Source organism: Polaromonas sp., from assembly GCF_016185115.1.
Classification (GTDB): domain Bacteria; phylum Pseudomonadota; class Gammaproteobacteria; order Burkholderiales; family Burkholderiaceae_C; genus Polaromonas.
In genome coordinates, this window is record NZ_JACPOF010000020.1 from 57,672 (window position 1) to 114,862 (window position 57,191).

A 57,191-nucleotide genomic window follows, 5' to 3' on the forward strand; every position below is an offset into this window, starting at 1 on the left:
CCGCTTCCAACATGAACTCCGCTCGTTGGTCTACGTCCGGATAGAGCGGATGGTTGTATCCAGGAAGGGCTTCTTTTCTTTTGATGCAAGCATTAAGGGCTGCGACATACTCCTTGGGCGATGAGGCCCTGTGCAGCAGAAGCTCCGCCTGATCACATCCTAGACCTGTCAAAAGTCCTTCAAACGCGCCCAGAGCCGTATTGACGCATGAAAAAATATCAGCGCCGGCCGATGCTGCGACTCGCGCAGCAAATGTTGAAGTAGACAACTCGTTATCAGCGGACAGCACTAGACATATGTTGATGGCCTCCACTGATTCCGACGTTATAGAAATTCCCGCAGCTCTAGCCACCTTTGCCGCGAGCATTTCTGCATTTAGCGAAAGTTCGTATCTGGGTTTTGGTCGTAATAAACCGATGCCTGGAATCAGAACCTGGATCAACTGGCGTGCCGCGAGAACAGGGGCTCCCAGAGACAACTCTGGATTTTTTCCGGCCGAGGCGGTGTAAGCCTCCGCGATTAGAGCGAGAAGTCGACGCGAATTACTCAACTTTGCAATTGCAGGCAACACTGCAGCGAATGGAGGAAAAGCCTCGGGAACTGTGGGTGGACTCCACGTTGGCGACTCGACCGGCAATACACCTGTCCATAACAGTTCCACTATGTCCTCAAAAGTGCGAGATGCACGAGCAAGATCGACAGCGTTTCTGCCACGGTAATGAGGACCATTTGCCTCAATTGATGAAATTGAGGTGGGCAATATGAGTCCAGCCCCCCATCGCATTGATCTGTCACCAACTGCAAGTTCAGGTGTGCCCTTGCGACTTCGCATGGCCACTGACTCCACATCTTCACGGCTGTACAGGCTGGCTTTTCTGCCCGCCTGGGAAGCCGTTCTCACCAATCCCCTACTTACATACGCGTAGAGAGTCTGGGGTTTGACCCCCAGTATGGCCGTCGCCTGCTTCATATCGAGAAACTTCTTATCCACCGCGCTGTCGTCGTCACTGATTTCAGCCGACGCATTCCCGCGTACCGACTTCGAAGGTGACGTTAGACGGGCCTTCCTCCAACTGGCGGGTGTGTTCTTGGGCATATCTACGCGACTCGCTTTTAAAAGGAAAGCACCTGAGACAGCCTCAGGTCGGCACCTCCCAAACACTCAGCACCATTCATGAGGTCCTTCATCACAGAATTTAGGCGGCAGGGTAAACCCTCGCTCGCGTCAAGGAAAAAAGTAACATCTCCACGCTTAAGTAGTCGCTCGCAGATATCGCGTGTCTCTCACTAGTAATAACACTGAGTCTGTTTGTAGTTGTGCTCCCTGTCAATGTTGATTGTTCGTCAAGTTATTGAGGGATAGCTATTTGGATTGATGAATAGTCAAGATTGAACGACTCTTCGTTCGGTCCTATATTTCGCTCTCGTTGAAAATATTCAGGAGACTGCGTTGCTTAAAAAATTAGTTTGGATTTCTTGTTTGTTACCTTTTATGGCGTTGACAGCTCAAGCGCAGACCAAGGTATTAAAAATTGTTGTTCCGTATCCGCCAGGTGGTTCGCCAGACAGTACCGCACGAGTGATTGGTGAAAAAATCCAACAAGGCGGAAAGTACAGCGTGGTAGTCGACAACCGTCCAGGCGCCGGCGGAACCGTCGCAGTTGATACCGTCAAGAACGCTCCACCCGATGGACTGACTTTGTTGCTGGCCGACTCATCGACCTACTCAATTGCACCAAATGTCAGGAGAAAAGCGACCTTTGATCCACTCAAGGATTTAAAGCCTGTGAGCCTGGCATCAACCTCACCCATTTTTCTTATCGCGAAGCCTGAGACTGCCACTTCTGTCAAAGAGCTTGTGGATTATCTAAAGCGCAATCCCGACTCTCCCTACGGCTCCTCTGGCTACGGTACGGCTCATCACTTGGCAATGGAGTTGTTCAAACAGTCATCAGGGCTCAAGATGACCCACGTCCCCTACAAAGGAGCATCTCAGACCGCGCCTGCCGTAGCAAGCGGCGAAGTGATTGCCACCTTTGCTGGGCTCACCCTCGCCAATGCATTCGCACAAGGCGGCAAAGTAAAAATACTTGCCATCGCTGAACCCAAGCGCTCCGCATTGGCCCCAAATATCCCAACGATTGCCGAGAGCGGTCTTCCTGGCTATAGCATCGTGATCTCGCTCGGCTTTCTGGCAAACGCCAAGACGCCTGACGCGATCGTCAAAGAGCTCAATGAAGAGATTGCGAAGGCCGTGAATTCGCCCGATGTCAAAACCAAATTGAATGGTCTTGGAGTAGAGCCAGCTAGCTCCACTCCACAGAAGTTTGGCGAACAAATAGCTGCCGAACTAAAGAGCTTTGGCAGCATTACGAAAGCGGCCAACATCCAGGAAGAGTAATCTTCCACACCATCTAAAGAGCCTATCGCGTTTCGGCCGTTGTTTTGAGACGCGATACCCTTTGACGAAAGGCTTCAACCCCTTCTGGATTTCGGAGATACAGCGGAAGTTCTCCAGCCAGAAGCCTCCAGATGTTTTCCATGGCCGCTGGCACAAGTGCTTCGTAGACCTCCTTGGAGTGGCCAATCATGTGCGGCGTCAGGATGACATTACCCATCTTCCTGAGTGGACTAGATTGTGGCAAGGGCTCAACTTCAAAGGTATCGAGTGCGGCGCCAGCAATGCGCCCACTCTGCAACGCATCAATTAAGGCATTTTCATCGATAGCATCACCACGAGCGATGTTGACGAGATATGCACCGGCCTTCATCAAACTAATTGCGGTCTTGTCAATGAGCTTGCGACTGGTTGAATTGATGGCGACAGCCACGATTACAACATCAGACTGCCTCAATAGCGTTTCAAGCGATACCGCAGTGGCGCCCTCGCCTTGAGTCCCGGCAGTCAAGGACCGACTATTTGCCAAAACCCTTGCTCCAAATGCATTGAGCCTTTTGGCGACGGCTTGGCCGATTTTTCCAAAGCCAATTATGCCGACGGTTGAGCCCTTGATCATTCGCGCCATGGCACCTTCAGCGCCAGGCGGCGGCTTTACCTTGACACCCTTCAGAATATCTTCCACCGCGTGAAGCTGATACATGAGCGCCAGCACAAGCATGACGGCAGCCTCGGCCATACTCTCATAGTTCTCCCTTACAGCTCCATGCCCAATCAGAATTCCCAACTCGTTGGCTGCAGCGATATCAATGGTTTCGGTTCCGATCGTCGGATTAACAATTCCTCTTAATTGACCCGAAGCCTCAAGGACTGCCCGCGAACATCTCGAACGTGAGCTGAACATGGCGACATGGGCTCGACCGAAAAGTGCAGTGAACGCCGCAGGTTCGTACTCCAACACTGAACCAGGAATTGAATGAGGCCCTCGAATTACCTCCACATTTGAGCCTCGCAGGTTTTCAGCTATTTCGTCCAACAGCGGATCGACTGCATGATCCCGGCAAATGAACACGGTCGGGGTTTCCATCTCTGCATGCATAAATCAGTTTCTAGACGTAGGAATAATTAATTTTTCCAGAATCGACACAGCGAGACGATGTCATTCAGTCGGAATCGATTTGTCAGTCAGTCCGCATCGATTTATCAAACAGTTCAGCCAAATACCTTGTCTTCGTGAAGTTCGTAGGGGACTTCTTTGTTTTTTTGAGAGTAGCCACCAAATGGAGCACCCTTTTCATCGATGCGCGCCAAGATATTTCCCGTGGGATCTACAGCAGCCCCAATTCGAAGTAGGACCAACGGCTCTTCTTCTTTGGCGTGAAATTTGTACAGCGCGCCGCAAGGGATCAAAACGCAGTCGTTTTTTGCCACCTCTCGCGTTTCGCCACGGGGGCCATAGAAGATGGCTCCGCCCTGCAGCACCACAAATAGGTGATCCTCGTTCGAGTGCGCGTGTAGCTCATTTTCCCCGCCCGTGGCATAGGTCTTTAGCACCACGTTCATTTGGCGGGATGCACCAAGAACCTGGTTGGTTCGGCCAACCCGCGGCAACTTGGCATGGATGTGAAAAAAGCTCGGGGTCTGTTTAGCGGCAAATTTGTTGATCTCGACCATCCACTCGGCTTCGGAATTGACGATAGGTGCGAATTCAATATTGTTCATGCGTAGCTCCTCGGTATTGGATTACGCCGAGTCTAGTAATAGCGGCTGCCCCAGACAATCTTGACTAACACTCAATGCGGGTTAACCAGATTCGCATGGCTGCGCGCATTGGTTGAGTAATCGTCAAGATTGGCGAACATCGCTGCTTGGGCTAGTCTTCGCCACAACTTGCGACCGCAAGCTTCGCAACACGATCAAAAGAGGGCAGCCAACATGAGACGAAGAGTGTGTTTAAAGATCGCGGCATCGGCTGTACTAGCCTCGGTTGGAGGACTCGCGAAAGCGCAAGGCGGGGCTCAGGATGTGTACCCTTCCAGACCAATAAAGATCATCGTGCAGTTCCCTCCCGGAACGACACCCGATACCCTCGCCAGGATTGTCGCGGAATACTTGCAACCTCGACTTGGCCAACCCGTGGTGGTAGACAACAGGCCCGGCGCAGCGGGAAATATCGCCGCTGACTTTGTTGCAAAGAGCGTTCCCGATGGGTACACCTTGCTGCTCGGTCAAAGCGGTTTAACCTGGGCCTCAGCCCTCTTTCCCAAACTTCCCTTTGATCCGTTAGCGTTCGCACCAATCAGCGTGCTCGCTGGAGTTCCATTTGTTGTGACTGTAAGAAAAGATCTTCCAGTCAAATCAGTCCAAGAGCTTGTTGCCTACGCAAGAAACAATCCAGGCGTATTGGCTTGCGGCACATCTGGAAATGGCTCACCGCAGCATCTGCTTGCCGAATTGTTCATGAACAAGACCGGAACGAAGATGAATCTCGTGCCCTATAAGGGAACCAACCTGATCATGCCGGATTTGATTGCAGGGCGGATTGATGTCATGTTCAGCGCCGCTGATGGAGTTCTTCCTCACATCCAAGCAGGCCGCCTCAAGGGTATTGCCACTGTTGATAACCGGCGCCTTGCCGCACTACCCGATTTGCCCACCTTGGCAGAAAGCGGCATCCCCGTAAACACCATGATGTGGGTAGGCCTTCTTTCAGCGCCCAACACCCCTACAGCGATCACACGCCGGATCTCAGACGAACTCAGATTGATGAGGAACAGTCCTGCTATCTTGCAGCGAGTTTCCGCTGCTGGAAACGATCTTCGAGTAGACGGACCCGATGAAATGCGCAAGACAATCAGCAAGGATCACGAGGTTTGGACGCAACTCATCCGAGATGCCCGGATCACACTCGAATAGCTTTCGCGGAATGTGGCTAACAGTCAAACACCTTTGACACCAAACAAAGCGGTCCCCGCTCATGTCGAGCGGCAACGCAACATCTCGCCCGTGACGGGGTCTCATTCTGGCCTTACGAAAAACCAAGTCCGGGAAAATACTTAGTTAGTTATCTAAGTATATTGCTATATTTATCTAATGACTTTCCAAACAGACCACGTTGATCCATCTGGCGAAGCTCAAGCTGGAGACATTTTCTCAGCGGCTATTGAGGCAACTGAAGTGCCCTTAGGACACGTCAAGAAGGTGATACACGGAGGTGCAGAAGTAGCCATATACAACGTCGAGGGATGCTTTTATGCGACTCAGGATCAATGCACCCACGGACTTGCGTCACTCTCGGATGGCTTTCTCATCGCTGAATTTATCGAATGCCCACTGCATCAAGGAATGTTTGACGTACGGACCGGAGAGGCCACCGCAGCCCCATGCAATACCTCTTTAAAGACCTATAAAACTTCACTTAAGGACGGCGTGATCTTTCTGGCGCGTTCTACTGGTGAGTGACAGCGTTACGTTTGAGGCCTTGTCGAAAACCACTAAAGGAGACCCTATGAAAAAAGCACTGTTATCCGTTTCGGTATTTTTTGCCGCCCTACTCACCGGAGCCTGTGTCAGCGCGCAAACGCCGTTGAAAATAGGTTTTTTGGGTGAACTCTCAGGTCCCCAAGGTGCGTTGGGGCAGGACCAATACGACGGCTTCATGCTCGTGGTCGAGCGAAATGGCGGCAAGCTTGGCGGTGTTCCAGTCCAGGTCATAAAAGAAGACACACAACTAAAGCCCGACGTAGCCATGCAGGCGGTTCAGCGGTTGATTGACCGCGAGAAAGTCCAAATCATCACGGGCGTCACCTTCTCCAACATCATGATGGCAGTACAGAAGCCTGTCACGGACAAAGAAGTGTTCCTGATAGGTTCCAACGCCGGACCATCACCGATTGCCGGCGCCGCATGCTCGCCTTATCAATTCCTTGTTTCCTGGCAGGTGGACCAACTCGCTGAGGTGTTCGGAGTCCATGCAAATGAAAAAGGGCTCAAGAAGGTCTATCTGATGGCGCCCAACTACCAGGCCGGTAAAGATTTCCTGGCTGGGTTCAAGCGCACTTTTAAGGGGCAGATTGTTGACGAGATATACACCCCACTAAACCAGCCAGATTTTTCCGCCGAGTTGACCCAACTGTCCGCAGCAAAACCTGACGGTGTGTTCGTGTTTTATCCGGGCGGCCTGGGCATCAATTTTGTCAAGCAGTATCAGCAAGCAGGACTTATGGGAAAGATTCCATTGATGTCCGGTGGTGCGGTGGATGGCACAACCCTGCCGGCTTTGAAAGAAACAGCCTTGGGTGTTCTAGGCGCATTCCCATGGGGTCCCGATCTGGACAATGCGGCAAACAAACAGTTTGTCGAAGAGTTCGAGCGTAAATACAACCGCATTCCTGCTGCGTTTGCGGCGCAGAGCTATGACGCTGCTTTGCTACTTGATTCAGCAATAGCCAAAGTCAAAGGGAACGTGGCGGATAAAAAATCTTTTATGGCAGCTCTTAAATCCGCTGATTTCAAATCAGTTCGCGGACCATTCAAGTTCGGAAATAACAACTTTCCGATTCAAAACTTCAATATTCAAGAGGTTGCCAAAGATGCGCGAGGTCGCATAAGTCTGAAGACAATTGCCACGCCCTTCAAATCTCAAGCAGACTCTTATCACGCCTTATGTGCGATGAAGTGAGGGGCTGAATTTTGTCTTTAGTTCTTACGCAACTACTGAACGGAATTCAGCTCGGGGCGCTTCTGTTTCTGCTGTCAGCTGGCTTGACGCTGGTATTTGGCATCATGAACTTTATCAATTTGGCGCATGGCTCCCTCTTCATGATGGGTGCGTATTTCGCAGCATCCGCCTTTGCCGCCACTGAATCATTTTCAGCAGCCATATTGGCCGGCGTTGGGGGAGGCGCACTACTTGGCGTCATCGTGGAGCGGCTCATAGTTGCCCACATGTATGAGCGCTCCCATCTACACCAGGTCCTGGTCACATTTGGACTGGTCTTGTTCTTCAACGAGCTCGCAAGAATACTTTGGGGCGCAACGTCTATACATGCAGGAAGCCCGAAAGCTTTCTCGGGTTCTGTAGAAATTCTCGGCAACCCGTATCCGAGTTATCGGTTGCTAATAATCGCCCTGTCACTGGCGGTTGCTGCAGGCCTCTACTTTTTTATTCGTCACACCCGCTTGGGAATGCTGGTTCGGGCATCAGCATCGAGATCCGATATCGCCAGCGCCATGGGCGTGAACGTCGTGCTGCTGAAGCGTTGCCTATTTGCGTTCGGTGCTGCACTAGCTGGATTGGCGGGCGTAATGGCCGGACCAATCACCTCAGTGCAGCCAGGTATGGGAGAGCCCATTCTCATCATGACGTTGGTCGTGATTGTCACCGGGGGGATCGGCTCCATTAGAGGAGCATTTTTCGGCGCCATGGTCATTGGTATCGCCGATACAGTGGGGCGAGTCTATATACCAATGTTATTGCGCGCCACGTTCGAAAGATCTGTTGCGCAAGCAATTGGCCCTGCCCTTGCTTCCATCATGATCTATCTGCTGATGGCATGTGTACTTGCACTGCGGCCGCAAGGACTGTTCCCTGTCAAGCATGGCTAATCTAATGTCAAAACTGAACAGCCGCCGCAATTGGATCGGACTCGCAACTTTTGCGTTGTTTGCACTGTTTCCACTTTTTGCAAATCTGGCCAACCAAGAGTATTACGTCACCTTTCTGACTCGCGTACTCATTATTGGGCTGGCAGCGATCGGGTTGAACATCGCACTCGGTTATGCAGGCATGGTGAGTTTTGGGCACTCCCTCTACATAGGCGTCGGCGCATATACGGTCGCAATCATCTCGGACTCCGGAATATCAAACGCGGCACTCCATCTGGGTGTTGCCCTGTGCGCCGGCGCTGCGATCTCCTTGGTCGTCGGCCTGGTTTGTTTGCGCACTACCGGGGTAGCGTTCATCATGATCACCCTTGCATTTGCCCAGATGTTCTATTACGTTGTAGTGGGCTTGAAGCAATACGGCGGCGATGACGGGATGTCCCTGTCTTCAAGAAGCACTTTTGGCGCCATCGATCTGGAAAACAACAGCGTCTTTTACTACCTTTGCCTGACGACCGTGACTCTTGCTGTTTGGGGCGTTTACCGGATGTCCAAGTCGCGGTTCGGTTCGGTAATAAGGGGATGCAAACTAAACGAGCGCCGAATGGCTGCGCTTGGATTTTCAACTCTTCGCTACAAGCTTCTGGCATACGTAATTTCTGCTGAAGTGTGTGTAGTTGCTGGCTTTCTACTAGCCAATCTTGCCAAATTTTCATCGCCGTCATACCTGCAGTGGAGCATGTCGGGCGAACTTATCGTTATGGTCGTTTTGGGCGGTATGGGCACGGTATTGGGCCCGCTTCTCGGCGGAATCTGTTTGTTATTTCTGGAAGAAGTACTTGCCAATTTTGGATTGCCACTTCCGTTTGGAGTCAGCAGTTTTATCCAGTCTCACTGGATGCTATTGATTGGATTGTTTATCGTGATCATCGGACTTCGCATTCAACATGGCTTGGCTAGCTTTATCAACCGCGGGAAGCAGGACGCATGAATTCGCTTCTGGAAGTCAAACGGTTGACTAAAAGATTTCGTGGCATTGCCGCTTCAGACGGTTTATATTTAAAAGTCACACGCGGTGAGTTGCACGCCATCATCGGGCCCAACGGTGCTGGCAAATCGACATTGATTGGACAGTTGTCTGGCGAAATTACACCCGATAGTGGGTCCATTGCGTTCGACGGAGTGGACATTACGCACATGCCGATACACAAGAGGGCATTACTGGGTGTCGCTCGTTCGTATCAGATCACTTCTGTCTTCGAGGAACTCACAGCATTACAAAATGTCGCGCTAGCGGTGCAGGCCAGGAGTGGACATAGTTTTGGCGTTTTGGGCGAAGTCGCCCAGGAACGGGAGCTTCTCGAACCCGCATCTCAGGCAATCGAAGCCGTCGGCCTTTCGGAGTCCATGAATCAGCCTGCCGCACTTCTAGCGCATGGAGCGCGAAGACAGCTCGAACTTGCAATGGTTTTGGCGATGCGCCCAACGATTTTGTTGTTGGACGAACCCATGGCGGGGACATCTCCAACCGAATCCAAACAGATCGTCGGTCTCCTGAAAAAGCTTCGCGGAACCATGACCATAGTACTGATCGAGCATGACCTGCAGGCGGTATTCGAACTTGCAGATCGAATCAGCGTGTTGGTCTACGGCAAGGTCATTGCAAGCGGGCATCCTGACGAGATTCGGTCAGACCCAAGGGTCATAGAAGCCTATATCGGCGAAGAGGGGCTGGTTTCGTGATCGGGAACGTACTCACTGCAAAAAATGTATCGGTTCGATACGGCGCCAGTCAGGTGCTGTTTGAAGCGGAAATTGAGATCGGTCGTGGAGAATTCGTATCCCTGCTCGGCCGCAATGGAATGGGCAAGACGACATTCGTCAAGGCCCTGATGGGAATGAAGTCAATTGATAGTGGATCGGTCTTTTTTTGCGGGCAACAGGTTGCCGGGAAACCGGACTATGCGATTGCACGTCTGGGTATGGGGATTGTTCCGGAAGGGCGCGGGATATTCCCCAATCTGAGCGTCAACGAGAACCTTGTTGCAACAGCGATGCGGCGCAAAGGAAGCATGTCAACTATCTGGACTGTGGATAGCGTGTACGAACTCTTCCCTGGTCTGCGCAAACGAATCCAAAACCTGGGCAGCGACCTATCCGGTGGAGAGCAGCAGATGCTGGCTATCGGAAGAGCGTTGATGACCAACCCCCAACTTCTTATCCTCGACGAGGCTACCGAGGGATTGGCACCTCTTATCCGTCACGAAATCTGGTCTTGCCTTGCCAGGCTCAAGAACGAGGGTCTGTCTCTACTAGTCATCGACAAAAACATCAAGCCGATGCTGGGCTTGGCGAATCGGCACTACATCCTTGAAAAAGGCCGGATTGTCTGGAGGGGCGACTCCTCTGAGCTGTCTGACTCGCCTGAAATCATGTCGAAATATTTGAGTCTTTAAATAACTTCCAACCTCTGGAGAAAAATATGAAGTTGACCATGCAAGATATTCGCGGTGTCGTTGGGATTATTCCTACCCCCGCAACCCCGGATGCTGAAAGCTGGGCGGCTCAAAACACCATTGAATTCGATCAGACCATCAAAATGGTGCGCACGGTTGTTGACGCTGGTGTGGACATCATCATGACGACCGGAACATTCGGCGAGTGCGCAACACTGACTTGGGAAGAACTCCGCTCTTTTACAGAATGTGTCGTTAAAACAGTCGGAGGCCGTCGTCCAGTGTTTGCTGGCGTTACCACTTTAAATACTCGCGACACGATTCAAAGGGGGCGCGACCTGATGGCGGTGGGGGCGGATGGCTTGTTCGTCGGACGCCCGATGTGGCTTGCGATGGATGACATAGCCATAGTCCGCTTCTACAAGGACGTGGCGGCTGCATTGCCTGGAGTGCCACTGGTCGCATACGACAACCCCTCCGCCTTTAAAGGAAAGATTTCACCTGCAGCGTACCGTGCGCTCGCTGAGATCCCCGAGATCATCGCGTCAAAGCACGTAGGTGGGCCTGCACTTGTGCCCGACTTGTTGGCGGTGGGCGACAGGATTCGGCTGTTGCCGCTGGAAATTGACTGGTATGAACTGGCAAAGGCACATCCAGAACGCGCAGTTGCCTGCTGGTCAGGAAGCGTCGCCTGCGCTCCAGCTCCGCTGGTTGCATTGTCAAAGGCGATCCTGAGTCAGAAATGGAGCGAAGCCAGCGCCATCAGCGAGCGTTTGAATTGGGCGGTTCGCGCAATGTTTCCTGGTGGGGATCTATCCAAGTTCATGGACTACAGCATTCCGCTCGGTCATGTTCGCTTTCGCGAAGCCGGGCTGTTTGAACCAGGCCCATGCCGGCCTCCATACCTTGAAGCACCCGCCGATTATGTAGAAGGCTCGCGCATCTGTGGACAGCGGTGGGCAGAGTTGCAACGCGAATACACAAAATCTTCCTGATGAGAATCGGAGAGACCTATGACTAACGGAACCTCAACCAGCACTCCTGTCAAAACGCTTCAGGAATTTGATACTGCTTTAGCTGAGTCTTCAATGCGAGGCCAGTGGCAGTACGACGAGATGCTCGAACGCCTCATCGGTGGACCCAAATCAACGGTACGCGCGATGCTCTGGAAATGGGAAGCCATTCAGAAGAAGTTAATGGAGGCATGCGCCGTTATGCCCGAGAGCTTTACTGCACGTCGCAATCTTTCCTTTATAAATCCTGGTCTGGAGCGCGGCGGCACTACGCAGACAATTCTGGCTGGTATGCAGATTGTCAAACCTGGAGAAGTGGCATGGGCGCATCGGCACCCAATATCAGCCCTTCGATTTGTTATTGAAGGCGACACCAAACTCTACACCGTCGTAAATGGCGAACCTCTTCCGATGGAGCCAAACGATCTCGTTCTGACGCCCGCCTGGAGCTGGCACGACCATCATAACGAGAGCGACGGACTGGGTGTATGGCTAGACGTTCTGGACGTGCCACTAATGCTCTCGCTTGGACAGATGGCGTACGAACCATTGGGTCAAACCACTCAACAACTACTTCCAGATTCAAGTCACCACCTTTCTGCACGGACAGGCATCGTCCGTCCACTATGGGAAAAACCGCCAACCGGTGATCTGCCTTGCCGCTACCCCTGGAAAGAAGTACGGCGGCAGTTGGATGTTTTTGCCGATTCGGACGGTTCACCAAACGATGGAGTGATCCTGGAATATGTCAATCCGCTCACCGGGGGACCTGCGCTGCCTACCTTGCGCTGCTGTGTACAACGCCTGCGGCCAGGGTTTAAGGGCCAGAAGCATCGCAAGACTTCAAGCACAGTGGTTTATGTAATCGAAGGCCATGGCACAACCCGTATTGGAGAGACCGAGATTAGCTGGGGTCCGCGCGATTTATTCGTCCTGCCTACATGGGCATGGATAGAACATCAAAACAATTCTGCCAGCTCGGAAGCATTGCTTTTTTCAGTAAGCGATGCTCCTCTTCTGGAAGCCGCACATCTTTACAGAGAAGAGCCGGAGTCGACTGTCCGCAGCCGATCCGTATCAGAAACCAAAAAAGAGAAGTGAACATGACTGACCTCAATCTGCACTTGAAGATCAACGATTTTTACACCCGCTATGCAGAATCAATTTGCGATGGCGATATCGAGACCTGGCCAGAATTCTTCACTGAAAAATGTCTTTACCGCATTATTCCAAAGACTAACTACGACCGAAAACTCAGGATCGGCCCCATGTTCGCCGAGAGCAAAGGCGCGCTAAAAGATCGCGTCGTAGCGATCAAGGAAACGCTTGTCTACTCCGCACGCAGCATTACTCACCTTGTGAGCGGAGTCCGGATCGTAAGCGTCGAGGGCAATCTTTTAAAGACCCGAAGCATGCTGGCCATCTACCAAACACTGGTGGACGGTACAACCCATATTCAACTTGTTGGGCGTACTTTCGACTCCATCGATCTTGGCGATGGAACACCAAAGTTCAGCGAAAGAATCGTGGTTTTTGACTCAGAGCTTCTCGCTGGCGCGCTGGTTTTTCCAGCCTAGGCTTTTGAGGCTTTGTTTCTTTTTCAATATTTAGCGGAGATTTTTTATGTCAGATCAAAAAGCAGGTTCTGAACTCAAGCCCATCAAGATCTGGTCGCGGGACGACTGTTCTCGCATCCCCCAGTGGGTTTACACAGACGCCGAAAATTACAGCCAGGAACTTGAGCGCATTTTTTATGGCCCGCATTGGCATCTGATTGGCCTTGCGAGCGAGACGCCCAACACCGGAGACTTCAAGCGGGCGACTATCGGCGAGCGCTCCGTCATCATGACTCGAACAGACTCTGGCGATATCAGTGTCCTTCTAAACAGCTGTGCTCATCGCGGCGTTGAAATCTGCCAAGCAAAGTTCGGCAGCCAAAAAGAAATAATGTGCCCGTACCACCAGTGGACGTACGACCTGAACGGAAAATTAATGGGGGTTCCATTCCGTAGAGGCGTCAAGGGAAAGGGAGGCTTCCCGGCTGATTTTGATCCCGCCAAGCACGGCCTTCGAATATTAAAAGTAGAAAATATCAATGGCGCTGTGTTTGCAAGCTTTGACCACAACGCCCCGCCCATGAAAGAGTACCTTGGTGATGAGAACTACAAATATCTGATTCGTATTTTCAATGGGCGACCCGTAAAAGCAATTGGCTACCAGCGACAGCGTATCAAGTGCAACTGGAAGCTTTATATGGAAAACATCAAGGATCCATACCACGCATCGCTTCTCCACGTTTTCCTGATCAGCTTCGGGCTATACCGCATCGACCAAAAAGGCGAGACAGTCACAGATGCTCGAACCTTGTCCCACAACGTTTTTGCTTCGATCCGAAATGCGCCCGGCGAGACTTCCGGTACCGAAGACATGAAGTCATTCCGGGAGAACCTCAAGCTCAACGACATGAGTATCGTCCAAGCAACCAAAGAGTATGACGACGACGTAACCATTCAGATTCAAACCATATTCCCTGATCTGGTCCTGCAACAACAGGGGAACAGTCTTCAGATGCGATATGTCATTCCAATGGGACCCAACGAATTTGAATTGCTCTGGACTTATTTCGGCTACGAAGACGACACTGAAGAAACCACCCTCCGGCGCCTCAGGCAGGCTAACCTGACGGGCCCCTCCGGCTTTGTCTCAGTGGATGACACTGAAGTCCTGGAGTATTCACGAGCGGGCATCGGCCCCAATCCCGCCAATGATGCAGTTCTCGAGCTTGGAGGCAGAGAGGCCAAACCACCGGCGGACGGCAATATGGTGACTGAAGGACCGATAAGGGGGTTTTATCAGTACTATCGGCAGGTAATGCATCAAGAGGGAACTGGACTTCGACAATGAGTAAACGCACCACCGACCGACTTCAACCTGGTTTAGATGAGAGCCTTGGATTCCTTATTTGCGACACAGCACGCTTTGTCAAACGAGTGCTGTACGCGAGGCTGGCACCATGGGGCATACCCGGTAGCTGCTGGTTTTTGCTCCGTGTCCTCTGGCAGGAAGATGGTGTCTCACAACGGGAACTCAGCGAGCGTTTAGGTGTAGCCGAACCTTCAGTTGTTGTGATGTTGCGGGGCCTGGAAAAAAAGGACCTGATTCGGAGAGAGCGTGATGAGGTGGATCGCAGAAAAATGCGAGTATTCCTGACGGAGCGGGCAGCGGCTCTTGAAGAAGAGCTCATGGCCGTTGCAGAAGACGTGAATCACACCATGCTTCACGCCCTATCCGGAAAAGATGAGAAACAAGTAACAAACAATCTGCGGTCTATACGGGAGCAGCTTTCAGCCTCTTGTGAAGGTGCAGAAATGGTCGATGACTAAACGTCGTCTGCAGCCGATTTTTCCTTGACTTCGTGCCATCGAGCTCTGAAAGCTCGCACGGAGAAATTTGCCAATTCCAACAAGTCGGCTTCGCGCATAGGCCTTTTTGATATTCATTCAATTTCACAAAACGAGGTGTCATATGCACGCACACGAAATACCGGCAGGCATCTTGCCTGCGCAAAATGGTCTCTATTACGGCGGCGCCTGGCATGCACCGAAGGCCGGCGTTTTCGCCGAAACGATAAACCCAACCTACAACGAAGTCATCACCACGGCACCAGTGGCAGATGCATCTGACGTAGACGCAGCGGTAAGGGCCGCACACGAAGCATTTCCCGCCTGGGCAGCTACCCCACCCGTCGAACGAGGCCGTTATCTGAGAAAAGCAGCAGCCGTGCTCCGAGAGCATGCTCTTCCTCTGGCCCAGCTTGATTCCCTCAACAATGGGAATCCAGTTTCGGCACTCGCAATGGACGCAGATTTTGCCGCAGATTGCCTTGACTACTTTGCAGGCCTCGCCACTGAGATCAAGGGCGAGACGATCCCGATGGGTGACGGCAATTTCAACTACACGGTGCAAGAGCCACTTGGCGTCGTCGCTCGGGTTGTAGCCTACAACCACCCCTTAATGTTCGCAGCTGCAAGACTGGCCGCACCACTGGCCGCAGGAAATACTGTCGTAGTTAAAGCGCCTGACCAATCTCCGCTGTCAATACTGCGCCTGGCAGAACTGGTAGGGCATATCTTCCCTCCAGGAGTCGCAAACTTCCTGTGCGGTTCACGCGAATGTGGGGATGCCATGGCCAGACATCCACTGGTCCAAAAAATCACACTGGTCGGCGGAGTTCCAACGGGCAAGGCTGTCATGAAAACAGCCGCCGACAGTCTGAAGCCTGTGCTTCTTGAACTGGGTGGCAAGAATGCCTTGGTGGCTTACCCCGATGCGGACCTCGACAAGCTGGTGAACGGAATCGTTGGTGGCATGAACTTCACCTGGTCTGGTCAAAGCTGCGGTTCAACGAGTCGGGTGTTTTTACATGAGTCGATTCACGATCAGATTCTTGAAAAAGTCATCAAGTTGCTGCCTGAGCGCCACAAGCCCGGTATTCCAACTGATCCTAAGACGACGATGGGCTCCCTGGTTAGCGCAGCACAGCTGGAAAAGGTCAAGCGGTACGTGGCCATAGGGATTGAAGACGGCGGCCGGCTGGTTGCAGGCGGAAAACAGCCTGCTGACCCAGCGCTCAAGGACGGCTTCTTTTTTGAGCCAACTGTGTTTGCCGACATGAAGCCCGGTATGCGGCTGGCACAGGAGGAAGTGTTTGGCCCCGTCATGTCAGTCTTCAAATGGAGCAACGAAGACGAGTTGTGGAGCGCAGTTAATGGAGTGGATTTTGGACTCACCGGGTCCATCTGGACACAGAACCTGAACACGGCGCATCGTGCAGCCAGGCGCATCCACACCGGATATGTGTGGATCAATAACTCGAGCCAGCACTTTATGGGTGCACCGTTTGGCGGTGTGAAGCAATCGGGCATAGGCCGCGAGGAATGCTTCGCCGAGCTGCTTGAATTCACATATACAAAAAACGTGAACCTGAAGTTTTAACTCTACTACTGAAAAACTGGAGAAGGTTTCTCATGCGAAATATGACAAGAAATAAAAAGCCGCTCACTTTCAAGGTTGTTGCCACACTAATGCTTTCGCTGGCATGCTCGATAGCTTTGGCGCAACCTTTCCCCTCCCGGCCAGTAAAGCTCATCGTTCCGTTTACTGCAGGCGGTTCCGTCGATGCAGTCGGAAGAGCAGTTGGCCAAGGCTTGTCAGAGCAGTTGGGGCAACCTGTGGTTGTAGATAACCGCCCAGGAGCGGATGGTGCAATTGGTACGGCCGAGGTTATCCGTTCGAAGCCTGATGGCCATACCTTGCTGGTGGCCACCAACACCCAAATACTTGCCGTTCCCACTTTGCGGTTGAAGCCCCCGTACGACCCACTAACCGCTCTCCAGCCAATCGGTCTGTTGGGGCAATCGGCGTTCTTCATGTACGTTCACCCAAGCCTGCCCGTGAACAACCTGAAAGAATTCATCGCTTACGCAAAAGCCAATCCGGGCAAACTCAGTTATGCATTCGGAAACTCTACCGGAAATTTAGCAGCTGCGCAGCTGGTGCGACTTGCAGGCTTGCAGATGACCGGCGTGCCCTACAAGGGCGAGGCGCCCGCCCTGCCAGACCTGATATCTGGACGCGTCCAGATGATGTTGGCCTCCACTACCAGTATGTTGAATATGGTGAAGGATGGGAAACTAAAGGCAATCGCATCCATCGGCGACGCACGGAGTGCGTTGGCACCGGACGTTCCCACTTTTGACGAGGCTGGACTTCGGGGCATCACGATTCTTCCTTGGATTGGCCTTTTTGCTCCTGCAGACACTTCACCAGAAATAGTGACCAGGCTTTCCAGAGAGTTAACTACTTTGATGCGTCAGCCCGCCAATGCCCGGCTACTGGAGCAACAAGGCCTGACACCAGCCGTTCGGTCACCGGGCGAGATGCGGACATTTATATCAACACAGCTACAGATCTGGACACGTCTGATAAGCGAGGCTGGAGTGGAGCGCGAGTAAAAGCCCAGCAGGTCCAGCGGCGAAAACTGCTGGGCGTAAGGGCATTGCGCACAATATTGAGAAGAAGCGATTACAAGGGGAAATAGCCCCAATACAAGCGCGGATCAACTCAATAGTGCTCAATTGCACTCCAAAAACTGACGAGGGAGAGTGAGTGCTTCGCGACGAATAGGTGTAAATCCAGCGCACATCTTCGGATTGGAGCGTACACGGAGTGCAGCTAGCCATTTTCTTATCCGAAGTGCACTACCGCCCAAATTTACTTTGCCAGGCCTTATAAGAACGCAGTTCAGCAAGCTCTTGAAGCTCGTCCGGCGGATATAGATTTGGGAACTCGGTTGCAGGCACTCCATCGCGAAGAAGTTGATGCATATGTTTAAGGGCTTGCACAGCAGATGACAACGGTTGAAGACCCTGTAGACATACGGAGACGCACAGTTTCCCGAGACGCGAATGAACGAGTATTTGAGGAGCTACGCTCCCAAACATGAGAGGCCTCCTGACTGCGCCTCTCATTTCAGCCGCCTCCTCTTAGGTTTTTACTTTTGTAACTAAAATTCCCAATCAAGTTCGATGCCAATCCCGATGACTTTGCGATGCGGCGATGGAGACGGGTCTACTTACTATAAGTAAGACTTTAAGTGGGTGAGGTTTGCACTGCCCTTGCGCCCACTCTCGCACAACCCTATTTCCGCGCTAGCAGCTCCAGTGTTCGAGGATCGGCTTTATCGCCACAGAATCTCAACAGCGCTTCCTTGAACACCGAATCCCCTGGGGCCACGGCGGCGAAGAGAGTCATGCAGGATCTGAACTTCAGATCATCTGGGGTCCCCAAGATCTCGAACGCTGATTTGCCTTTCACCGCCAGCTATTCCGAGCAATTAAAGTCGTAAACACTTTCAATTTACGCGACGCTAAGTCTATGTCAAGGGCAGACTCTTGTACCCGCAACTTTAAGCGCTGCGAACTGGAGTGCTGAATGTCAGTTTCGGAGCAAGCCGCATGGGCGGTTTAGGCCGGATCCTGCAGGGGTTACCATGACGCAAATCGGCCAGAAGCCGACATTCATCCGCTACGCTATCGGGTCATCGTTGCCAGCAGGAATACCACATGTTCGGTGTTTTCAAGTCAAAGGCTAGCAAGCCCGTGCAAAGCCTTTTTCGAATGTCCGTCAAGGTCGGACGTGGCTCGAACGCGGACATGCCGGCGACGCTCGCCGGCGCCTTCGTGCCAGTCTATGCAGCCGCAGAGAATCACGAAGATGCAGCCAGAAAGGGCGTATCGAAACTCGTCTCGCAGGGCTTTGAGTTCTTGGACTTTCGGGGCCTGAACCATCAACTTGATGCAGCACAGTGGTCTGGCTACGTCGCGAAGGCTTGGCCGGAGTTCGCGTCGAATCTCCCCAACCAAGCCGAGGTCCTAGCCGGGCTTAACGGTGACCTCGTAATCTTCGGGCCGTTCGCTGGTTACGAGCCTTCGCGCGAGGGCTGAATTCGGCCAGAAGCCGACACTCGTCGTTCCGGTCTCGTTCGCTCGATAGACTAACGCGGCGTCCAAGCATCTGGCCGCCCAACTTTTAGACATGGACTTCGAGATGGCAGACCTTTGGGACAACCTCTACATGCGGGATCAGGATGAACCTCACCATGTCATTACGTTTGGAAAGTCTCCAGCGCAGACCACTGAGGACCGAGAAAAGGGCATCGCGCGGTTTGGCGGCATGCGTGCACCCTCTTACGTAAATTCCTACTGGCTTGCGGCACACACGCTCCTAGAAAGTGCTGTTGCGTCGAAGACGCTCGATGATCTCGCTCTGCCGATCTTTTACTTGCAGCGCCATGCCGCTGAACTGCTGATCAAGCGGTTGTTAGACTGGGGATTTGACATCGCAGACCTCTGCGAACAGTTGCAAAAGCCCGGTGGCACGTTCCCCACCAGCGAGCATCTAAAAAGAAGAAATAACTGTCATGACCTTCCCCAGTTGCTAGCCGACCTTTCCGATCTTGCGACGAATTGGAGATGCCAACCCTTGCCTTCGGAGCTGCAAAGGCTGGTTAAACAGATCGGTGAATTTGAAACAACTGACACGTGGGCACGCTATGCACGCGGCCGAAAGAAGATCCCCGGCGAGAAGGCGCAGATCATCCATCACGTCAAGAATGAAGTTGCAATTCCGATGGTCGAGCTTCAGGCCCAGCTGGGGCGAGCCGTTCGTGCCTCTATCGAAACCCTTCCGCATGGCCAAACCCTTGAAGCAGAACTCTACGACAGGTGGTACCTACTGGCACGAGAGGCCGGGGAAGCCGGATAGCTGGAGCGACAGGCAGGATGCGGCCAGAAGCAGTCAGTCAGAACTTTTTTTCGGTTGACTGCTTCAGGCTGGGAACGGCCTTTGACCTCGAGTGTCGTGAGCGACAGTTCACCGTGCCCAAAGCTGTCAGACCGCCAGGCATCGGAACGTCCGCCTGCGAGACCTTGGTTGACCTGCCTGCTGACGACGTACACGACAATCTTCAATAATAAACATGAGGAGTTCGGGGTATGTATCTAATCCGGCGGCTCACACGAGCTGCGTTGGCGAACGTCTTCTACGCGCTCGGGAAACGGCCCGAGGCCGAGACAGTTGATTCGGTGCGCTCTATTGCAACGCTGGCAGCAGCGCGCATCTCAAAGCTGCGGCGAGTCCACGCCACCCACAATGACGATCCCGGGCGGTTCGCGAGCACGGTTCTATGGGGTGGGTCACACCCAATCATCTTCGCTGCGCTGGTGGGCCTTGGATGCGCAATTTTGGCGCTTGCCTGCTTGCCCGCGCCTTACCCAGACTGGGCTGTCATCCCTTTTCCTGATCTCCCCAAAGACTACACACACACGACGTTCTTCGGGACCATCTGGAGCGTCCAGGCGACGCTCATCGCGCTCGTCTATCCAATCGTCCTGACCTTCGTGCCCATCCTGCTTCAACGACGGGCATCATCGAAGTTCGCGCTAACCTTCTACATGCGTGATTCAGCCGTGCTACCGGCCGGCACAAGCTCCCTGTTGTTTCTGCTGGTGCTGACGGTGCAGTATCTTGCCGCGTACTATGTGCCGCAGGAGCTCTTCCTCTTTGGCGCCGTGTTTGATGGACTCTGGCTGCTAGCCAACATCGGCATGACCGGCTACTTCTTGGTGAAGACCGTGCGCTACGTCGAAGAGGACGTAGGTGAAGCAACCTACAGGCGCCTGGCGCTCAGCTACATCCTGTGGGCAGACCTCGAGGAAGCGCAGACGGCGGCCCTCTACGATGCCGGCGGACCCAACATTGGGGAATACCGAGGCGGGAAATTGGAACCGCTGGTCCGCATGATGGCGATTCACTCGGGGCAGCCGACCGTTTCAACGACCCTTTCCGGCAGAAACGAGTTGGTCGACATCGATCTGTTCCTCGTGAATCGCGTAGCCCGCGCGTGGGCAACGCGCGCCAAAGGTCATGTCGTCGGACAAGGAGCGGAGCGGAGACCACCAACCCTGGAACTTTTACCGTCGTTCTGGGGCGAATACTCTGGCCTCGTCCACATCGCCCGGGTTACCGGCGGGCCAGACCTGACGCCATATGAGCGTCGTGACCTCCTGCAGGCATACGTCTTCGCGCCACAACCTAGCCGCTTCTTCACTGGCAATACTAAGGGTCTGCTGGAGGAACTCGCCAGCGAAGTTCAGTCGCAGCTCGAGCAAGGCAGATTCGACGAGGCGGCTATGGCCTTCAAGAAGTTGCGCAGGCTGCACGAGGCCTTCCTTCACTGTTCAAATACGGATCAACACTCGAACCTCGCGAGCGTCCCCGCGACATGGTCTCTTGGATATCGCAGCGTCAGCGACTACTGGCTAGACCCCTACCGGCCGCTGTTTGAGGTGGCGGCGAACAAGCTGTCCGCCAACCAAGGGCTCTGGCGCGACCTGTGCAGGCTTCCTGCTGAACTGGTCCGTCGTTCAAATCCGCAGGACGTGCAGATGACCGACGACATCCTCGAACAATACGAACTCATCGACCATTTCCTAGGTACGTGGTGGACCCGCGAAGCCCATCGCTCACAGGCCGTCTTTGGGGCAACTGGAGCACAGCTTCCCGAACCTATGGCCTCCGACTACAGGGATGCCATCACGGCCGTGGTCAATGGTCTGAATGTCGCGGCGGTGCCTTTCGATGAGAAGGGGGCCGAAGACGAGCATCGGTGGGCCGCACGCCTACGAGCCACGGTGACATGGATGACGCATGCAGACATGTGCGTCAGACTGTTGATAGGTGCCGTCCGCCGGGGCGACAAGGTTGCGTCCGAGTGGTACAGCGACTGCCTGAGTCACTGGCTCTCTGACCGGGCGTACGAGTATGGCTCTCGCCGCTTCGCCTACGCGGACGACCTACCTGCGGCCAACGTCAGAGAGCTGGACATTTCATGGTCCAAAGCACGGCAGCAAGTCTCTGCGGCCATCCAGGGCGAAGCCACCGTTGACGACGCGGTCCATGTTCTTTGGGCAAGCCTCAAGCGGCACTGGGAGGTCGCGCGATTCACAAGCGCACTGCTCCTATTGCGCGACGAGGTTCACGGCACCTTCCAAGAACTTGCGCAGAGGGTTGCGGGCCACGTTCTCACCCTAACGTTTTTCACTCCAGGGCCATCAGTCGACGCCCAAAGCCTGCTTGATCCAGACTTACTACTGAGCACGTATTTAAGGCTATGCTGCTTCGAGCCGCACTCCCGCGCGCATTCGGCTTCACTCGTCGCCCGAATACTGCGGCGAGGCACCGATGGCCCCGTCATCAATGGTTGGACCTACACGGGCCACGGATACCAGAGCAATCCAGAGTCGCAGGCAAAGCAGTTCATGGCCTTGCTGCTCGCCTCAACCGACCCGGGCAGGTTTGCACTTAACGACGCATCCCGCCTGTGCAGGGACCTGCACGAGCTGGACACGATGCGTGAGCTGTCACGAGTTCTGGCCCTGCTCATCGCCGAGGTGAAACGGCCGCTACGGAAAGGGCTGCCGATTGCCGCAGCGGCTCTGCGTGCCCGCTTCGGGTCGCCGACGCGCACGGTGTCGCCATTGCTGCAATGGCGCAGAAAATTGAAGAACCTGCTAGAGGGAGTCGATGCGCAAATCGACGCTGAACTTCGTAAGATTGTTGTGCCGCCAGATGCGGCGAGAACACTCGTAGCGCGCCTGCAGGCCGAGTTGCTGAACCCGACCGACGGCAAGGCTTGGAACGGCCACATGCGGACAGGCGCTGGGGCTGTGACCAGGTCGCAAGACATGTGGTCAGAGTCGTGGCGTCGATACGAGAAGGCCACATTCCTACGGCCCCACGAGGAAGAGTTTCGCCAAGCGGACGTCCAGTGCTGGGCACGTCAGATTGCGTGGGGCACTCTGCCGTTGGCCCTTAGGGAAGCGCTACAAATCAAGGGCATCAAGCCTATCGAGGGCTCTTCAGGAGGCGAGCAATTGCTGAATCTCGCTGCGGCGATTCGCGTCGAGCTCAGGTCAGGCGGATCGCTCGTTGTTCTGGTTCCGCACGGCCCAAGCGGTCGCGTAGCAGAGGAGATGCATTGGCAAGTAGATGGTCGCTCAGGACCTCCTCACGGGGTCGAGTTCACGACACGCGTAGGTACAGAAGGCCCATTCGCACATCGCATGGTCAACGGCGCGTTTGTTTTCGACATGCAGACGCCAGACGACCGAATTTACCTAGTACCCGCCGCCTGGTTCGATTGCCTTGTCTTCGAGCAGCAGCTCGACGGCACGATTCTGCAGCACGAATTCCAAGTTGAGGAGCCTGACAGCGTGCTGTTTAAGCTTCATTGGCGCGCCGAGCTTTCTGGCGCTTTCCATCAAACCTAAGCTCCCTGACATCCGCCATACCTCCTAGAGCCACCATTCGGGCCAGCGCCTATCGTCGAGTCGATTGACCGCTTAGCGCTAGATTGCGTGAGTACGCCCTGCGGTGTCCAGCGACAGCTCTCGCTGCACAGTTGTCATCGACCCTCGCGGGCCGACCGGCTCCACCGGGCCCAAAGCGGCTATTCATTCCTCCCGATAGCGGTCGTTCGAGAGCAGTAATTTGGGGGGCAGTAACGTGTCAGTTCGGGAGCCTGAGAGCGGACTCAGAGATGTTGGTGTAGAACACGGCATTGATAACAACAACTTCTCCACCACCTCATGACCAACAAGCCCAAAACGGAGCGCAAGAAAGACGATTTCGACTGGAAGCACGCACGCGTGGAAAATCTCTTCGCTTTTCTCGACGGAAACACTAAATGGAACAAGGAGTTCCAAGAGCGTGAGTACACGCGCAGCCTCGCAGGCTGCATCTCGGGCCGTGACAGGCTGGTCTGCTTCCTGCATTTGAACGTCAGCACGCAATCGGGCGCTGACATGGACGAGCTCAAGCCATTTTGGGAGGCGCTTCATCGCGCCACGCCTGAGCAAACTTCCTCCCTGAAGGCATTCAACAGGTACCTGGCGCAACAGGCTGAAGAGGCAGCAAGGATGAAGAAAAAAACTTGGACACCGCAACCCGCCACTGATGAATGGGAAGCGCTGTCCAGGGCCCTGAATGCGCACCTCGGCTGGGGGACTAAGACGACAGCACTCTTCGTAAAGGCGACCATCAAGCTTCACCGGGGCCCCAAGGCCTTACACTTCTGGCCGGACGCCACGCCAGAGATGGCTCCGCTCCTTAAAAGCAAGCCCTTCTTGCCCGTGGACCGCGTCATCCTGTGCATCTTTCGAAAGCTTGGACATACCTGCCCCCGCTTCGACAACATCAACAGTGGACTGAGGCGTGAGTACACGGCCGAGCAGATGCTTACGTGGGACGACCTTTGGTTTTGGGGCTTCTTCACCCAGACTGGTGGAGGGGATGAACGAATCCTGGGTTGGAATCCGGGAAAGTTCTGGAGCCAGTTGTCCTCCTCCAAGGATGACGAATCCGAGTTAAGGGCGCTCGGCGACGAGTTTGTGCAGCTCGTGGGGTAGGCCCCCGACGGGTGGGGCGATTGTCGAGCCTCGATGGCGACGAATACATGAATGCGCACCCTTGATGCAGTTCATCCGCGACTGTCGGCTTCTGGCCGAATCTAGCCAGTCAAATGATCGGCCAGATCGTACATTTCAGCGGCACGGGTGCCCTTCGCGTTGCGTTCTTGATCCGTGTGTTTACGACTTTATTAACCTGTTTACGACTTTAATTACCCAGAATACCAGCATGAGTTCCACGCACTGAGTGAGTCGCACGCCTAGGACCGGGTGGTTCAAATACTCGACAGCTTCTTGCTTGGAGCGGGGCGCGAACTTTCGCGCCATGGTGCTCTGGCCGAGACCTTCGAGCTGCGGAAACACAAACCACATCCAGTGCGTTTTCTTCTTGCCTGCAGCAAGTTCTGCGCACACCATCTCATAGCGGTCGTCTTGCGCTTCTAAAGATCGCTCTAAATTGTTTTGTTCACTCATGTCAGCGAATGTACTGAATCAGTTGCTTTACCGGATGTTCTGGGAGCAGCGGTCCGCTCCGGGAACAATCTGTAATGGCAGTGCTATCCCAGCATCGCCAGTTGCTCCCGCGCAGTTTTCTTCGTCAGTTGCCGCGCCCTGGCAATCGCCGGCATGTTCTTCTCACGTGGACGGGTCTTGCCCTCTTCCCACAGATAGATAGAGGCGCCTGACACGCCCAACAGCTTTCCGAAGTCAGCAGCCGACAGATCGAGCTTCTTGCGCAGGGATGCCAAATTCTTTGCGCTATAGCGGGCAACGGTTTCACCGCCCTCTTCTGCAGCCTTGGGTGCTGCTTTGCGTGTGCCCTTGTTTGCCTGTGCCACGTCGCGCTCGAGCTGAGCCAAGCGGCGCTTCAACTCTGCGATTTCGGAACGATACTTGGAAGAGGCCTTTTTAAGAGCCGATACCTCAGCGCGGACTTCCTTTCGGGCGACGCGGGAGATTTCTGATTTGAGGGCGGTTGCAATGTTCATGGCGGCATTTTCGCATTTCGGACTGAAACTCAAAGTTTCCCGTATTGCTAGCTTCCGCCTTTTGGATTAAATTAATGAGTGCACGGGAAAACTTTTTGTGCTTCCCGCCCGCATTGGGGTTACCCCATGCATAGCCAGACCGGATTACCGCTGGCGCCCGAGCTGCAGTGACTGTCAACGGGGATTCTTGAACACTCAAAGAACCCCTAATATGACACCAGAGAAACGACGCCGACTACTGCGCTGGCAAGCATTCGATAGACAAAACGGCCTTTGTACTTACTGCGGCGACCCGATGTGGAAACACAATGGTAAGCAATTCGCACGGCAATCCGGAATTCCACGCCGGCAGGTTCGCTTTAGAAAGTGCACTACGGAGCACCTGGTGGCGCAACGCGACGGCGGCCAAGACACTCCAGAGAACATTGCAGCTGCGTGCGAGGAGTGCAATTGGAAGAGACATGCAGGCAGGGCTAACTGTGCGCCATCACCCGAAGAGTTTCGCAAAGAGGTGCAGGCGTCACGCCTGACCAACTCGCCAAATCATCCAGCTATTGGTTCTCTAAATCTAGCGAACTGGCTGCCAGCAAAATCCACTCATGACTGCGACTGTGGTCGCCACACCGTTCCGCAAAGTCGCTGAGCGGGTACCCGTCTGTGTCGCATAACCGACCACCACGGTCCCAACCCTGATTTGCTCCGGATCAAAGACCTTGGTGTTGCGGTTCAGCGTCAAGATGAAGTTATCTGCTGGTCGGCCCATCAGCCTGTAGGCCTCGGGAATGTTGCCGGTCAAAACCACGATCTCGGAGTCCATTTGGGCAATAGCGCCGACAAACTGGCCCATGCCCTTCGGCGCACCGTAGGCCACATGCATCACGGGTGCCTTAAGGGTGTCTGGGTCCATGCCCTTTGAGATGGCGTATGTTGGGCAATTGACAGGGGCACGCTTTCCTGATCGAAGCTCTGCGTTGAATATTTTGTCTTGGGCAGCATCTGCCTGCGCCTTCTGCGCATCTGCTGTTGCCTGGGCTCGCTGCTCCACTTCTTTCTGCGCAACCAGCCGCTGCTGACCAGCGTCGCGACGACGTACCTGGAACTGGGTGAAGGCACCCTCGGTCTGCTGTTCGCACTCGCGCTGCAACACGTCATATCCGTATACGTCGTTACGGAAATTTCCCGAAACCTGGGGCCGGTATTCTGGCGGGAACTTGCTCATTTCCTTGGCGCACGATGGCAGATCTGGGACCTCTGGCGAGGTGGGATCGATCAGCGACAAGTCGGTTTTGACGCTTTGGACGATGCGCTGGACGTTCTGCGGGGTGTAGAGGCTGTTCAAGCCCTGCCTTTGCTGCACGGGAGCTGGTGCAGCGGGCACTCCAGTCGCTGTTTGACCAGTTGGAGCGCAGGGCACGGAAGAACCGGTTCTACCGCCCAAGGCGCCCAACAGTATGTTGGCGAACTGGCAGCCAGCGTCTGCCTGCGCAAAGCAACAAGATGCACCCGTTACCAACCCGATCCAGACCAAGCTTCGCACCTTGCGATTAAATCGTTGATTCATTTCTTCCTCCATGTAGCACGCACGTTTCAAATCTAGAACCTGAATTGGCCCGGCGAAGAAATGGGATCAACGCAATACTACCAATTCGGTAGTATTTTACTTTAGAGAAAAGCGGACCATAACCACTCTTTAAGGGGTGGGATGTCGGATTTTGGGTCGCGGTTGAGAAAAGCTCGAATTCAAGCAAAGCTATCGCAGGAACAGCTGGGTATTGAAGCCGGGCTAGAGCCAGCGTCTGCCAGCACCCGGATGAACAGGTATGAGCTGGGAAAACGCGTCCCCGCTCAGCAGATAGTTCATCAACTAGCCTTAGTCTTAAAGGTCCCTACTGCCTATTTCTACTCGGACAACAACGACGAAGCCTCACTGTTACTGAACTACCATCGTCTGTCCAAAGCAAAAAAGCAGCAAGTCAATGAACTGATTCAGTCATTGATGTGACTTTTTCATGTACGCGTGAAATGCTGGCGCAAATTTAGAAGAGACGATGCCGGCTTAAGAACCAGCACCAACCCCGCGATCTAACACGCAATGAAATTACTTTGGTTCGCTTCCAAGAGAGTCCTTTACTTGGTAGCGGGTACCATCAGATTTGATCCAGTCCAGAGCTCCGACCTTGATAGCAGGCCTCAACGCCTCGGGGACCATCTCGAGTTCTGTTCTTGAGCTGGGGTCAGTGCGAGTTCCGCCGAAAAGCCGAACCTCCTTTTTTGCACGAGTAACAGCGACGTAGATTGTGCGCAGCTCCGCATCTCGCTCGGATTTTGTTTTGGCCTTGTTTATCGGCCACCCACCTTCGACCAGTCCAATGGCGAACACGTAGGGCCACTCTCCACCCTTGGCGCCATGGAGAGTAGTGAAAGTCACGCCTGACGCGGGGTTATCAACTATTCCTTTAAGCTTGGCGTGAGCGGCCTTCCAGCCCAAGTCAAGCTGCCGAACAACCGGATCAAAGTGCCGTAACCAGTTCCGGAGTTCGGGCTCATGCCTGATACCCCCACTTGAGCGCAGGTAAGCGTTGGTTGCCGCCTTGAACATAGACTCGCGGGCGCTACCCCTGAACTGCGAAAGCTCCAGGCAAAGATCGGCGCCGCGGTCTGAAGCCCATGGATCACTATCACCCAGCTCAAGATCAACCTTCTCCAGTATTCCCTTAACAATTTCTTCATTAAGCGATAACTTGGTAGCGCGTTTTTTTGGCTCGACCGTTTTCTTCTCCCCGCCTCCTGCCCTTTCGATGAGGTAAGCCAGCTTCATGACAGCTTCGAGGTGAGGCAGAAACTTGCGCCCCCGCTTGGGATGCTGCGTAGGAAGTGCTCTAGCCCAAAACTCTCGCTCTAATGGGGGTAACTCTTTCTTGGTCCGGGCAATCACGGCAATATCTGTACCCGGCACTCCCGTAGCCAACAGCTCTGCGATTTGCTGAGCCACTGCCGCGTTCATATCGACAGCCGCCTCAAAAGAATAGAAAGTTGGTTTCGGCCCTGATTTTGACGCTGTGATAGCGAAAGGCTGCCCACCCGAATGCGTGACCGCAACATTCCGCAGAATGAGATTGGCGAGGCGGGCATTCTGGTAAGTCAAGCGAAACGACTTGCACAGGGGAAGGCTGACCGCACCATCCAGAGGAGAAAAAGAAGCGCCACGATACTCAAAAATGGATTGATTCGGATCACCCAGCACCATTAAATGAAGGCGGGAATCCCGTTTCGCCATCGTGTTGACAAGTTGGATGTGATTAGGTCCAGCGTCCTGCCATTCGTCCACAAACACATACTTGTAGCCCAACCCGGTTGGTCCTCGTTTTTCGACAACACGGGTGGCGCGGCGCGTCATGTCGAAGAAGGTCAGTGAACCCTCAGACCAAAGCTTTCGCCTAGTTTCTCGAACAAGAGCTTCGACCAAGATTTGGCGAAGTGCATTGAATTGGCTCGGCCTGCGCTTTTCCGACCTCTTACCCTCTGGCCTGCCTGTCAGAACATCCACGACGAGCTGAACCGATTTGTGCTCAACGCTATTGATCTCTGCCAACCACTCCAGCCCAGATTTGCGATCAGGTCGACCCAGAACCTTCACCGCTTTCAAGGTCTTGCGCCCCAACTCCATTGACGAATTCTTCTTGGACTTGATGCAGGCTATTAGTGCAGTCACTGACCACAAGACAGCGGCTTCCACTTCTTTGGTCTTTGCCAGCTTGGCATTGCTCTTCATGCCTCGGGCCACGCTGAGACCAAAGCCATCAAGAGTCTTTACGACCACTCCGTTTTCAGCCAGTCCGACGGGTAGGCCAGCCCTACGCAGAGCATCCTCGCTTCGGCGCCGATCCTCACGGGAATAAGGAATCCACACAATCTCCTCGGGGTTTGCGCCTTGATCGACCAGATACTTGATACGCCGAACAACCATCGTGGTCTTACCGCTACCGGGACAGGCAAACACTTGGACCGATCGCTCTTTGGTTTGAACGATGTCCAGTTGCTCTTTGCTGGGCTGGAATTCTTTCATTTTGGTTAACCTGATTTGATTTGGTCCGTTTTGGATGAGTACTGAAAAGCACTTTGGAACCTTCGGCCTATCAAATTAATTTGATTAGGAGCAACTTCACTTCAAAATTTCATTCTTAATATGACGTAAATCAAGGTAGAAATTAAGGTGATAGGTTGTGCTCATCGAATTAGAAAATTGTGTGTTTTCACTTGGAAATTAAATTGAAATCGACTGTTATTCATCAATCTTGGTATGGCGAAAAAGAAAGTTGTGTATATGACCATTGACTGGCCATAACCATTTATCTCGCCCATACAGGGATCGTAAATTCACCTCTCTTTGCAGCCAGCAACCAAACGTCTAACGTCACCTCTTCAAGCGCACCAAAATCTAGGTTATGCAGTCTCACCATCTGATGAAGGGAAATATTTCCGTTCAGCTTGACCGTGGCAATTTGGCTCAATAGCCGATTTGCTCTTTTGACCAATGCCGTTTCCGATACCTTTTCACTACCAAGTGCTCGCCCAAGCTGGTTCTTCGTTGTCGGCGGCTGGAAAAACCTCACCACGTTGGCCCAATACCTTTGATGATTGAAGTGCAAGAGGTCCCCAACCGAGAGAATCCCTGCATCGCTCAATGGACGGGTACCCTGAAGCCTTAGTTCAAAGTGCGAAATAGGCTGAGATGCCAGTTTGGACGAAAGCTTTCCTGTTTTGTCGGCATACGTACAAACATTGAACTCTTTGTTGGGAGCATTTAGGTAAGTCGCGGCGTGGCGTTCAGCATGCTGCACTGCGGTGCCCGCGCTCTTTCCTTTAAAAACCGTCGATGGCCAAAAATGGCGCACCAGCACAATTGCTTCCGATGCATCATCAGCCGCGATATCCATCGCAAGCTCGACTGAGGACACTCGTGCGGCAATCGTTCCCAGCTCAATTGGAAGGGCTCGCAAGAATTTTTTGGAAGGCCGCGAAAAAATTAACTGGTAAGGGTAGGCTCTGTCGAAAGTCGTGTTGCTGGGAGAACGAAGGATCTGTATCAATTCTGAATGCGGTGAAAGAGCTACAAGCCTTTCAATAGTCTTTGGCGGCAGTTCTTGACTGGTTGAAATAGCAACCTGATCGAACTCGAAAACATGAGGGTTGTAATGCATAGTTGGATGAAATTTGAGGCAAGCCGGTGGCCTGCACATTCAAGTGCATTTACAAGCAAGCCTAGTAACTATTGGGAATTCAGCGGTCTCTTTGAGAGATGTATTTCTCCACGGTCTTACGTCTGATGCGCACCAGATGACCAACACGCACTGTCTCGATGTCACCATCCTCGATTCGGGCACGAACCGTGTTTTTGCTGACCCGTAGAAAGTCAGCAAGGTCCTGGATGGAGAACATTTCTTCGCCCAACGCCTCCGCAACACTGTTTTTCCTGTAGCGCGGTTGACGGCTCTTCGACGGCAACGTTTCAGCGGTTTTAGCAAACGCAGACGAGGGACTTGCCTCAAATGCCGAGAGAGACTTTTCTAACAAAGGATCTCCGTTTTCCTGCAACGGAGTTAGCTGTTCGCCAGAGCGTGCTTGAGCCCGTGGACTAGTTTCAGCCTCCTTGAGGGTAGGGTTGCTCGGCGAGGGATGCTCGTTCCGTACCACTTCTGCAGTTGGTGTCGCTTGAGGTGCAACCTCCACCTGCTCGCCATCATTCGCTGGACCGGTCGTGGTGGCTGGCTGGTCAGTAGAGGTTGTCTTGTCAGAACTTGAGCGAAATTTCACAACCGTGTTGCGACCGCCAGGAGATAAAGTTTTGCGCTCAACGTCGCGCTGAGAACGAAAAGAAACTGGAAACATAGTTATTGAGACTCCAAGGAGAGGCCGCGAATCCGCAGCGACTTATGTATTACTTGAGGTACTAAACCTCAAACGGCTTGGCCGGCTCTCGTGGAGAGGAAACTCCGCTGCTGCGAAGTCGTTTTAGGCGGCAGCCTAAAACTAAGATGACTGAGACTCAGCCACCTAAGCGCTTACATAAGTTCCTTGTGAGTTTCATGAAGAGTGACGTTATGGGCTGCAAATAGCCGGATAGGCAAAGGCCAAGTCACTTACATGAAAAGCCAGATTTCGTGCCAATGCACTTAAATATGGATGAGATGATTTTGTACTTTTTGCACAAATTTATCAAGCGTGCAGGTCACTGCGCGATATTCGGAGGGCGCTTGGCACGGCGGTAGTTACCCCAGCAGATCGCGGCGCCACACTGCGTTACGTGCAAGCATGCCAATAGCAACAGCCTTACCGGTGCAACTAAGTGCAATTCAGCACAAATCAAAAAGGGGGTAGAAAAAAGGGTTGCAAGCCGTGACTAGCTTGCAACCCGCATGTTTCCTAGTATTGCTGGCGGAGAGGGTGGGATTCGAACCCACGGTACCTTGCGGTACGCCTGATTTCGAGTCAGGTACATTCGGCCACTCTGCCACCTCTCCTGAGTGAACCCGTGATTCTAGCAGCCCAGAACAGTGACCCCGCCCATGTAGGGCTGGAGGGCTTCCGGCACCGCCACGCTGCCGTCTGCGCGCTGGTAGTTTTCCAACACTGCCACCAGGGTACGGCCTACCGCCAGGCCTGAACCGTTCAGGGTATGCACGAACTCGTTCTTGCCCTGGGCATTCTTGAAGCGGGCCTGCAGGCGGCGAGCCTGGAAGGCCTCGCAGTTTGAGACCGAACTGATCTCGCGGTAGGTCTTCTGCGCCGGCAGCCAGACTTCGAGGTCATAGGTTTTGGTGGCGCCAAAACCCATGTCGCCGGTGCACAGCAGCATGACGCGGTAAGGCAACCCCAGCTTTTGCAGAATGACCTCTGCGTGACCCGTCATTTCTTCGAGCACCTCGTAACTTTTCTCGGGATGAACGATCTGCACCATCTCCACCTTGTCAACCTGGTGCTGGCGGATCATGCCCCGCGTATCACGCCCATAGCTGCCGGCTTCCGACCGGAAACAGGGCGTGTGGGCGGTGAACTTCATGGGCAATTGCGATTCCGTGACGATCTCATCGCGTACAAAATTGGTCAGCGGCACCTCGGACGTCGGAATCAGGTAAAGCGCTGCGTTTTCGCTTTCACCCTCCTGCCCGCCCTTCTTCGCGGCGAACAGGTCTTCTTCAAACTTGGGCAGTTGCCCGGTCCCGCGCAGGGAATCGCTGTTGACGATATAGGGCACGTAGCACTCGGTGTAACCATGCTCTGCCGTCTGCACGTCCAGCATGAACTGGGAGAGCGCACGATGCAGGCGGGCCAGTGAGCCCTTCATGACGGTAAAGCGCGACCCCGTCAGCTTGGTGCCGAGTTCAAAGTCGAGGCCCATGGGCGCACCGACATCGACGTGGTCCCTGGGCTCAAATGCAAAAGCCGGCGGCTCACCGCCCAGGCCTTCAGCAGGGCTCCACTTGCGCACCTCGACATTGCCGTGCTCGTCGCTGCCCTGCGGCACGGACTCATGCGGCAGGTTGGGCACGGCCAGCAGCAGCGCCTGCAATTCAGACTGGATCTGCTCAAGCCTGACACTGGAGCTTTCAAGTTCAATCTTGGAGGCGGTGACCTGCACCATGATGGCACTGGCGTCTTCGCCCTTCGACTTGAGCTGGCCGATCTGCTTGGACAGCGTGTTGCGCTGGTTTTGCAGCTCTTCCGTGCGGGACTGGATGGCCTTGCGCTCGGCCTCCAGTGACTGGAAGGACGCAACATTCAGGAACGCCTGCGGCTTTTTGCGCGCTTCAAGGCGTTCCAGGGCTGATGGCAGGTCTTTACGGAGAAGGTTGATGTCGAGCATGGCGTGATTGTATTTTCTGAAACAAGGCGAGGGACGCCATGCGAAGGGGTCGATCAGACAGGCCCGGCAGGCGACGAAGAAAACACCAGCAGGATCAGGACAACTGGTGCAACTGGCTGTCGCTGACTTCCATCACCTGCGCCGGGGAATCCAGCTTGAGGCCTTTCGGCAGCGGAAATTTGATGGTTTCCTCAATGCCGTCCATTTTTCGGACAGACACCGCTCCCAGCGCCCTGATGCGGTCTATGACCTGCTTGACCAGTATCTCGGGCGCAGAAGCACCGGCTGTCAGGCCAACGCGGCTCTTGCCCTCAAACCAGGCTTCCTGAAGCTCGCTGGCGTCGTCAACCATGTAGGCGTCGGTACCCAGCTTGGCGGCCAGTTCGCGCAGGCGATTGCTGTTGGAGCTGGTGGGGCTGCCGACCACGATAAGGATGTCGACCTGCGGGCTGAGCACCTTGACGGCATCCTGCCGGTTCTGGGTGGCGTAGCAGATATCCTGCATCTTGGGGCTGCGCACCTTGGGGAAACGCGCCTTCACGGCCGCGGTTATTTCAGCCGCATCGTCCACGCTCAGCGTGGTCTGCGTCACCACCGCGAGCAGTGCGGTCTGGGCTGGCGCGATACGTGCGACATCGGCCACGTCCTCCACCAGATGGATGCCGCTCTCAAGCTGGCCCATGGTGCCTTCCACTTCGGGGTGCCCCTTGTGGCCGATCATGATGAACTCGTAGCCCTCTTTATGCAGCTTGGCGACTTCAACATGCACCTTGGTCACCAGCGGGCAGGTCGCGTCAAATATCTGGAAGCCGCGGCGCGCGGCCTCTTTCTGGATGGCCTGGCTCACGCCGTGGGCACTGAACACCAGCGTCGCACCGGGCGGCACTTCATCAAGTTCTTCGATGAAGATGGCGCCCTTGTCCTTTAACTCATTGACGACATAGGTGTTGTGCACGATCTCATGGCGCACATAAATAGGCGCACCAAACTTGGCCAGCGCACGCTCGACGATTTCAATGGCCCTGTCCACCCCGGCGCAAAAGCCGCGTGGCTCGGCCATCAGGATTTCTTGGGGCCCGTTTTTCATCATCACAAAACCCCGATCAACTGGACTTCAAAGACGACAGGCTGACCCGCAAGCGGATGGTTGAAGTCGAACTGCACAGCATCGCCAGACCCCTTGACCTGCTGCACAGCACCGGCGTACTGGCCCATGCCGTCAGGCGTGGGGAACTGCACCACATCACCAACCTTGTACTGCTCATCCGGGTCGCCCAGTTCATTGAGCAGCTTGCGCGCCACCCACTGCACAAGCTCGGGGTTGCGTTCGCCAAAAGCCTCGCCAGCGGGCAACTCAAAAGTGGTGCGCGTACCTTCAGCCAGGCCCAGCAGGCGCCGCTCGATGGCGGGGGACAGCTCGCCCGTTCCCAGGCTCAGGGTGGCAGGCTTGCCGTCAAAGGTGTTGATGATGTCGGCCCCCGGCTTGCCGCCCGCCGCCGGGCCGGCCATGCGGTAATGCAGCGTCAAAAAAGAGCCCTGTTCAACGACAGGCGGGGTGGTGGTTTCCACGGTGGACATAAAACTTTCGGCTTCCAGTCGGGTACAGCTGGACTGTTTGTAAACTGCCCCTATTGTAGAAAGTACCGCACAGGGAGGCCAGTTTGCGGATTTTTACCCCTCAAGCCGTCAGGCCGCGGCAAACAAAGAATAGAAAATGCTACTGAAGGACATCCCCCAGGATTCGCGCCCGCGTGAAAAACTGCTGGCCCGCGGCCCAGGCGCGCTCAGCAATGCCGAACTGCTCGCATTGCTCATACGTACCGGGCTGCAAGGGAAAAACGCGCTGCAGATAGGCGAAGAACTGGTTCAGAAGTTTGGTGGCGTGGCGGGCCTGCTGCACGCCACGCCTGACGAAATCAAAGGCATCAAGGGTCTTGGCCCCGCGAAGACGGCCGAGCTGATCGCCGTCCTTGAACTGGCCCGCCGCGCACTCGCAGAAGAGCTGAAGGAAAAAACCCTGTTCGCCACGCCACAGGCCGTGCGCGACTACCTGCAGCTTCAGCTTGGTAGCCGGCCTTATGAAGTCTTTGCGGTGCTTTTTCTCGACAGCCAGCACCGGCTCATCGTGCTGGAGGAGATGTTTCGCGGCACCCTCACCCAGACATCGGTCTATCCGCGTGAGGTTGTCATTCGCGCCCTTGCCCTCAATGCGGCCAGCGTGGTGCTGGCCCACAACCACCCCAGCGGCACAGCCAAACCTTCGCGTGCCGACGAGGCATTGACGCAAACCCTCAAATCCGCATTGGCTCTGGTCGATGTGCGGGTGCTTGACCACTTTGTAGTGACAAGCACGGGCGCCGTCTCCATGGCCGAGCTGGGGCTGCTATAAAAGTGGAACCTGCTTACCCTATTTTCAGGAGATGCGTTGTGAGTCAAAAGGGCTGTGCGCAAGGCGCAAAACGTAGACGGGGTATACCCCGGCAAGGCTTTGCAACGCCGCGCACGGCCCTTTTGATCACAACCCGCAGGGAACGCGGTGAAAGCAGCGCCACTCTGCGTTGCACTCCTGGGCAAGGCAGGAGCCTTGCCGTCGTCGCGCGCCTTGATTGGCACTGCTTTCACCGCGTTCGCGCTCCTGAAAATAGGGTAAACAGGTCCTTATGAAAACCGCCATTAAAAGTTTGCAGGACCTCAAGGCGGTCAAGAAGGAAATCGAAACCCGGGTGCGTCTCGAGCAGGAGCACGCAGCCGCACGTGCAGCCGCCGCCGCGAAGGCAAAGGCTGAAAAAGAACTTTTTTCGCGCACCATAGGCCCGGTCAAATCACTGCCGCCCAAACACCTGCCCGGCCAGCGCGCCGTGTTGCCTGTGGCGCAGGCGGCGCCGATTGCCGTACAGCAGCAGCTTGATGAACTCGCGGTGATGCGTTCTGCCCTGTCCGACGAGTTTGATGTGGACACCCTGCTCGATACCGACGAGGCGCTGAGCTATCGCCGCCCCGGCATGGGGCCCGAGGTGGTGCGCAAGCTGCGCCGGGGCGGCTGGAGCATTCAGGGCCAGCTGGACCTGCACGGCCTGCGCCGCGAGGACGCTCGCGAGGCGTTGAGCCTGTTCATCAAGGACGCCCACAAGGTGGGCTGGCGCTGCGTGCGTGTGGTGCATGGCAAGGGCCTGGGCTCGCCGGGCAAAACGCCGGTGCTCAAGGGCAAGGTGCAGAGCTGGCTGATACAGAAGCAGGAGGTGCTGGCATTTGTGCAGGCACGGCCTGCCGAAGGCGGCGCCGGCGCGCTGGTGGTGCTGCTGGCACAAGGGTGAGGCAGAGCTGAAACAGGGACGGTGCCTGTAATCACGCCGTCACATGCTTTGCGCACCATGGCGTCCTCTACTTGCAAAGGATTCCCGCATGCGCCTGACCTTCCGCCCTTCCCTCTGTGCCATCACCCTGGCAGCACTGGCTGCCCTGCCGGCACACGCACAAACCGCTTTCCCGGCAACGCTGGCAGGCCATGTCGTGATGCCCGCTCAATCTTTTGTGCAGGCGCCCAAGGATGCGCCTGAAGACCTGAAGATCAGCGGCAAGTTCACCACCCCACAACGCGCGGACAAACTCGCCTCGATAGAAGGCCTGTCAGCCGGCCGCCCGACGGGCGTCTCTCTGCCGTTCAAAGGCCAGCCGTTGCAGGGCCACTCGGGTATCAAAAAAATGCCGGATGGCAGCTTCTGGGTGCTGACCGACAACGGCTTTGGCGCCAAGGCCAATTCGCCGGACGCCATGCTGTATCTGAACCGCTATGCCATCGACTTCAAGGCCGGCAGCATCAAGCGCCTGCAAACCATCTTTTTGCATGACCCGGACAAAAAGGTGCCGTTTCGCATCGTCCATGAAAGCACCAAAAAGCGTTACCTGACCGGCAGCGACTTTGACACGGAGAGCTTTCAGATCGCCGGCGGCGCGCTGTGGATTGGCGACGAGTTTGGCCCCTTCCTGATCAAGACCGACATGACGGGCAAGGTACTGGCCGTGTTCGAGACACAGGTCGAAGGCAAGGTCGTACGCTCGCCCGACCACCCCGCCGTCACCACGCCGGGCGCACCCGGCGGCGCCGTGGATTTCCAGGTTCGCCGCTCCAAGGGTTTTGAAGGCATGGCATCTTCGAAAGACGGCAGCAAGCTGTATGCGCTGCTTGAAGGCGCCTTGTACGACGCGGCCACCAAAGGCAATGAAAAGCTGGACGGCAAGGACTATCTTCGCGTGCTGGAATTCGACGTGAAATCCCAGCAATGGACGGGCCGCCACTGGAAGTACGTGCTGGAAGGCGCCAGCCACGCGATTGGCGACTTCAACATGATTGATGGCACCACCGGCCTCATCATCGAACGCGACAACGGCGAAGGCACGGCCGACAAGGCCTGCCCGGAAGGCCAGAGGCGCACAGACTGCTTTCATGACATCGCCAAATTCAAGCGCGTGTACAAAATCGAGTTGAGCGAGGCCAATGTCGGCGGCCCGGTGCGCAAGATCGGCTACATAGACCTGCTGAACATTGCCGACCCCAACAAGCTGGCGCGCAAGCCGCTGAACAATGGCGTGCTGACCTTCCCCTTCTTCACCATCGAGAACGTCGATGTGTTTGACGCCACCCACATCGTGGTCGGCAACGACAACAACCTGCCGTTCTCCAGCAGCCGCGAGCCCAACAAGGCGGACGACAACGAGATGGTGCTGCTGGAAGTGGGCGACTTGCTGAAGGCGAAGTAATTTCAGCTGGTTTTAACGTACACGTTTAATTTTTAACGTGTACGTTAATTTTTTGCCGTATACGGCAAAAACTTGTTTTCAGAGCTGCCGGCAAGCCGGTTCAAGGCGTTAAAAAGCTCAAAAAATGCCATTTTTGAGGCGTAAAAATGGCTGCAGGCCAATAAATATGCACGTGAGTAGCTATTTATTTCATAGCAAATTACGCAATTGGACACGCTACAGGTGCTGCGGGGGAGGCCGCTGGAACTCCGTCTGAGCCACCAGCCGACCTGTGCGCAACTCTCTCAGCCCTCACCCCGGTTCCGCATCCAGTCCGCCGTCTGGAAGAACGAGGTGTTCAGGCGTGCGCGAAGCTCATCATCGACACCGGTCTCGCGCATGGCCTGGTCCATGCAGGCCAGCCATTCGTCACGCTCCCTGATGCCTATGGGGCCCGTCGCCCCGCCCTGCCCCTGCATATGGCGCATGCGCAGGCGCGGGTGGCCGAAACGCTCGGTGTAGTGCTGCGGCCCGCCCATCCAGCCGCAGAGAAACCAGAACAGGCGGTCGCGTGCGTTCTCAAGCGTATTGCCGTGTACGGCGCGCAGCACGGCGTAGGCGGGCTCCAGGTCCATCAGGTCATAAAAGCGGTCAACCAGCGCCCGGATGCGCGCCTCGCCGCCTATCCATTCAAACGGTGTGGCAAAAGGCGGGTTGCCGGGTGGTTTTTCTTCGATCTGCATGTGCGCTTTCTCTCAAGCCAGGGCTGCCGCAAGCGCGGGCTTCACGGCCAGCGCGACGACGTTTCGTGCCAGCGATTCAACTGCGGCAGGTGACAGGTCGGCGGTAGGGATGACCTGACGCTCCTCCCAGCGCCTGAAGTTGTTGCGTTGCGAGCGGCTGTAGGCAGGGTCGTAGTGCTGCACGGCCAGTTCGCGGAAGAGCGGGGGCAAGTCACGCGCCATCGCCCAAGCCTGCCACCTGGCAATGGTTTCCTTGCCGTGCAGTTCCTTCAGGATGCCAATGCGCTCGGCCAGCCAGTCGGGCCGGTCGCCCAGGTAGTTGTAGTCGCGCAGCAGGTATTCGACCCGAGCGTCTGTGGTGGCTTCTATCTCTATGCAGGGGCTGGAGCGCATGCGCTCGACCAGTTGCACCGGCACATTGATCTGGCCGATGCGGCGGCTTTCGCCTTCGACATAGAGTGGGCGTTTGAGGTCAACGCCTTCCAGCACACTTGCGAGTTGCGTCTCGAACGCGGTTTGTGAGGGCTGCGGCTGGTCCTGAATCGCGCCCAGAAGCGAGCCCTTGTGGCAGGCCAGGCCTTCAAGGTCAAGCACCTGCTCACCCTGGGCGGCCAGCGCCTGCAGGATGCGCGTCTTGGCATTGCCGGTGGCGCCGCAGATCACCACAAACGGCAGGTCAGCCGAGAGGCGGTCTATCAGTGCAATCACATGCCGGCGCCAGCCCTTGTAGCCGCCTGGCAGCTGCTGCGCATCCCAGCCGACCAGGCGCAGCCAGTTGGTCATGGAACCGCTGCGCATGCCGCCGCGCCAGCAATAAATCATGGGCCGCCACGAGGCGGGTTTGTCGGCAAATTTCTCGCGCAGGTGAAGCGCCAGGTTGGCCGCGACCATCGCACCGCCCACGCGGCGGGCTTCAAATGCGCCCTGCTGCTTGTACAGCGTGCCAACTATTCTGCGTTCTTCGTTGTCCAGCACCGGGCAATTGATGGCGCCCGGAATATGGTCGATGGCAAATTCGGCCGGCGAGCGCGCATCGATGATGGCGTCAAAGCCGTGGCGGTCAGCCACAGTGATCTGCGGCCTCATGCGCGCACGCCCGGCAACAGGTCAGAGCGGGGGGAAAGGGGAAAAGTCAAAGCCATGCCGGATTGTCGCGCAAGCAAAAGGTGTGCGAGATCTCCCCTGTCATCCCGGACTCGATCCGGGATCCATCCCCGCTTCGTTCACCGTGGATTGCGGGTCAAGCCCGCAATGACAGTCAATGAAACTAGTTACCCGACGTGCGCCTCAAGGTTTCAACAACAGGCGTGTTGAGCACCGAGCGTAAACCCCACCAGCCCGCAGCCAGCGCCAGCAGAGCCCCGGCAATGCTGCCCATCACAGGCACCGTCCATGAGCCAGTCCAGTTGAAGTCAAACACATAACGTGCCAGTCCCCAGCCCACGCCGAGCGCAACCACTGAGGCCAAAAATCCTGCCAACAGCCCCACACCGGCCAGCTCTGCGCGCTGCACCTGTCTGAGCAGGGAAGCACGGGCACCGACCGCGCGCATGATGGCAAATTCCTTGGCGCGCTCTTCACGCGTGGCCGTGATGGCGGCAAACAGAACCACCAGCCCGGCGGCCAGCGTGAAGCCAAACAAAAACTCCACCGCGCGGATGACCTGGTCGAGCACGCGCTGCACCTGTGCCAGGGTGCTGCTCATATCAACGTTGGTGACGTTGGGAAACGCGCGCACCAGCTGGTTGTCAAAACTCTGCGGCGCAGCTTGCCCGGCTGCCGCTGCTACAGGCTCTGGCGCGCGAAAGGCCGTGATGTAGGACACCGGCACATCGGCGAGGACCGCTACCGGGTACATCACAAAAAAGTTGACCCGCATTGAACCCCAGTCGACCTTGCGCAGGCTGGTGATTTTGGCCTCACTCACCTGGCCGCCCATGTCAAAGCGCAGCGAATCGCCCAGCTTGAGGCCCAGCGTTTTGGCCAGGCCGTCCTCAACACTCACCGCATCTTTTTCACCCGATGTCCAGCGGCCGGCTACGATCTGGTTGTGCCCCGGCATCTCGATGTTGTTGGAGAGGTTGAATTCGCGGTCGACCAGGCGCTTGGCGCGGTCGTCTTCGTAGTCATCGGGTGTCACGGGTTTGCCATTGACCGCCACCAGACGGCCGCGAATCATGGGGTACCAGTCAAACTTCTTCACGCCGCCATCACGCAGGGCTTTCTGGAAAGCCTCACCCTGATCAGGCTGCACGTTGATGACAAACCGGTTGGGCGCATCAGGCGGCGTGGCCTTGCGCCAGCTGCTGATGAGATCAGTGCGCAGCAGCACCAGCAGCATGAGCGCCAGCAGGCCAACCGCCAGCGCGCTGGTCTGCACCACCGCGTACGCAGGCCGGGCCGAGAGCTGGCGTGTGGCCAGCACCAGCCAGCGCGGCGCCGTGCTTTCATTGACGCTGGCGCGCAGCAGCTTGACGGCTGCAAAGCTGGTCACGGCAAACACCAGCGCCGCACCCGCAAAACCGCCGACGGCGATGAGCCCCAGTTTCAGGTCACTGCTGGCCGCCACGAGCAATGCGGCAAAACCCAGCACACCGACACCGAGCACGGCCATCGATGCGGGCTTGAGGTTGCCGACATCGCGGCGGATCACACGCAGCGGCGGCACGGACGCGAGCTGCAAAACCGGGGGCAGGCCGAAGGCCAGCAGCAGTGTCAAGCCCATGCCCATACCGAACAGCACTGGCCATATGGTGGCCGCAGGCAAGGCGGTTTCGACCAGCCCGGCAAGCAGGGCCACAAAACCGTAATGCACGGCAAAGCCCAGCACCACACCGAGCGCGCTGGCAAACAGCCCTGCGAGTACAAACTCGAAGGCATAGGCCAGCGCAATCGTGCGTTGCGGCTGGCCCAATACACGCAGCATGGCGCAGTCATCCAGGTGCTTGGCCGCAAACCCGCGCGCGACGATGGCAACCGCCACCGCACTGAGCAGCGCTGCCAGCAGCGCCACAAGGTTGAGGAATTTCTCGGCACGGTCCAGGGTCTGCCGCATCTCGGGGCTGCCGGATTCGAGCGACTCCAGCCGCACGCCGCGTATGCCGGATTTCTCAAACGGCTTCTTGATCTCTGCATCGGCCCATTTCACAAACTCGCTGACGGATTTGTCATCGCCGGCAACAGCAAAGCGGTAGTTGGTGCGGCTGGCCGGCTGTATCAGGTTGGTGGCCTTCACATCGGCCTGGTTGACCATGGCACGCGGCGAGAAGCTGATGAAGCCGGCGCCCCTGTCGGGCTCCTGCACGATGATGCGCGTGATCTTGAAACTGCCGTCGCCCATCAGCAGGGTCTGGCCCGGTTTAAGGCCCAATGAATCGAGCAGGGATGCATCAACCCACGCCGTGCCAGGAGCTGGCACATCCCGCGTAATGCTGCCGGGGTCTGATGCATCTGCGGCTACTTTCATGCTGCCACGCAGGGGGTAGCCTTCAGGCACGGCCTTGAACGACACCAGCTTGCTGGCACCGCCATCGGCGTCGCTGGCGCGGCCCATGGTCGGGAAATTCACGGTTGAGATGGCCTTGAGCCCCAGCGCCTGGGCTTTGGCGATGAACACAGCAGGCGTTTCGCCGTCGCTGCGGATTACCGCATCACCACCGAGAAGCTGGCGTGCATCGCGCTGCAAACCACCCTTGAGGCGGTCGGCAAAAAAACCGACAGCGGTGAGCGCAGCGACAGCGAGCGTGACGGCAACGATCAGCAAACGCAGTTCGCCGGCACGCAGATCTCGCCAGAGGGTGCGCCAGCCGAGTTTCAGGAAAAGTGGGTTCATGGCGCTACCTTATCAGTTTGGGAAAAGCCCCAAATCGTGCAGGTCTGGCCGCATCCCTATTGGCCCAAAGGTGTCAGACGACGCCGTGAAACATCATCACATCGACCAGATCACCTTCAGCGACATTGCCCTGGCCATGATGCAACACGATGAGTCCGTTGGCCTGCACCATGGAGCTCAGAACGCCCGAACCCTGGTTGCCAGTGGTGCGCACTTCCAGCCGCCCTTCGGGCGAAGTGGTGACCACGCCGCGCTGGTATTCCGTGCGGCCCGGCTTCTTGCGCATGGGCTCCTGGCTATGGGCGCGCAATAGCGGCAGGGACTCATCCCCTGCGCCCATCATGCGCAGCAAGGCCGGCCTGACCAGAGCCAGAAACGTCACCATTACGGCCACGGGGTTACCCGGCAGCCCGAACAACACCGTATTGCCAATACGGCCCACTGCAAACGGCCGGCCTGGCCGCATGGCAATGCGCCAGAAGACCACGTCGCCGAGCTTGCGCATCATGCCCTTGGTGAAATCGGCTTCGCCCACACTGACGCCGCCGCTGCTGATGATGACGTCGGCCTGAGCCGCTGCGCTGCGAAATGCAGCTTCCAGCGCCGCCGGGTCATCGCGCACCACGCCACACTCGATGACGTCGCAACCCAGCCGGTCAAGAAGACTGGTGACGGTGTAACGGTTGCTGTCATACACGGCGCCCTCACGCATGGCCTCGCCGGGGGACAACACCTCATCGCCGGTAGACATACAGGCCACGCGCAGGCGGCGATACACGGGCAATGTCTGCATGCCGAGGCTGGCGGCCAGGCCAATCGCCGCGGGCGACAGCCGCTGCCCCCGGGAAAGCGCGACACCACCAAGCTGCAAATCCTCACCGCGCAGGCGGCGGTTATCACCCACGCCAAGCAGGCCGGCGGGTATGTGAACGGTGTCTCCATCCACACGCACCAGTTCGTGCGGCACCACGGTGTCCACCCCAGCCGGAAGAATGGCCCCGGTCATCACCTTGAGGCATTGCCCGGCATCGACGCTACCCGTCCAGGCCTTGCCGGCCAGGGCGGTGCCCACGCTGCGAAGGCTCACGGGACCACCCTTTTTCAGCACAGCACCGTCAAAAGCAAAGCCGTCCATGGCGGAGTTGTCATGCGCTGGCACTGCCATCCCCGACACCAGGTCTTCAGCCAGCACCCGACCCTGGCACTGACGCAGCGGCAGGGTCACCACGTCATCGACCGGTGCGACGAGGCGGTGGATAAACGCGTTGGCGTCATCCATTTTCAGGGCCTGCGGGTCATAACCCTGCAGGGAGCGTGCTATCTCTTCAAGGGAGGTCATCCTAGAAACGGCAGTTGGATGCGCCCGAGTGGGCCGTGAGCGGCGCGTCTGGCAAGGCGTGACGACGCTGCAGGCTACTGCCTGCAAGGAGGAGCAACGCAGCCAGGCGCGTCGGGCGCGGTTCAATCGGGCACATAGCGCGCTCACCGGAAGGGTGACGGTCAACGAAGGCGAAAAAGTTAATGTTCATAAGGCTTTGGCTATGTTTACAAGCGGTCAACTGCCATTTCTAGGATCGCGTGTTTTCCAGCGAACGGAGTTCATCTAGGGTGTTGGCATTGGCAAAGGCCCTGGGGTCATCATCAGCGGTATTGAACGGCACATGCACCACACGGTGCTGTGCCGTCCACGCATCAATTTTGCGCCCGCCTGAAGCCAGAAAAGCCGAGAGGCTTTCATGCAGGCTGGCCTTCATCAGGCAAAAAACCGGCTGGCTGCGCAGCACGGGGTGCCCATCCGGCCCGGGTTCAAGCGCTTGTGCCACCGCTACGTCCGCCTTGGCCGCGATCAGCGCGTCCAGCAGGCGCCTGGCGAGATCCAGCGGGAACAGCGGACTGTCGCACGGTACCGTCAACAGCAGCGGGCTGCTGCAAAGCGCCAGGCCGGCCTCAAAGCCCGCAAGGGGACCGGAGAAATCCTGCACCCGGTCCGCAAAAACCTGCGCCTTGCCTGCACCAAAGCAGGCCTTGGCCTGCGCAAGATACAGCTCGTGATTACGGTTGGCATTGACCAGTACGCCATGCAAAGGGCCACCATCCTGGTGCGCAAGGCGAACAAGCGCATGCTGCACCAGCGGCTGGCCGCGAAACGGCTGCAGCCCCTTGTCCACCCCCCCCATGCGAGCGCCCCGCCCGCCGGCGAGGACCAGCGCGGTGATGTCGTTTATCCCGACATCCGATGCAGAAGTAAATGCAGATGAGGTCAATAAAGTCGCGGATGAATCAGGGCTTGGCATTCGGGAAGAATAACTGCTCCCCACCTATCTTGTAACTGGCGATCACCGCCTGCCCTGCGGGTGAGGTCACCCAATCGATAAAGCGGTTGGCCCCCAGGGCATTGACATGCGGATGTCTGGCCGGGTTGACTGGCAACACGCCGTACTGGTTGAACAGCTTTCCGTCGCCCTCCACCAGAACAGCCAGGCCGGCACGATTCCGGAAATTCAGCCATGTTCCGCGGTCGGTCAGCACATATGCGCCTGTCGATGCCGCGATGTTGAGCGCGGGCCCCATGCCGCAGCCGCATTCACGGTAGCCGGCGATCTTGGAGACATCCAGATCGGCCAGCTTCCAGTACCGCAACTCGGCCACATGGGTTCCGCTGCGGTCGCCACGGGACACAAAAGGTGCCGCGCCGGCTGCCGCCTTGCGCAGCGCGGCCACGATGTCCCTGCCGCGCACGCCGGCGGGGTCAGACGCAGGGCCGACCAGCACAAAATCGTTGTACATGACGGCCAGGCGTTTTGTTGCAAAGCCGTCTGCCACCAGTTTTTCTTCAGCTGCCTGGTCGTGCACAAAGAGCACATCTGCATCGCCGCGGCGGCCCATGTCTATCGCCTGGCCGGTGCCGACAGCGACCACCTTCACGTCCATGCCGCTGGCCGCCTTGAAGGCCGGCAGCAGATGGGCAAACAGGCCGGACTGTTCCGTAGAAGTGGTGGACGCCATGAGCAGGGGCTGGGAAAACACCGCGCTGGAGGCCAGCAGCAATGCTGCGCCCAGAACTTTGGTGGCCAGCGCCGAAAACGCTCTTTGATGGCAGGCATTCATGTCGTCAACTCTCCTTTCAAAAAATGGGCTGCGGCGGCTGAATCCGCCTGCAGGCGTGCATGGTCAAAAAAGTCTGCCACCGGCAAATCTGCAAGCAGATGACCCTGTTCGAGGTAGATCACACGCGTGGCCAGGCGCTTGACCTGACCCAGGTTGTGGCTGGCAAAAACGATGGTGCCGCCAAACGACTGCACCACGCCTTCGACCAGCCGCTTGGAGTGCGGGTCAAGGCTGGCCGTGGGTTCATCGAGCAACAATGCCTGTGGATTGAGCGCCAGTGCCCGCGTCAGGGCCACGCGCTGGGTTTGCCCGACAGACAGCTGCCGGCCACTGCGGCGTGCGACTTCTTCGAGCTCCGCCCCGGCAAGCGCCTGCACCGCGGCCTGGCGGGCAGCCCGCCAGGGTGTGCCATGCAGCCAAAGGGCCAGTGCCAGATTGTTCTGCACCGACATGCGGAGCAACACCGGGGTCTGGAACAGCATGGCCTGCTGCAACGCCTGCTGTCGCCGTACCGAGCCTGACGTGGGTGCAAGCAGGCCGTGCAATACGCGCAGCAGGGTGGACTTGCCGCTGCCGTTGGCGCCCACCAGCGCCACGCGTTCACCGGCTTCTATCCGCAGCGAAACCCCTGCAAGTGCAGCGGGTGCATCGCGCCCCCGGGACAGCACAACCCGCACCTTGTCCAGGTCGTAAAGGGGGCTCACGGCCTTGCCCTGGTGATGGCGGATGCAACAGAAAGATTGAGCGGTGACGCTAATCCGCTGAAGCAGACACGCAGCCCCCAGATCAGCAACTGCAGGGCCAGCACTACAAGCAGAAGTACAAGGCCCAGACCCATGGCCAGCGGCAGATCGCCCTTGCTGGTTTCCAGCGCAATGGCCGTGGTCATCACCCGGGTAAAGCCGTCGATATTGCCGCCCACAATCATGACCGCACCCACCTCGGCAACCGCGCGACCGAACGCTGCAAGCGCGACCGTCAGCAACGCACTGCGCTCATCCCAGGCCAGTAGCAATCCTGTCAGGCGCGGGCCAGCGCCCAGGGACGCCAGTTGTTCACCGTGCGAGACATGGGCATCTTCCACCACCTGTCTGACCAGGGCCACGACCACGGGCAGGACAAGGATGACCTGGGCCAGAAGCATGGCCTTGAACGAATACAGCCAACCCAGAAACCCCAGAGGCCCGGAGCGGGACAGCAGCAGGTAAACCAGCAAACCTACAACGACGGATGGGAGGGACAGCAGCGTATTCAGTACCGCGAGGAAAACTTCCCGCCCGGCAAACCGGCTGACCGCCAGCCAGGAGCCCAGAACACACCCGATCACAAACGCGATGCCGCTGGCACTGGCGCTCAACGCCAGCGATCGCGTGACAATGGACAGCAGAACCGGATCGGCAGACACCACCAATTGCCAGGCGGCCTGCGCGCTATCGCCCATGGCACTCAAACCCCGGCCTCGGCCATTCCGGTTGCTGCCGCAATGTCCAGCCTCAACCGCCGGGGTGTGCTGAAACACAGGAAACGTTTGTTAAGCGCCCGGCCTATGGCGCACAGGCCCAGATCCTGTGCCAATGCATGGCCCATTTGCGTGATGCCACTGCGCGAAATGACCACCGCGATGTCCATCTGTGCGGCCTTCATCACCATTTCACTGGTAAGCCGGCCGGTCGTGTAAAAAACAAGTGCTTGCGGCGCGGAGGGCGGGGCGAGTGGCGCAGCGGCCAGTCCCGATGACAGGTCGCCCTCAGGTGGGACAGCTGGCTCAGAGGACAGCGAACCATCCGCAACAGGAAGTGTGGGGGCCACAATTTCAGGATGCAACCACATCCAGCCTGCAATCGTATCGATGGCGTTGTGCCGCCCGACGTCTTCAACAAACAGGAGCATTTCGGGTTCAGGCGCAGTGGCGTCAAACAACGCGCAGGCATGTACAGATCCGGCCGACTTGTAGGTCGTCTCCTTGATGCGAATGGTGTTGACCAGCGAATAAAGCTGGCTCTGCGAAATCGTCACATCAGCCGGCAGGCGGATCTGGTCAACGGCCTCCATGAGGCCACCAAATACACTGCCCTGCCCGCAACCGGTGGTCACCACACGCCTGGCGGTTTTTTCTTCGATGTCGTCAATGCCGTATCGGGTTTTGACGGCCACGGCGCCAACGTCCCAGTCCACCGTGACAGACTCGATATCGTGAACAGAATTCACAAGCCGCTGATTTCGCAAATAACCCAGCACCAGCCACTCGGGGTGTGCACCCAGCGTCATCAGAGTCACCAGCTCGCGTTTGTCGACGTAGACCGTGAGCGCCCGCTCCGCCGGGATAAAAACCGGCTGGTGTTCGCCGAACTCGTTGACGGCGTCTATTTGGCAGGTCAGGGGCGCCTGGGCCGATGTGAGGCGCGGAAGGGGCAATGTCATGAAAGCGAGACTACAACAAAAGAGCCGACACGCATCGAGCCCGACCCGATGCCCTGCATCAACGACCCGGTAACTGGTGTCAGCTTTTTTTGGCCGGGTTCACCACTGCATCAGGCTGCTTGCTGCTGGGAGGGCTGGCCGCTGTTGCCGCGGGTGAATGCGCGCCGGCGGCTTCCAGCGGTTTGGCGGCCTCAGGCGGCGTGTAAACAAAAGCACCCGGGTCGGCGCACGCAGCGGCGGCGGTAGCAGGTTTGGTCTCCTTGCCCGCTGCCTTGGCCGATTTGTAATATGCGGCAGCCACCTTGTCCTGCGATTTGCAAAGCTGGTAGGTGTCGACCTTGCCGGCCCAGGCAGCCTTGGCAGCAGCCTCTGCGGCCTTGGCTTTGGCTTCATCGCTGAGGGCAGGCAGCTTGGCCAGCGCCAGCGATGACACTGCAAGGAGAACGCTTGGGATGAGAAGTTTTTTCATGGAGTTCCCGCTCTTGTCTGTCTTGTCTGCTGTCCGTCGTGTGGTGGCTGCCGGATCCGCGCTCAGGCCTGCGCAGCCTGGCCAGTCGGCACGGGCTCGCTGCGCTGGGCCGGAATGCGGCCTGCCTTGACATCGTCGTACCAGTACTCGTGATGGTCCCTGGCCCAAGCCTCGTCGACATAGCCGGTTTTCATGCCCTGGTAGGCGCCCTGCATGCCAATCGTGCCGAGGTAAATATGCCCCAGGAAAAGGCACATCATCAGCACCGTGGCCACGGCATGAACCATGTGCGCCACCTGCATGGTCGAGCGCTCATACACCAGGCCAGGCAAAAGCTTGTCGAGCACAAAGCCTGAAGACACCACCACCAGACCCAGGAAGAACACACCACCCCAGAACACGAGTTTTTCGCCGGCGTTAAAACGGTTGGATGCAGGCTCCACACCCGAGATCAAGCCACCGCCCTTGCGCAACCAGGTCAGGTCGCCCTTTTGCGGCCAGTTATCGCGCACGAAAGTGAAAAACACGATCACCAGCGACACCGCAAACAAGGGGCCGGCAAAATTGTGCATTGTTTTAAGCACGTAGGTGAGCCAGCCAAACAGCGCACCGCCCAGGATGGGCTGGAGAAAAAATTTGCCAAAAGCCATGACCACACCAGACACCGCCAGGATCACAAAGGCAATGGCATTGGACCAGTGCGCAGCACGCTCGAACGGTGTGAAGCGTTCGATCTTTCGCCCAGTGTCAGGTGCATGGTTTTTGATACTGCCCTTTGCAAAATAAAAGAGCGCAATCGCCAGCACCACGATCAGCAACAGGGAACCGCCATAAGGAATGAGCCAGTTGTTGCGTACCTGCCGCCAGGCTTCACCAGCGTTGGTCAGGCGCAAACCGGGGTACTGGACGAAAGGCTGGATCAGGTTGCCAGCTTCAGGTGACTCGCTTTTAGGCAGGCTGCTGTAGCCCGTGACACCGCTGCCCACCTGGCGCCACATGGGTGCATTGTTGCCGGGCTGAACCTTCATGCGTTCCCCGTTGGTCTGGCCCGCGTATTTGGGGTCTTCACTGGCGTCGGGTTTGACCTCAAAAATATTCTGGCCCTGGATGGCTGCCGCGCCCGCAACCGCCGGCGCGGGTGACACTGGCGTTGGCGTCGTCGCCGCAGCCTGCGGGCTGGCAGGTGCCTGCGCACAAACCCACCCGGCACATCCAAGCGCCATCAAAAAAACCGCCAGCCGAGCACGTTTCATAGGTCCTCCGGCTCTTATTTGGATGGAACCAGCCTGGAATATTCGTTCTGGGTGTTCTGCATGCGGGCTTTGAGCCCCTGCTCCCAGCTCACCTTGTCACCTGCCTTCCAGCCGGGTGCAACAAAGCCGTTGTCAGCGCCCTGGAAAGCCGCGACATCGCTCTTGCCGGCACCAAGTGTCTGGGGCTTTTCACCGCAGGCTGACAGGCAAAAGGCGACAGCCGCGACCGGCACCGCTACAAAAGGGCGCCTCATGATTTGGTACCTGCGGGGGGCTGGCCAGCCTGCTTGGATCCATACGCCGTTCCCCAACCCCAGACCTCGGCACCCTTGCCGCGCTGGACCACACGGTTACGGAATATGTCGGCGACCACATCGCCATCACCTGCCAGCAAGGCCTTGGTGGAGCACATCTCGGCGCAGGCGGGCAGCTTGCCCTCTGCCAGCCGGTTTCGGCCATATTTTTCAAACTCGGCTTCGCTGCCGTTGGCTTCGGGCCCACCGGCGCAGAAGGTGCACTTGTCCATCTTGCCGCGTACACCGAAGGTGCCGGCGGAAGGAAATTGCGGTGCGCCGAAGGGGCAGGCATAGGAGCAATAGCCGCAGCCGATGCAGATGTCCTTGTCGTGCAACACCACCCCTTCGTCGGTGCGGTAAAAACAATTGACCGGGCAGACCGCCATGCACGGCGCATCGCTGCAGTGCATGCAGGCCACCGAGATGGATTTTTCGCCAGGAACGCCGTCGTTGAGGGTCACCACCCGGCGGCGGTTCACGCCCCAGGGAACTTCGTGTTCATTCTTGCAGGCCGTGACGCAACCGTTGCATTCGATGCAACGCTCTGAATCACAAACAAATTTCATTCTTGCCATGTTGTCTCCGTATGCAGCGCAGGGCTGCCCCAAGCAAATACAGCAGCCCCGGACGGCAGCACCCGGCATGAAGTCAAAAACATGGCGGTCATGTTCATGCCTTCTCGACGTTGCAAACAGTCGTTTTGGTTTCCTGCATCATCGTCACACTGTCGTAGCCGTAGGTTGTGGCGGTGTTGATGGCTTCGCCACGAATGATGGGCGCCGCACCGTTGGGGTAATAGGCCAGCATGTCCGCCCCCTGCCATCGACCCGAGAAGTGGAAGGGCATGAACACCGTATCCGGACCGACACGCTCGGTCACCATGGCCTGGACGTTCAGGCGGGCACCGGTCGGTGTGCTGACCCAGGCGCGTTCGCCATTGCGAATGCCCTTGTCTGCAGCAACCTTGGGGTTGATTTCGATAAACATCTCCTGCTGCAGCTCGGCCAGCCAGGGGTTGGAGCGGGTTTCCTCGCCGCCGCCTTCGTACTCGACCAGACGACCCGAGGTCATGACCAGCGGGAACTTCTCATGCACCTTGTCAGCAATGTTTTTCTGCTGCACGCTTTTGTAGAGCGTCGGCAGGCGCCAGAAGGCTTTCTTGTCGTCGTGCGTCGGGTACTTGGCCATGAGGTCAGCACGGTTGCCGTAAAGCGGCTCCCGGTGCTGCGGAATGGCGTCGGGGAAGTTCCACACCACTGCGCGGGCCTTGGCGTTGCCGAATGGATGGCAGCCATGGTTTTTCATGACGACGCGGATAATGCCGCCGGAAGAATCGGTCTTCCAGTTCTTGCCTTCGGCCGCAGCCTTCTCGGGCTCCGTGAGCTCATCCCACCAGCCCAGTTTTTTGAGCAGCACATGATCAAACTCCGGGTAGCCCGTGGTGATGTCCGCCCCCTTGGAACAGGAACCGTCTTCAGCCAGCAGGTTGACGCCGTCTTTCTCAACGCCAAAGTTGGCCCGGAAATTACCGCCGCCGTCCATGACGTGTTTGGAAGTGTCATAAAGGTTGGGAGAACCCGGGTGCTTGAGCTCCGGCGTGCCCCAGCAGGGCCACGGCAGGCCAAAATAATCCCCCGTCGTGTCGTAACCCGTTTTGGCATCCTTGCCACCTTTTGACCTGAGGGTTTTCACATCAAACAGGTGCATGTTGCGCATGTGGGCCTGCAAACGCTCGGGACTCTGGCCGCTGTAGCCGATGGTCCACATGCATTTGTTGATCTCGCGCAGGATATCCTCGGGCACGGGCTCGTCCATGCCCTTGACCTTCTGCATCTTGTAGTTCTTCGACAGTTCCTTGGCAAAGCCGAGTTTTTCAGCCAATTGATGCATGATCATGTGGTCGGTGCGGCTTTCCCACAGGGGTTCAATGACTTTTTCGCGCCACTGGATGGAGCGATTGGATGCCGTGACGGAACCGCTGGTTTCAAACTGCGTGGCGGCTGGCAACAGGTAGACCGCGCGGTTGGCGTTCAGGTCTTCCGGCTTGCCGGGCATGGCAGCCATGGCAGCAGTTGCGGACGGATACGGGTCAATCACCACCAGCAAATCCAGTTTGTCCATGGCGCGTTTCATTTCCAGCCCACGGGTCTGGGAGTTGGGCGCATGACCCCAGAACACCACGGCACGCAGGTTGGGATCCTGGTCTATGAATTCGTTTTTCTCCATCACGCCGTCAATCCAGCGTGAGACCGTGATACCCGGCTTGCCCATCATCGCTGCCGATGCGTAGCGGCCCTTGATCCAGTCGAAGTCCACACCCCAGGTCTTGGCAAAGTGCCTCCATGAACCTTCCGCCAGGCCGTAATAACCGGGCAGGGAATCAGGATTGGGGCCCACATCGGTCGCACCCTGCACGTTGTCATGGCCCCGGAAAATATTCGTACCACCACCCGACACACCGACATTGCCGAGCGCCAGCTGCAGGATGCAGGAGGCGCGGACGATGGCGTTGCCGATGGTGTGCTGCGTCTGGCCCATGCACCAGACGATCGTGGACGGCCTGTTTTTGGCCATCATCTCGGCCGCCATGTAAACCCGCGCCTCGGGCACACCGCAGGCTTCCTCAACCTTGTCGGGCGTCCACTTGGCCATGACCTCGGCCTTGATCTGGTCCATGCCGTAGACACGGTCATTGATGTACCTGGTGTCTTCCCATCCATTCTTGAAGATGTGATACAGCATGCCGAAGAGGAAAGGAATGTCCGACCCTGAACGGATGCGGATGTACTCGTCAGCCTTGGCAGCCGTGCGGGTAAAGCGCGGATCCACCACGATCATCTTGCAACCCGTTTCCTTGGCATGCAGCATGTGCAGCAAACTCACCGGGTGCGCTTCGGCAGCGTTGGAGCCGATGTACAACGCGCACTTGCTGTTTTGCATGTCGTTGTACGAATTGGTCATCGCTCCGTAACCCCAGGTGTTGGCAACGCCGGCAACCGTGGTCGAATGGCAGATGCGGGCCTGGTGGTCGCAGTTGTTGCTGCCCCAGAAGCTCATCCATTTGCGCAGCAGGTAGGCCTGCTCGTTGTTGTGTTTGGAAGAACCCACCACATAAATCGAATCGGGGCCGCTGGCCTTGCGCAACTCGAGCAGGCGGGCGGAAATTTCGGTCAGCGCGGTGTCCCAGGTGATGCGTTCGTACTTGCCGTTGACCAGCTTCATCGGGTAACGCAGGCGGAACTCTCCATGACCGTGCTCGCGCAGCGCCGCACCCTTCGCGCAATGCGCACCAAGATTGATGGGCGAATCAAATACGGGCTCCTGTCGAACCCAGATGCCGTTCTCAACCACGGCATCAACTGCGCAGCCCACAGAGCAGTGCGTACAGACTGTTCGCTTGACCTCTATCTTCCCTTTGCCGTCAGCCGCAGCGCCGGGCGCCGCTGCATCCGCTTTTTTAACAAGCGTCAGTTGCGACGCGGCAAGCCCGACACCGACACCAAGCCCCGAACGGCGCAAAAAAGCGCGGCGATCCATGGTTGGCAAGGCGTTTGACAGGCCGCGGGACAGGCTTTGCACAAATCGCGCCGAACCATCGCGATGCGCTGGGCTGCCGTGAAGACCGTGGGATTTTTTCGTGAGAAGCATGCAGCTCTCCGTAAGAATGAAACGGGTGAATTAAATTCGCGTGGTTTTGTAATAGCGCTTGACGTGCTCGGAAAGGCTGTATCCACCACCTTTTTCAGGCGCTGGTCGAGGCAGTTCAACGGCCTCTGCTGCGGGTGCACCTGTGATGCGGGGCAAGGCCACCACGGCCGCTGCGGCGGCGCCGGTCGCTGCGGCACCGAAAAAGAAACCCCGACGGGAGGGTTTTGGCTGGCTTTCCTGCATCTTGGTCTCCAAGGAAGCGTGGCTACACGGGAAGAGGCTTGCGCGCTGATTTGTCCACTGTACGCCACCGCGGCTCCTGCGGCAATCGATCTTGAAGAGTCCCACCCCATGGCTAGGGAAAACGATAGGTGGACCTGGGTTGCCGGCGAACTGTGTGTGCGCAGCGCTGCTGCAAGCTGGAAGAGACCGGAATTCCAGGTAGCCGGTTAGTTTTCAGTCTGCGCGTGTCTAGGCAAGCATGTCAAACCCCTGCGCCTCCACGCTCACAAAAGTCTGGGTGAATGCGGCCAGCGCCCGATAAAACCGTGCCTCTGGATGTTGCATGACGGCTTCGCACATCCGCGATATCCAGGGCTGTACCTGCGTCGCGAAAAAAGCCTGCTGGCGCGTCAGGTTGGCCACTTCTGCGTCATCGCCAGCAATCAGGTAGCGCATGACTTCACAAAGGTAAGCCACATGGTCCTCGGTCTCTGACATGGCATCGTCACGGACCAGTCCCAGCGCAGCCAGCTCCGTGCGCAATGCAGCCAGCGGTTTTTCGTTCAGGAAGCCGCTGAGGTAATGGGAACCGAAAAGGTAAACCTCGGGTTTGCCCACGCCACCAAAAAGCAGGTCGTATTCGTTTGCGATGTCTGCCAGGCTTTGCTCGCGTGAGGCGGCCACCAGTTCGGTCCACGAGCTTTCGAGCACGGCGCCCGGCGCGGGCGTTTCAGTGACAGCCACCTGGAGATTGGCCAGCAGGTCTGGCGAAGGGGCCGCGTAATACAACGCTGCGAGCAGGCCGTAGACCTCCGCACGTGCGGTTTCCTCATCCAGGGCGGAGCTGGCGAGCTGTGCGGGGGTGATGGTTTGCATGGGCACTTGCATTGGGCTTTAAGGGATATCGGTGATCCTGATTTCATTTTGGGCTGAATAGATGTCCACCACGCGGCAGTCACCACACATCTTGAGCCGGTCTGCAGCGTCCCCCTGAAACATCGCATGCCCCGCAAGCTTGCCGAGCATGGACTCAATCGCCTTGAGCGTTCCGAACGGCTTGCTGCAGCGCATGCACCGGTAAGGCTGGCTCTCATTGAGTATCCGCGCATCCTTGCGCTGCGGCGTGAGCAGCAGACGCGGCTGCAGCGTAATGGCGTCTTCCGGGCAGGTACTGGCGCACAGGCCGCACTGCACGCAGTTCTTTTCGATGAACTTCAGCTGTGGCCGCTCGGGGTTGTCCTGCAGTGCGCTGGCCGGGCAGGCGCTCACACAGCTCAGGCAGAGCGTGCAGGTGTCAGTATTCACCAGCAGGCTGCCAAAAGGAGAGCCTGTCGCCGGTAACTCAATCGCCTCCGGCAAAACAGCAGGCGCATGTGTGATCAGATGATCCAGCGCCATGTCCAGCGTCCCGCGCTTTTCCTGTACTACCGCAAAACGGGCGGCACCTGGTGGCACGATAGGCCTGGCGCGCGCCACGGCCTGCAGACTGGCATCAAGGTCGGTGACAGCCGCCGAATGAACCAGGTGGAAATGCACCCCTGCATAACCCAGGCCGTTAAGGACAGCTTGGGCCACGCGCATCTGTTCCGCAAGGCCATCGCGGTAAGCTGGCGCCTCCTCGTCGGTAGTCAATACCACGACCTGCGCCGCGCCAAAGGCCAGCGCGCTGAGCCAGAGATCCAGGCCCACACTGGCCGTGTGCCAAAGACCCAGGGGAATCACATTCGCAGGTACGCCACGCACACCTTTTTGCAGCCGGGCAGCGCGGCCAAGCGCTTCAAGTGCCTGCACGCCGCTAGCCTGACTGTGCAGCAAAACGACCGCATGGGTGCCCCCAGCCTTGGTATAGGTTGACAGCAGCGTCTTGAGGCGCACACCCTGCTCACTCGCACGCGGGTAGGCATAGGTCAATGCACCCGTGGGGCATGCCGTTGTGCAGGCGCCGCAGCCTACGCACAGATTGGGATTGACCACAATCTGCTGGCGGCTTTTTTCGCTGCTGATGGCGCTGGCCGAGCAGATGTCCATGCACGCGCTGCAGCCGACTGTTTCGTTACGGCTGTGCGCGCAGAGCTTTTGTTTGTAGTTGAAAAATTTGGGCTTCTCAAACTCACCGACCATGTCGCGCAGCTTGACCACGGTGGGCAGCAGGCCGGGTGAGGCCAGCCCCAGCGATGCGTCCAGCGCGAAGTACCCCTGTGGCGGGGCATGCAGGGTAATCAGCGGCTGCGAACCCAGGTCGAGCACCAGGTCAAAGGCTTCGGTGACCTGCTGCGGGGCCCGGCTGAAATCGATCGCACCGGCCACCTTGCATACCGCCACACAGTCACGATGCGATGTGCACTTGTCGCTGTCAATCTGGTAGCTGAGGTCAATCGCACCCTCGGGGCACACCGCCACACACGCGTTGCAGCGGGTGCAGAGGTCAAGGTCAATCGGGTTGCTTTTGAGCCATCGGGCTTCAAACGCACCGAGCCAGCCTTTCAATTTGAGTTCGTCACCGCTGATGACAGGGTATTGCCGTTCCTGAAGGGGAAATCCAGACTGGGGCGCCATGGCGACGCCCTGCGCAAAAATCGTGACCTCCAGCGCATCGGCGACCAGCGCCGCAATCTGCTCGGCCTGGTCAAGAGGCCCCACGATCAAAAGACGGCCTGTGCTTTTATAGGTAACTGTAGAAACCGGTTCTGCGTCCGGCAGATGCGCCGCAGCAAGTAATGCTGCGATTTTCGGCATAGCCTCGCCAGCATCCCTGCTCCATCCACCCGTCTCCCGGATATTCACAAACCTGACAACTGAACTGGCCCTTTCAGTCTGCCCGGCCACTTCTGCAAACAAACGCTTCTCCTGCGTGCAGGCCACGACAACATCTTGGCCTGACTGGATGGCTTTCTGGAAAGCGCCGGCCTCGCGGCGGCAGAGCGCCGAATGCAGTGTCAGGGTTTGATCAAGCGCTGCGCCCAGCGCCTGGGGCTGGAGCGGCATGGTCTGGTTGCAATCGCAAATCAGTGTTGGCATGGTCTTTTTGGCTCGCCGCTGGGCCGGGCAATTCTGGCACCGGCACGGTTTGGCTTGGGTTATCTGAAGCTGCGGATCCCGAAGAAGCTGTG

At 56.9% G+C, this 57,191-nt stretch carries 55 protein-coding genes and 1 tRNA gene (2 of these 56 cut by a window edge); 24 read left to right on the forward strand and 32 right to left on the reverse strand.

The genetic code is table 11. The features are described from left to right. Positions 1-832 carry the 5' portion of a citrate/2-methylcitrate synthase gene (locus HYX42_RS13220; RefSeq protein ID WP_293403729.1) on the reverse strand. 278 nt of this gene lie to the left of the window's left edge, so only the first 832 of its 1,110 coding nucleotides appear in the window; it begins with the start codon at positions 830-832; its stop codon lies beyond the left edge, outside the window. 618 nt (positions 833-1,450) lie between these two features. Between HYX42_RS13220 and HYX42_RS13225 the strand changes: the two genes are divergently transcribed. Next, on the forward strand, positions 1,451-2,401 hold the full coding sequence (locus HYX42_RS13225; RefSeq protein ID WP_293403731.1) for a tripartite tricarboxylate transporter substrate-binding protein: 951 nt from the start codon (positions 1,451-1,453) through the stop codon (positions 2,399-2,401). A gap of 22 nt (positions 2,402-2,423) precedes the next feature. Here HYX42_RS13225 and HYX42_RS13230 read toward each other — a convergent pair whose 3' ends face one another. Next, the gene (locus tag HYX42_RS13230; protein ID WP_293403733.1) at positions 2,424-3,497 is read right to left on the reverse strand and encodes an NAD(P)-dependent oxidoreductase; all 1,074 of its coding nucleotides are present in this window, start codon (positions 3,495-3,497) and stop codon (positions 2,424-2,426) included. Positions 3,498-3,610: 113 nt separating this feature from the next. After that, positions 3,611-4,120, reverse strand: a complete 510-nt coding sequence (locus HYX42_RS13235) for a cupin domain-containing protein (RefSeq protein ID WP_293403735.1) — start codon at positions 4,118-4,120, stop codon at positions 3,611-3,613. 333 nt (positions 4,121-4,453) lie between these two features. Here HYX42_RS13235 and HYX42_RS13240 point away from each other — a divergent pair, with 333 nt between their 5' ends. The 14 genes from HYX42_RS13240 to HYX42_RS13305 all read left to right on the forward strand — a co-directional run bounded on the left by HYX42_RS13240 (position 4,454) and on the right by HYX42_RS13305 (position 17,485). Then, positions 4,454-5,314, forward strand: a complete 861-nt coding sequence (locus HYX42_RS13240) for a tripartite tricarboxylate transporter substrate binding protein (RefSeq protein WP_293403737.1) — start codon at positions 4,454-4,456, stop codon at positions 5,312-5,314. Positions 5,315-5,491: 177 nt separating this feature from the next. Next, positions 5,492-5,860, forward strand: coding sequence for a non-heme iron oxygenase ferredoxin subunit (locus HYX42_RS13245; RefSeq protein ID WP_293403739.1), 369 nt, complete (start codon positions 5,492-5,494; stop codon positions 5,858-5,860). A gap of 46 nt (positions 5,861-5,906) precedes the next feature. Beyond that, positions 5,907-7,079, forward strand: coding sequence for an ABC transporter substrate-binding protein (locus tag HYX42_RS13250; RefSeq protein ID WP_293403741.1), 1,173 nt, complete (start codon positions 5,907-5,909; stop codon positions 7,077-7,079). Between the two features lie 11 nt (positions 7,080-7,090). Beyond that, complete coding sequence (locus tag HYX42_RS13255) at positions 7,091-8,005, forward strand: branched-chain amino acid ABC transporter permease (RefSeq protein ID WP_293403743.1); 915 nt, start codon at positions 7,091-7,093, stop codon at positions 8,003-8,005. 4 nt (positions 8,006-8,009) lie between these two features. Next, positions 8,010-8,993, forward strand: a complete 984-nt coding sequence (locus HYX42_RS13260) for a branched-chain amino acid ABC transporter permease (protein ID WP_293403745.1) — start codon at positions 8,010-8,012, stop codon at positions 8,991-8,993. Beyond that, positions 8,990-9,745, forward strand: coding sequence for an ABC transporter ATP-binding protein (locus HYX42_RS13265; protein WP_293403747.1), 756 nt, complete (start codon positions 8,990-8,992; stop codon positions 9,743-9,745). The genes HYX42_RS13260 and HYX42_RS13265 overlap by 4 nt, the downstream gene beginning before the upstream one ends. Beyond that, on the forward strand, positions 9,745-10,458 hold the full coding sequence (locus tag HYX42_RS13270) for an ABC transporter ATP-binding protein (protein ID WP_293404538.1): 714 nt from the start codon (positions 9,745-9,747) through the stop codon (positions 10,456-10,458). Before HYX42_RS13265 ends, HYX42_RS13270 begins: the two co-directional genes overlap by 1 nt. Positions 10,459-10,484: 26 nt before the next feature. After that, a complete protein-coding gene (locus HYX42_RS13275) occupies positions 10,485-11,453 on the forward strand; it encodes a dihydrodipicolinate synthase family protein (RefSeq protein ID WP_293403749.1) in 969 nt (322 codons plus the stop codon). A gap of 18 nt (positions 11,454-11,471) precedes the next feature. Further along, positions 11,472-12,572 (forward strand): cupin domain-containing protein, encoded by a 1,101-nt coding sequence (locus tag HYX42_RS13280; protein WP_293403751.1) that lies wholly within the window; start codon positions 11,472-11,474, stop codon positions 12,570-12,572. A gap of 2 nt (positions 12,573-12,574) precedes the next feature. After that, on the forward strand, positions 12,575-13,048 hold the full coding sequence (locus tag HYX42_RS13285; protein WP_293403753.1) for an aromatic-ring-hydroxylating dioxygenase subunit beta: 474 nt from the start codon (positions 12,575-12,577) through the stop codon (positions 13,046-13,048). A gap of 46 nt (positions 13,049-13,094) precedes the next feature. Continuing rightward, the gene (locus tag HYX42_RS13290; protein ID WP_293403755.1) at positions 13,095-14,375 is read left to right on the forward strand and encodes a Rieske 2Fe-2S domain-containing protein; all 1,281 of its coding nucleotides are present in this window, start codon (positions 13,095-13,097) and stop codon (positions 14,373-14,375) included. Next, on the forward strand, positions 14,372-14,854 hold the full coding sequence (locus HYX42_RS13295; RefSeq protein WP_293403757.1) for a MarR family winged helix-turn-helix transcriptional regulator: 483 nt from the start codon (positions 14,372-14,374) through the stop codon (positions 14,852-14,854). The genes HYX42_RS13290 and HYX42_RS13295 overlap by 4 nt, the downstream gene beginning before the upstream one ends. A 142-nt stretch (positions 14,855-14,996) precedes the next feature. Beyond that, positions 14,997-16,466 carry an aldehyde dehydrogenase family protein gene (locus tag HYX42_RS13300; protein WP_293403759.1) on the forward strand — a complete coding sequence of 490 codons (1,470 nt, stop codon included), beginning with the start codon at positions 14,997-14,999 and terminating at the stop codon, positions 16,464-16,466. A 32-nt stretch (positions 16,467-16,498) separates the two neighbouring features. Beyond that, positions 16,499-17,485: a tripartite tricarboxylate transporter substrate binding protein gene (locus tag HYX42_RS13305; protein WP_293403761.1), complete on the forward strand. Its 987-nt coding sequence runs from the start codon at positions 16,499-16,501 to the stop codon at positions 17,483-17,485. Between the two features lie 685 nt (positions 17,486-18,170). On the opposite strand, the gene HYX42_RS13310 is transcribed toward HYX42_RS13305, so the two are convergent. Further along, on the reverse strand, positions 18,171-18,347 hold the full coding sequence (locus HYX42_RS13310) for a DUF1810 family protein (RefSeq protein ID WP_293403763.1): 177 nt from the start codon (positions 18,345-18,347) through the stop codon (positions 18,171-18,173). A 248-nt stretch (positions 18,348-18,595) separates the two neighbouring features. On the opposite strand from HYX42_RS13310, the gene HYX42_RS13315 reads away from it, so the two are divergent. The 4 genes from HYX42_RS13315 to HYX42_RS13330 all read left to right on the forward strand — a co-directional run bounded on the left by HYX42_RS13315 (position 18,596) and on the right by HYX42_RS13330 (position 24,499). Further along, complete coding sequence (locus HYX42_RS13315; protein WP_293403765.1) at positions 18,596-18,976, forward strand: hypothetical protein; 381 nt, start codon at positions 18,596-18,598, stop codon at positions 18,974-18,976. 91 nt (positions 18,977-19,067) lie between these two features. Continuing rightward, on the forward strand, positions 19,068-19,796 hold the full coding sequence (locus HYX42_RS13320; RefSeq protein ID WP_293403767.1) for a hypothetical protein: 729 nt from the start codon (positions 19,068-19,070) through the stop codon (positions 19,794-19,796). Between the two features lie 263 nt (positions 19,797-20,059). Further along, a complete protein-coding gene (locus HYX42_RS13325; RefSeq protein ID WP_293403769.1) occupies positions 20,060-23,362 on the forward strand; it encodes a hypothetical protein in 3,303 nt (1,100 codons plus the stop codon). Between the two features lie 318 nt (positions 23,363-23,680). Further along, positions 23,681-24,499, forward strand: coding sequence for a hypothetical protein (locus HYX42_RS13330; protein ID WP_293403771.1), 819 nt, complete (start codon positions 23,681-23,683; stop codon positions 24,497-24,499). Between the two features lie 180 nt (positions 24,500-24,679). On the opposite strand, the gene HYX42_RS13335 is transcribed toward HYX42_RS13330, so the two are convergent. Further along, positions 24,680-24,973, reverse strand: a complete 294-nt coding sequence (locus HYX42_RS13335) for a DUF1810 family protein (RefSeq protein WP_293403773.1) — start codon at positions 24,971-24,973, stop codon at positions 24,680-24,682. 83 nt (positions 24,974-25,056) lie between these two features. Beyond that, positions 25,057-25,488, reverse strand: coding sequence for a helix-turn-helix domain-containing protein (locus HYX42_RS13340; RefSeq protein WP_293403775.1), 432 nt, complete (start codon positions 25,486-25,488; stop codon positions 25,057-25,059). 211 nt (positions 25,489-25,699) lie between these two features. On the opposite strand from HYX42_RS13340, the gene HYX42_RS23250 reads away from it, so the two are divergent. Further along, entirely contained in the window at positions 25,700-26,131 is a 432-nt protein-coding gene (locus tag HYX42_RS23250) for an HNH endonuclease (RefSeq protein ID WP_366931152.1), read from the forward strand. Here the strand turns inward: HYX42_RS23250 and HYX42_RS13345 are convergent. Continuing rightward, a complete protein-coding gene (locus HYX42_RS13345) occupies positions 26,057-26,827 on the reverse strand; it encodes a hypothetical protein (RefSeq protein WP_293403777.1) in 771 nt (256 codons plus the stop codon). The genes HYX42_RS23250 and HYX42_RS13345 overlap by 75 nt on opposite strands. Positions 26,828-27,190: 363 nt before the next feature. On the opposite strand from HYX42_RS13345, the gene HYX42_RS13350 reads away from it, so the two are divergent. After that, positions 27,191-27,490, forward strand: a complete 300-nt coding sequence (locus HYX42_RS13350) for a helix-turn-helix transcriptional regulator (protein WP_293403779.1) — start codon at positions 27,191-27,193, stop codon at positions 27,488-27,490. A 96-nt stretch (positions 27,491-27,586) separates the two neighbouring features. Here HYX42_RS13350 and HYX42_RS13355 read toward each other — a convergent pair whose 3' ends face one another. The 7 genes from HYX42_RS13355 to HYX42_RS13385 form a co-directional block, all read right to left on the reverse strand. Beyond that, on the reverse strand, positions 27,587-29,554 hold the full coding sequence (locus HYX42_RS13355) for an ATP-dependent helicase (protein ID WP_293403781.1): 1,968 nt from the start codon (positions 29,552-29,554) through the stop codon (positions 27,587-27,589). A gap of 283 nt (positions 29,555-29,837) precedes the next feature. Then, a complete protein-coding gene (locus HYX42_RS13360; protein ID WP_293403783.1) occupies positions 29,838-30,689 on the reverse strand; it encodes a hypothetical protein in 852 nt (283 codons plus the stop codon). 79 nt (positions 30,690-30,768) lie between these two features. Then, positions 30,769-31,377, reverse strand: a complete 609-nt coding sequence (locus HYX42_RS13365) for a helix-turn-helix domain-containing protein (protein ID WP_293403785.1) — start codon at positions 31,375-31,377, stop codon at positions 30,769-30,771. Between the two features lie 544 nt (positions 31,378-31,921). Beyond that, positions 31,922-32,009 (reverse strand) — tRNA-Ser (locus HYX42_RS13370). A gap of 17 nt (positions 32,010-32,026) precedes the next feature. After that, complete coding sequence (serS, locus tag HYX42_RS13375) at positions 32,027-33,352, reverse strand: serine--tRNA ligase (protein WP_293403787.1); 1,326 nt, start codon at positions 33,350-33,352, stop codon at positions 32,027-32,029. Positions 33,353-33,446: 94 nt separating this feature from the next. Next, positions 33,447-34,439, reverse strand: a complete 993-nt coding sequence (gene ispH, locus HYX42_RS13380; RefSeq protein ID WP_293404539.1) for a 4-hydroxy-3-methylbut-2-enyl diphosphate reductase — start codon at positions 34,437-34,439, stop codon at positions 33,447-33,449. 2 nt (positions 34,440-34,441) lie between these two features. Next, positions 34,442-34,930 (reverse strand): FKBP-type peptidyl-prolyl cis-trans isomerase, encoded by a 489-nt coding sequence (locus HYX42_RS13385; RefSeq protein WP_293403789.1) that lies wholly within the window; start codon positions 34,928-34,930, stop codon positions 34,442-34,444. A gap of 136 nt (positions 34,931-35,066) precedes the next feature. Here HYX42_RS13385 and radC point away from each other — a divergent pair, with 136 nt between their 5' ends. The 3 genes from radC to HYX42_RS13400 all read left to right on the forward strand — a co-directional run bounded on the left by radC (position 35,067) and on the right by HYX42_RS13400 (position 38,110). Then, positions 35,067-35,741: a DNA repair protein RadC gene (gene radC / locus HYX42_RS13390; protein WP_293403791.1), complete on the forward strand. Its 675-nt coding sequence runs from the start codon at positions 35,067-35,069 to the stop codon at positions 35,739-35,741. Between the two features lie 271 nt (positions 35,742-36,012). Then, positions 36,013-36,666, forward strand: a complete 654-nt coding sequence (locus HYX42_RS13395; protein ID WP_293403793.1) for a Smr/MutS family protein — start codon at positions 36,013-36,015, stop codon at positions 36,664-36,666. Positions 36,667-36,754: 88 nt separating this feature from the next. After that, positions 36,755-38,110: an esterase-like activity of phytase family protein gene (locus tag HYX42_RS13400; protein WP_293403795.1), complete on the forward strand. Its 1,356-nt coding sequence runs from the start codon at positions 36,755-36,757 to the stop codon at positions 38,108-38,110. A 284-nt stretch (positions 38,111-38,394) separates the two neighbouring features. Here HYX42_RS13400 and HYX42_RS13405 read toward each other — a convergent pair whose 3' ends face one another. From HYX42_RS13405 to HYX42_RS13490, 18 genes are all read right to left on the reverse strand, one after another. After that, positions 38,395-38,832: a group II truncated hemoglobin gene (locus HYX42_RS13405; protein WP_293403797.1), complete on the reverse strand. Its 438-nt coding sequence runs from the start codon at positions 38,830-38,832 to the stop codon at positions 38,395-38,397. 12 nt (positions 38,833-38,844) lie between these two features. Continuing rightward, the gene (gene mnmH, locus HYX42_RS13410) at positions 38,845-39,918 is read right to left on the reverse strand and encodes a tRNA 2-selenouridine(34) synthase MnmH (protein ID WP_293403799.1); all 1,074 of its coding nucleotides are present in this window, start codon (positions 39,916-39,918) and stop codon (positions 38,845-38,847) included. 181 nt (positions 39,919-40,099) lie between these two features. Further along, entirely contained in the window at positions 40,100-42,664 is a 2,565-nt protein-coding gene (locus tag HYX42_RS13415; RefSeq protein ID WP_293403801.1) for an FtsX-like permease family protein, read from the reverse strand. Positions 42,665-42,737: 73 nt separating this feature from the next. Beyond that, positions 42,738-44,003, reverse strand: a complete 1,266-nt coding sequence (gene glp / locus HYX42_RS13420) for a gephyrin-like molybdotransferase Glp (protein ID WP_293403803.1) — start codon at positions 44,001-44,003, stop codon at positions 42,738-42,740. A 229-nt stretch (positions 44,004-44,232) separates the two neighbouring features. Beyond that, a complete protein-coding gene (gene mobA / locus HYX42_RS13425; RefSeq protein WP_293403805.1) occupies positions 44,233-44,928 on the reverse strand; it encodes a molybdenum cofactor guanylyltransferase MobA in 696 nt (231 codons plus the stop codon). A 16-nt stretch (positions 44,929-44,944) separates the two neighbouring features. Beyond that, positions 44,945-45,772, reverse strand: coding sequence for a substrate-binding domain-containing protein (locus tag HYX42_RS13430; protein ID WP_293403807.1), 828 nt, complete (start codon positions 45,770-45,772; stop codon positions 44,945-44,947). Then, positions 45,769-46,449 carry an ATP-binding cassette domain-containing protein gene (locus tag HYX42_RS13435; protein WP_293404540.1) on the reverse strand — a complete coding sequence of 227 codons (681 nt, stop codon included), beginning with the start codon at positions 46,447-46,449 and terminating at the stop codon, positions 45,769-45,771. Before HYX42_RS13435 ends, HYX42_RS13430 begins: the two co-directional genes overlap by 4 nt. A gap of 23 nt (positions 46,450-46,472) precedes the next feature. After that, positions 46,473-47,213, reverse strand: a complete 741-nt coding sequence (locus HYX42_RS13440) for an ABC transporter permease (protein WP_366931153.1) — start codon at positions 47,211-47,213, stop codon at positions 46,473-46,475. A 5-nt stretch (positions 47,214-47,218) separates the two neighbouring features. Beyond that, entirely contained in the window at positions 47,219-48,193 is a 975-nt protein-coding gene (locus HYX42_RS13445; RefSeq protein WP_293403811.1) for a formate dehydrogenase accessory sulfurtransferase FdhD, read from the reverse strand. 79 nt (positions 48,194-48,272) lie between these two features. Next, positions 48,273-48,662, reverse strand: a complete 390-nt coding sequence (locus tag HYX42_RS13450) for a hypothetical protein (RefSeq protein WP_293403813.1) — start codon at positions 48,660-48,662, stop codon at positions 48,273-48,275. A gap of 62 nt (positions 48,663-48,724) precedes the next feature. Further along, positions 48,725-49,915, reverse strand: coding sequence for a formate dehydrogenase subunit gamma (locus HYX42_RS13455; RefSeq protein WP_293403815.1), 1,191 nt, complete (start codon positions 49,913-49,915; stop codon positions 48,725-48,727). A 14-nt stretch (positions 49,916-49,929) separates the two neighbouring features. Next, positions 49,930-50,169 carry a hypothetical protein gene (locus HYX42_RS13460; RefSeq protein WP_293403817.1) on the reverse strand — a complete coding sequence of 80 codons (240 nt, stop codon included), beginning with the start codon at positions 50,167-50,169 and terminating at the stop codon, positions 49,930-49,932. Beyond that, positions 50,166-50,786: a formate dehydrogenase FDH3 subunit beta gene (gene fdh3B, locus HYX42_RS13465; protein ID WP_293403819.1), complete on the reverse strand. Its 621-nt coding sequence runs from the start codon at positions 50,784-50,786 to the stop codon at positions 50,166-50,168. The genes HYX42_RS13460 and fdh3B overlap by 4 nt, the downstream gene beginning before the upstream one ends. A 94-nt stretch (positions 50,787-50,880) precedes the next feature. Further along, entirely contained in the window at positions 50,881-53,859 is a 2,979-nt protein-coding gene (locus HYX42_RS13470) for a formate dehydrogenase subunit alpha (RefSeq protein ID WP_293403821.1), read from the reverse strand. A gap of 30 nt (positions 53,860-53,889) precedes the next feature. Next, positions 53,890-54,102 (reverse strand): formate dehydrogenase, encoded by a 213-nt coding sequence (locus HYX42_RS13475; RefSeq protein ID WP_293403823.1) that lies wholly within the window; start codon positions 54,100-54,102, stop codon positions 53,890-53,892. Positions 54,103-54,330: 228 nt separating this feature from the next. Further along, the gene (locus HYX42_RS13480) at positions 54,331-54,957 is read right to left on the reverse strand and encodes a molecular chaperone TorD family protein (RefSeq protein WP_293403825.1); all 627 of its coding nucleotides are present in this window, start codon (positions 54,955-54,957) and stop codon (positions 54,331-54,333) included. An 18-nt stretch (positions 54,958-54,975) separates the two neighbouring features. Beyond that, entirely contained in the window at positions 54,976-57,099 is a 2,124-nt protein-coding gene (locus tag HYX42_RS13485; protein WP_293403827.1) for a 4Fe-4S binding protein, read from the reverse strand. Then, positions 57,029-57,191, reverse strand: the end of a protein-coding gene (locus HYX42_RS13490; RefSeq protein ID WP_293403829.1) for a DUF3306 domain-containing protein. It continues 545 nt past the right edge of the window; 163 of the gene's 708 nt are visible here — the last part of the coding sequence; the start codon falls outside the window, past its right edge — the gene reads right to left on this strand; its stop codon occupies positions 57,029-57,031. The genes HYX42_RS13485 and HYX42_RS13490 overlap by 71 nt, the downstream gene beginning before the upstream one ends.

Bases quoted from the DNA above. Each gene is read 5' to 3' on its own strand.
- HYX42_RS13230 (WP_293403733.1), bottom strand. From the start codon at position 3,497: ATGCATGCAGAGATGGAAACCCCGACCGTGTTCATTTGCCGGGATCAT.
- HYX42_RS13235 (WP_293403735.1), bottom strand. From the start codon at position 4,120: ATGAACAATATTGAATTCGCACCTATCGTCAATTCCGAAGCCGAGTGG.
- HYX42_RS13245 (WP_293403739.1), top strand. From the start codon at position 5,492: ATGACTTTCCAAACAGACCACGTTGATCCATCTGGCGAAGCTCAAGCT.
- HYX42_RS13250 (WP_293403741.1), top strand. From the start codon at position 5,907: ATGAAAAAAGCACTGTTATCCGTTTCGGTATTTTTTGCCGCCCTACTC.
- HYX42_RS13260 (WP_293403745.1), top strand. From the start codon at position 8,010: ATGTCAAAACTGAACAGCCGCCGCAATTGGATCGGACTCGCAACTTTT.
- HYX42_RS13265 (WP_293403747.1), top strand. From the start codon at position 8,990: ATGAATTCGCTTCTGGAAGTCAAACGGTTGACTAAAAGATTTCGTGGC.
- HYX42_RS13275 (WP_293403749.1), top strand. From the start codon at position 10,485: ATGAAGTTGACCATGCAAGATATTCGCGGTGTCGTTGGGATTATTCCT.
- HYX42_RS13280 (WP_293403751.1), top strand. From the start codon at position 11,472: ATGACTAACGGAACCTCAACCAGCACTCCTGTCAAAACGCTTCAGGAA.
- HYX42_RS13285 (WP_293403753.1), top strand. From the start codon at position 12,575: ATGACTGACCTCAATCTGCACTTGAAGATCAACGATTTTTACACCCGC.
- HYX42_RS13290 (WP_293403755.1), top strand. From the start codon at position 13,095: ATGTCAGATCAAAAAGCAGGTTCTGAACTCAAGCCCATCAAGATCTGG.
- HYX42_RS13295 (WP_293403757.1), top strand. From the start codon at position 14,372: ATGAGTAAACGCACCACCGACCGACTTCAACCTGGTTTAGATGAGAGC.
- HYX42_RS13300 (WP_293403759.1), top strand. From the start codon at position 14,997: ATGCACGCACACGAAATACCGGCAGGCATCTTGCCTGCGCAAAATGGT.
- HYX42_RS13305 (WP_293403761.1), top strand. From the start codon at position 16,499: ATGCGAAATATGACAAGAAATAAAAAGCCGCTCACTTTCAAGGTTGTT.
- HYX42_RS13315 (WP_293403765.1), top strand. From the start codon at position 18,596: ATGTTCGGTGTTTTCAAGTCAAAGGCTAGCAAGCCCGTGCAAAGCCTT.
- HYX42_RS13320 (WP_293403767.1), top strand. From the start codon at position 19,068: ATGGACTTCGAGATGGCAGACCTTTGGGACAACCTCTACATGCGGGAT.
- HYX42_RS13330 (WP_293403771.1), top strand. From the start codon at position 23,681: ATGACCAACAAGCCCAAAACGGAGCGCAAGAAAGACGATTTCGACTGG.
- HYX42_RS13335 (WP_293403773.1), bottom strand. From the start codon at position 24,973: ATGAGTGAACAAAACAATTTAGAGCGATCTTTAGAAGCGCAAGACGAC.
- HYX42_RS13340 (WP_293403775.1), bottom strand. From the start codon at position 25,488: ATGAACATTGCAACCGCCCTCAAATCAGAAATCTCCCGCGTCGCCCGA.
- HYX42_RS23250 (WP_366931152.1), top strand. From the start codon at position 25,700: ATGACACCAGAGAAACGACGCCGACTACTGCGCTGGCAAGCATTCGAT.
- HYX42_RS13350 (WP_293403779.1), top strand. From the start codon at position 27,191: ATGTCGGATTTTGGGTCGCGGTTGAGAAAAGCTCGAATTCAAGCAAAG.
- HYX42_RS13355 (WP_293403781.1), bottom strand. From the start codon at position 29,554: ATGAAAGAATTCCAGCCCAGCAAAGAGCAACTGGACATCGTTCAAACC.
- HYX42_RS13360 (WP_293403783.1), bottom strand. From the start codon at position 30,689: ATGCATTACAACCCTCATGTTTTCGAGTTCGATCAGGTTGCTATTTCA.
- HYX42_RS13365 (WP_293403785.1), bottom strand. From the start codon at position 31,377: ATGTTTCCAGTTTCTTTTCGTTCTCAGCGCGACGTTGAGCGCAAAACT.
- serS (WP_293403787.1), bottom strand. From the start codon at position 33,352: ATGCTCGACATCAACCTTCTCCGTAAAGACCTGCCATCAGCCCTGGAA.
- ispH (WP_293404539.1), bottom strand. From the start codon at position 34,439: ATGAAAAACGGGCCCCAAGAAATCCTGATGGCCGAGCCACGCGGCTTT.
- HYX42_RS13385 (WP_293403789.1), bottom strand. From the start codon at position 34,930: ATGTCCACCGTGGAAACCACCACCCCGCCTGTCGTTGAACAGGGCTCT.
- radC (WP_293403791.1), top strand. From the start codon at position 35,067: ATGCTACTGAAGGACATCCCCCAGGATTCGCGCCCGCGTGAAAAACTG.
- HYX42_RS13395 (WP_293403793.1), top strand. From the start codon at position 36,013: ATGAAAACCGCCATTAAAAGTTTGCAGGACCTCAAGGCGGTCAAGAAG.
- HYX42_RS13400 (WP_293403795.1), top strand. From the start codon at position 36,755: ATGCGCCTGACCTTCCGCCCTTCCCTCTGTGCCATCACCCTGGCAGCA.
- HYX42_RS13405 (WP_293403797.1), bottom strand. From the start codon at position 38,832: ATGCAGATCGAAGAAAAACCACCCGGCAACCCGCCTTTTGCCACACCG.
- mnmH (WP_293403799.1), bottom strand. From the start codon at position 39,918: ATGAGGCCGCAGATCACTGTGGCTGACCGCCACGGCTTTGACGCCATC.
- HYX42_RS13415 (WP_293403801.1), bottom strand. From the start codon at position 42,664: ATGAACCCACTTTTCCTGAAACTCGGCTGGCGCACCCTCTGGCGAGAT.
- glp (WP_293403803.1), bottom strand. From the start codon at position 44,003: ATGACCTCCCTTGAAGAGATAGCACGCTCCCTGCAGGGTTATGACCCG.
- HYX42_RS13430 (WP_293403807.1), bottom strand. From the start codon at position 45,772: ATGAATGCCTGCCATCAAAGAGCGTTTTCGGCGCTGGCCACCAAAGTT.
- HYX42_RS13440 (WP_366931153.1), bottom strand. From the start codon at position 47,213: ATGGGCGATAGCGCGCAGGCCGCCTGGCAATTGGTGGTGTCTGCCGAT.
- HYX42_RS13445 (WP_293403811.1), bottom strand. From the start codon at position 48,193: ATGACATTGCCCCTTCCGCGCCTCACATCGGCCCAGGCGCCCCTGACC.
- HYX42_RS13450 (WP_293403813.1), bottom strand. From the start codon at position 48,662: ATGAAAAAACTTCTCATCCCAAGCGTTCTCCTTGCAGTGTCATCGCTG.
- HYX42_RS13455 (WP_293403815.1), bottom strand. From the start codon at position 49,915: ATGAAACGTGCTCGGCTGGCGGTTTTTTTGATGGCGCTTGGATGTGCC.
- HYX42_RS13460 (WP_293403817.1), bottom strand. From the start codon at position 50,169: ATGAGGCGCCCTTTTGTAGCGGTGCCGGTCGCGGCTGTCGCCTTTTGC.
- fdh3B (WP_293403819.1), bottom strand. From the start codon at position 50,786: ATGGCAAGAATGAAATTTGTTTGTGATTCAGAGCGTTGCATCGAATGC.
- HYX42_RS13470 (WP_293403821.1), bottom strand. From the start codon at position 53,859: ATGCTTCTCACGAAAAAATCCCACGGTCTTCACGGCAGCCCAGCGCAT.
- HYX42_RS13475 (WP_293403823.1), bottom strand. From the start codon at position 54,102: ATGCAGGAAAGCCAGCCAAAACCCTCCCGTCGGGGTTTCTTTTTCGGT.
- HYX42_RS13480 (WP_293403825.1), bottom strand. From the start codon at position 54,957: ATGCAAACCATCACCCCCGCACAGCTCGCCAGCTCCGCCCTGGATGAG.
- HYX42_RS13485 (WP_293403827.1), bottom strand. From the start codon at position 57,099: ATGCCAACACTGATTTGCGATTGCAACCAGACCATGCCGCTCCAGCCC.